The sequence below is a fragment of the Thermophilibacter mediterraneus genome (assembly GCF_900119385.1).
GTDB lineage: Bacteria > Actinomycetota > Coriobacteriia > Coriobacteriales > Atopobiaceae > Thermophilibacter > Thermophilibacter mediterraneus.
In genome coordinates, this window is sequence record NZ_FPKO01000009.1 from 1022842 (window position 1) to 1080512 (window position 57671).

Sequence of the window (57671 nt, forward strand, 5' to 3'; positions counted from 1 at the left end):
GCGAACGGGGTGGACGGCCTGCACGTCTACAGCATGAACAAGCCCTCCGTGGCCCATGCCGCGCGCGAGGCCCTCGTGGCCTGCGGCTACCTGGGGGCCTAGCGTGGCGCCGCTTCGGCGCGACTACGACGTCCGCTCGGTCGAGCGCGGCGAGGTCCTGCGCTATCTCGGCTACTCCGGGCAGCCCATCACGCCCGAGCTCGACGCGCGCATCGACGAGGTGGTCGCGAGCTGCCTGGCGACGTGCCGCCCCCGTGGCGTGACCCGGGTCTTCGACGTCGCGGGGCGGGGCGAGAGGGACGGCGTCCCCGTGATCCGACTCGCGGGGACCGCGCTCGAGCTCTCGGGGCACGCCATCGCCGAGCACCTCGCCGGGGCCGTCGCGGTGGGCGTGCTCGCCGTCACGGTGGGGATGGGGGTGGAGGCGGAGCTCAGGCGCCTCTCGCTCACCGACCCGCTCGCCCAGGCCGTCTTCGACGCCGCCGGGACCGCCGCGGTGGAGCGTGCCGCGGACGCGGCCGAGGCGGACGTCGTCGCCGAGGCCGCGGGGCGGGGCCTCTTCTGCGGCACGCGCTTCTCGCCCGGGTACGGAGACCTGCCGCTGGAGACGCAGCCCGTGCTGCTCGGGGCGCTCGACGCGGCGCGGCAGCTCGGAATCGCGCTCTCCCCGGCGCTGCTGATGTCGCCCACCAAGAGCGTGACCGCGGTGGTCGGCCTCTTCGAGCGCCCGCGCGCCGAGGCGCACGCCAGCTGCGCGGGGTGCCCCTGCCGAGACTTCTGCGTGCTCCTGCGCGCCGGGTCCACCTGTCGCGAGTAGCGCGGGGGCGGTGCCGGGACCCCGGCCGGCCGCCTCTCGCGCGGCTCTGCCTCACGTGCAGGGCCGCCTCACGTGCAGGGCCGCCTCACGTGCACAGAAAAGCTCGACCGTCGCAAAACGCGGCGCCGCGCTGCATAGAAAATCGCGGCCGTCGCTCTGTGTCGGTGCCCTTACGACCCGTGGGGTGGCCATTTCTCGCCCTTACGTGTCTACAGACTATATATAATATATATTAGAAATTAATACTGTCCTAGCGAGAAGGGCGTTCTTTCCAAACGGGCGCGGTTATCTATGCACTCTCGCGCCGCGTCCTGCAACGGCCGAGAGAAGCTAAGCACAACCCCCGGTACTGGTGCGGCTCCTGGCCGACGCCCGTCGTGATCGCCGGCCACCTCGCTCGGACCCCGGGCCGGCCGCCCGAGCCGTCACCCGCCGGAAACCCATCGCCGCTATGATGGGACGGGCCGGGCGCCGAGAGGGGCCGGCCGCGACCGCCGGCTCACGCCCGCCGGTCGCGCGCAGGAAAGACGACCCCGATGCGGGAGGCGAGAGATGTCCCTCGAGAATACCAACGCGCGGCGCGTCCGCGACGAGCGCCTCGCGGCCGTGCTGCGCGGCGAGGAGCTGCTGCTGTTTGACGGCGCCATGGGCACGCAGCTGCAGGAGCGCGGACTCGCCGCCGGCGAGCTGCCCGAGCTGCTCTGCCTCACGGACCCGGACGAGATCCGCGAGGTCCACGCCGCCTACGTCCTTGCCGGCTCGGACGTGGTGACCACCAACACCTTCGGGGCGAACGAGGCAAAGCTCGGTGACGCCGCCACCGTCGAGGAGGTCTTCGCCGCCGCCGTCGCCTGCGCCCGCGCCTCGGGCGCCCGCCTCGTGGCGGCGGACATCGGGCCGACCGGCCAGCTCCTCGAGCCCATGGGGACCCTCTCCTTCGACGGGGCCTACGAGCTCTTCGCCCGGCAGGCGCGCGCCGCCGACGCGGCGGGCGCGGACCTCTTCGTCATCGAGACCATGGCGGACCTCGCCGAGGCGAAGGCCGCGCTGCTCGCCGTGCGCGAGAACTCCGACCTCCCCGCGCTCGTCACGATGACCTTCCAGGAGGACGGTCGCACCTTCCTGGGCACGACGCCCGAGGCGGCCGCGCTCACGCTCTCGTCGCTCGGCGCGGACGCGGTGGGCGTGAACTGCTCGCTCGGGCCCGCGGAGGTGGCGCCCCTCGTCGAGCGCATGCTGCCGTGGGCGTCGTGCCCGGTCATGGTGCAGGCCAACGCGGGGCTTCCGCGCGTCGAGGGCGGCGTCACCCGCTACGACGTGGGACCGGAGGAGTACGCGGCGGCCGTTGCGGGCATGCTCGACGCGGGCGTGACCATCGTGGGCGGCTGCTGCGGCACCACGCCCGCGCACGTCGCCGCCCTGCGCGCGCTGCTCTACGGTCGCGAGCCCGCTTTCCGCGCGGCGCGCGGCTGCTTCGCCGTCGCCGGCCCCCAGCGCCTCGTCTCGCTCGAGGAGGGCCAGGTGGGCGTCATCGGCGAGCGCATCAACCCCACGGGAAAGCGCCTCATGAAGGAGGCGCTGCGCTCCGGCAACCACGACCGCGTCATCTCCGAGGCCATCTCGCAGGAGCGCTCCGGCGCGCAGATCCTCGACGTCAACGCCGGCCTTCCCGAGATCGACGAGCGCGCCGTGATGCGCCAGCTCGTCTCCGAGCTGCTCGGGGTGACCACGCTGCCGCTGCAGATCGACTCCTCCGACCCCGAGGTCATCGAGGCCGCGGTGCGCTCCTACCCCGGCAAGCCCCTCATCAACTCGACCAACGGGACGGCCGCCTCGCTGTCGTCGGTGGTGCCCATCGCGGCGCGCTACGGCTGCGCGCTCGTGGGCCTCACGCTCGACGAGGAGGGGATTCCCGCCACGGCGCAGGGGCGGGTCGCGGTGGCGCGCAGGATCGTCGCCGCGACGGACGCCGCCGGCATCCCGCGGCACGACGTCGTCATCGACTGCCTCGCCATGGCGGCCTCGACCGACCAGACGGCTCCGAGGGCCATCCTCGACGCCATCCGCTCCGTGAAGGCCGAGCTCCCCGGCGTGCGCACGGTGCTCGGCGTCTCCAACATCAGCTTTGGCCTGCCCTTCCGGCCGCTCGTCAACGCGACGTTTCTCTCCGCCGCCTTCGGGGCGGGCCTCGACCTCGCGATCATCAACCCCGGCGCCCGCCGGATGATGGACGTGGTCGACTCCTGGCGCGTGCTGTCCGGCGAGGACGAGCAGGCGCGCTTCTACCTGGAGCACTACGCGGGCCGCAGCGACGCCCCGAGCGCCCCCACGGGCGAGAAGGGCCCCGGCGCCGCCCCGGCGCCCGCGGCCCCGGGAGCCGCGCCCCAAGACGGCCCCGCGGACCCGGTCGAGCGGGCGCGCGCCCTCGTGATCGACGGTCGCGGCGAGCCGATGGCCGCCGCCATGCGCGAGGTCCTTCTCGCCCATGACGCGCTCTTCGCCATCAACGAGGTGCTCGTTCCCGCGCTTGACGAGGTCGGGCGCCGCTTCGAGGCGGGGACCTTCTTCCTTCCGCAGCTCATGGCGTCGGCCGAGGCCGCCAAGGCGGGGTTCGAGGCGGTGCGGGAGGCGAGCGGGCCGGGGGAGGGTGCCGTCGCCGACAAGGGAACCGTCGTGGTGTGCACGGTGCGCGGCGACATCCACGACATCGGCAAGAACATCGTCCGCATGCTGCTCGAGAACTACGGCTTCAACGTGATCGACCTCGGTCGCGACGTCGATCCAGAGGTCGTGGCGCGCACGGTCGAGGAGCGCCGCGTGCGCCTCGTCGGCCTCTCCGCGCTCATGACCACGACGGTGCCCGCCATGGCCGAGACGATCGAGCTGCTTCGCGAGCGGGCGCCGTGGTGCAAGGTGGTGGTGGGCGGGGCGGTCCTCACGCCCGAGTACGCCCAGATGGTCGGTGCCGACTTCTATGCCAAGGACGCCACGGAGACGGCGCGCATCGCCTCCGAGGTGCTGGGGTAGGCGCTGCCCCGGCGCCGCGCGGGGCGCCGGGGCAGCGGGGCCGGGCTGCTACACGAAGATCTGAGAGAGCACCGCGCCTGACGCGAGGTCCATCTCCCAGTCCCCGTCGACCTGGCTGAAGTTGAGCTCTATGGTCTTCGTCTCGGGCTGGATGTCGCCCATGGCCTGCATGACGAGCTCGCCGACCCGCTGGTTCAGGGCCTGCTCGTCGGTGGCGATCTCCAGGATCGAGGGGTCGTTCATGAGGTCGAGGCTGAGGCTCTCGATCTCCCCGTAGAGGCTCGTCGCGTTCTTGGCGGTGACGCTCACCTTGGCGACGGCGGTGTCGCCGTCGACGGTCACGGACTCGATCGAGTAGTCGAAGCCGTCGAAGAGCGACTTCACGAGCTCGGTGCCGTCGACGCCGTAGGGCTCGAGCGCGGAGGTGTCCATGGCCTCCATGACCTCGTCGATCGTGGCGTCGTCGAGGTTTTTCACCTGGTCGAGGGCGCTCGTGATCTGGTCGCGGACGACCTGCTCGGGGTCGGGCGCCTGCGAGCACGCCGCGAGCGCGATGCCGCACGCGGCGACGAGCGTCACGAGCAGCGAGCGTCCGATGATCCGTGCGATGCGGTTCCTCATGGGTCCTCCTTGCGTCGATGGCCTGTCCACCCGAGTATGACGGAGCTCCTTCAGGAAATCGTAAGCTTTCGGCTGGCGGCGCGCGGCGTTGCCTGCGCCCCGCACCGACCGCTTGCCGGGCCCACGCTCTTCTCGCCGAAAGCTCGAAATTTCCCCGAAGCCCGTTGGTAACCTGATATGACTATGTGCCGTGGCCGAGGGGGCCCGGCAACCCACACGACTCCAGAAGTGCAAGGAGAGGGCCTATGGCTAGAATGCACGTCATGGAGCAGAGCGAGTCCCAGGCAATCATGTCGAGCATGCACGAGATGCTCGAGAAGCGCCTCTCGGTGAGCTCGCTCGCCCCATGCCCCGTTGAGTTCACGGCCTCCTACGTCGCGATGTGCGCGACGCAGAGCTGTGGCAAGTGCACGCCGTGCAGGAACGGCCTCAGGATGCTGCGCCACCTGTTCAACGACGTGCTCAACAACCGCGCCACCATGGAGACGCTCGACCTCATCGAGTCCACCGCGCGCACGGTCTACCTGTCGAGCGACTGCGCCATCGGCTACGAGGCGGGCGAGGTCGCCCTCATGGCCATCCGCGGCTTCCGCGACGACTTCGAGCACCACGTGACCAAGCACGCCTGCGGCTTCTCGCAGAGCCAGCTCGTGCCGTGCGTCTCGGGCTGCCCGGCGGGCGTGGACATCCCCGGCTACATCGCGCTCGTCGAGGCGGGCCGCTACACCGAGGCGGTGCGCCTCATCCGCAAGGACAACCCGCTGCCGCTCGTGTGCGGCCTGGTCTGCGAGCACCCGTGCGAGATGCACTGCCGTCGCGGCATGGTGGACGACCCGATGAACATCCGCGGCCTCAAGCGCTACGCCGTGGACCACGCGGGCGACTACCGGCCCATCATCAAGGCCCCCACCAAGAAGCGCGTCGCCGTGGTGGGTGGCGGCCCCGCCGGCCTCTCGTGCGCCTACTACCTCACGCTCATGGGCCACAGCGTCAAGATCTTCGAGCAGCGCCAGCACCTCGGCGGCATGCTGCGCTATGGCATCCCCAACTACCGCCTCCCGCGCGAGCAGCTCGACTCCGAGATTCAGTGGCTGCTCGACTGCGGCATCGAGGTCGAGATGAACCACAGCGTCGACGGTGACGAGATGAACCGCCTGCGCGACGAGTACGACGCCGTGTACCTCGCCATCGGCGCGCACTCGGACAAGAAGCTCGGCCTCCCGGGCGAGGACGCCGACGGCGTGATGTCGGCCGTCAGGCTCCTGAGGGACATGGGCGACGACAACCCGCCCGACTTCGAGGGGCTCACGGTCGCCGTCGTGGGCGGCGGCAACGTCGCCATGGACGTGGCCCGCACGTCCGTGCGCCTGGGCGCCAAGAAGGTCGTCATCGCGTACCGTCGCCGCGTCGCGGACATGACGGCGCAGGACGAGGAGATCGCCGGCGCCCAGGCCGAGGGCTGTGAGGTCATGGACCTGCACGCTCCCAAGGAGGTCGTGGTGGACGAGTCCGGTCACGTCTGCGGCCTCAGGGTCGAGCCGCAGATCATCGGCGGCCTCAAGCGCGGCCGCCCGGCGCCGCGCACCGCCGAGGGCGGCGACGTGGTGGTCCCGTGCGACCGCGTGATCGTGGCGATCGGCCAGGACATCGACTCGGGCACCTTCGAGGAGCAGGGCGTGCCCTGCAAGTGGGGGCGCATCGTGACGGACTCCGACGGTGCCGTCGCGGGCTTCGACGGGCTCTTCTCCGGCGGCGACTGCCAGAGCGGCCCCGCCACCGTCATTCGTGCCATCAACGCGGGCAAGGTCGCCGCGGGCAACATCGACAACTACCTCGGCTACAACCACACGATCGAGCTCGACGTTGAGCTGCCGCCCGTGCAGTTCAAGGGCAAGATCAGCTGCGCGCGCTGCGAGATGCGCGAGCGCGAGGCGGCCGAGCGCATCCATGACTTCGACATCGTCGAGAACGGCCTCACCGACCAGGAGGCGCACCAGGAGGCGTCGAGGTGCCTCCGCTGCGACCACTTCGGCTTCGGGGCCTTCCGCGGGGGGAGGATCGAGCAGTGGTAAACCTGACTATCGACGGTCGCGCCGTCAGCGTCCCCGAGGGGACGTCCATCCTCGACGCCGCGGCCCAGGTGGGCGTCGACATCCCCACGCTGTGCTACCTCAAGGACCTCAATGAGATCGGTGCCTGCCGCATCTGCGTGGTCGAGATCGAGGGCATCGACCAGCTCGTCGCCGCGTGCAACAACACCGTGCTCGAGGGCATGGTCGTGCGCACCAACAGCCCCAAGGTCCGCGTCGCGCGCCGCATGAACATGGAGCTGCTGCTCGCCACGCACGACTCCGAGTGCACGAGCTGCGTGCGCTCCGGAAACTGCACGCTGCAGACGCTCGCAAACGACCTCGGCATCTCCGACCTTCCCTACGAGAAGCGCCTCATGCACGACCCGTGGGACAGGTCCTTCCCGCTCATCCGCAACAACGACAAGTGCGTGAACTGCCTGCGCTGCATCCAGGTGTGCGAGAAGATCCAGGGGATCGGCGTCTGGGACCTCGCCAACCGCGCAACGCACACGAGCGTCAACGTGCGCGGCGGCATGTCCATCACCGAGTCCGACTGCGTGGTCTGCGGCCAGTGCATCACCCACTGCCCCACGGGCGCCCTGCGCGAGCGCGACGACACCCAGCAGGTCTTCGACGCCCTCGCCGACCCCGACAAGGTCGTCGTGGTGCAGATCGCCCCGGCGGTGCGCGCCGCATGGGGCGAGAGCCTCGGCCTCGCGCGCGAGGACGCCACGGTGGGCAGGCTCGTGTCGGCCCTGCGCCAGATGGGCGTCGACTACGTCTTCGACACGAACTTCTCGGCCGACCTGACCATCATGGAGGAGGGGACCGAGCTGCTGCACAAGCTCGCCCATCGTGACCAGAACACGTTCCCGATGTTCACCTCCTGCTGCCCGGGCTGGGTGCGCTACGTCAAGGCAGTGCGCCCCGAGCTCACCGACCAGCTCTCGACCGCCAAGTCCCCGGGCCAGATGTTCGGCGCCGTCACGAAGAGCTACTTCGCGGAGCTTAAGGGCATCGACCCGAAGAACATCTTCTGCGTCGAGATCATGCCGTGCGTCGCCAAGAAGGCCGAGGTCGCCATTCCCGTGATGAACGACGCCTGCGGGGACCCCGACGTGGACGTCTCGCTCACCACGCGCGAGGTCGACCGCATGATCCGCGCCGAGCACATCAACGTGGCGCGCCTCCCGGAGGAGAAGTTCGACGACCCGCTCGGCACCTCCACGGGCGCCGCCGTCATCTTCGGCGCGACGGGCGGCGTCATGGAGGCCGCGCTGCGCACCGCCTACCACGTGGTCACGGGCAAGACGCCCCAGCCGGACGCCTTCTCGGAGATTCGCGGCCAGGACGGCTGGAAGGAGGCCACGTTCGACCTCGCCGGCACCCCGGTGCGCGTCGCCGTGGTTCATGGCCTCGCCAACACGGCGTTTCTGCTCGACGCCCTCGCCGAGGGCGCGGTCGAGTACGACTTCGTCGAGGTCATGGCCTGCCCGGGCGGCTGCGCGGGTGGCGGCGGCCAGCCCATTCACGACGGCGAGGAGCTCGCGGGCGTGCGCGGAGACGTCCTGTGGAACCTCGACCGCAGGTCCAGGCTGCGCAACTCCTACGAGAACCCGGCCATCCAGGCGCTCTACCGCGACTACCTCGGCGAGCCGCTCTCCGAGCGCGCGGAGGAGCTGCTCCACACCGACCATCACGCCTGGCAGGTTCACGAGCCTGCGCAGAGAGGATGATGCAGGGGCACCCCCCTGTCATCGGGGCCCGAGCCGACACCCCCACGGCTCGGGCCCTTTTGCGTTGGCGGCCATGCCGCTCCACCGCGCTTAAGAAATCGGGGTCATGGCAAGAAGAACCTTGGAGCCGCTTAACAATCCCGGGTTCTGGCATGGCTCAAGCAGCAAAAAGGTCCTTCTCGCCCGGCGATACGTGCCACAGCCCGGATTCGTAAGCACATACCGAGAAGGGCGATGAGGCGTGGACTGTGCTTGATGCTGACGAATGGACGTGCGAATAGCTTGAGCGGGATGAGTGGGACCAATTCCAGCGCCGGATGGACCGCGAGCGCTGGGAGCGCGACGGGAGCGAGCCCATGGTCACGGGCGTTCATCGCGGCCTTCTCGCCGGGCTTACCGTGCACGAGCGCAAGGAGCGGGTGCGCGAGGAGCTCGAACGCCTTGCGGCCGAGGCCGCGCCCCTCGATGCCGTTGCTGACCTCAGGTCCCTCGCACAGCGCTCCGCCCCAGCAGACACGCTGGCGGGCACGCTCGCCACGGACAGGAAAGACGCGCTCGCGGAGGATGCCAGGAGGCTGGAGCTCAAGGGTGTGTCCTCGCTCAGGAAGGCCGAGCTTGCGGAGAGGGTCGCGCGCGAGTGGCTTGAGGACCCGGAGCTTCTTGCGGGTGCGTTGGTCACGTGTCCCGAGGACGAGTTCGACACCTTCTGCGAGTTGGTTGCATCTCCGGGCGGACGCCTCGAGTTTGCCGAGAAGGACGCAGGGGAGCACGCTCTTCTCGTCCCGTCCCCGCCGATTTCCCGGCTCTACTGGCATGACGGGACGTTCACCGCACTCGTCCCGGACGAGCTGCGGGCCCAGGCGGCGGAGCTGGGGCTCGACAGCATCCGTGCGCGGCGGGGTCGTCTCGACAGGGTCGTTCACCTTGCCGAGGTGATGGCCGAGCTGTGCGGTGTCGTGCCGGTCCAAGAGCTCCCGGCGCGCCACGAGGAGCTCTACGGAGAGGCCATCGGGATTGACGGGCTTGTCGACGACCTGTTCATGGGTCTGAGGCGTAGCGGGGACCTCCCGCCCTATGGAATCTGGCTCGACCGTGCGGCGGAGGGCTACGACGTGGCCTCCCCGGCCGAGCGGGTGGCGTTTGCCTATGTGGTCCACTATCGCCTGAGCGACGCGGAGATTGCGGAGGGAGCCCGCGAGGACGTCATGGATGAGCTGGAGGGCAAGGCGCCGAGGGACCGAAAGGGCGCCGAGAGCCTGATTGACCGGCTCGAGCAGGCGATCTCCGTGAGGTGTGCGGAGCGCGACGAGCTTGTGCGCACGCTCCTCTCCGAGCATGCTCGGAAGGAGGAGCACGGCCCCTGTCCGCTCGACCCGGCGCTGGCGAGCGGGGACGCGTTTGCGTGGAAGCTGGGCCTGCCTGCGACGACGAACCTGCTCGGCTGGCTCGACGCGCACGTCCCGGACGGCGAGAACGACCTTCTCTACGCAAACGACGTCGTGGCCGAGCTGCTCGAGGTGCAGCTGAGCGGGTCTGACCCCAGGCTCATTCTGGAGGCTGCGAGCCAGATGGGCCTCTTTGAGACGAGCGAGGACGTCGAAGGCATGGTTGGTCGCATCATGGCGCTGTCCAACGCCCTGCCGGACTGGTGGAACAACGGCTGGTCGCCGGATGCCCTGCTAGAGCGCATGACGGGCCGCAAGGTATTTCGCAACCCGGACGGCACGCCCATGCGGGTGGGACGCAACGACCCATGCCCGTGCGGGAGCGGCAAGAAGTACAAGAAGTGCTGCGGTAGGTAGCGGCCGGAGGGCGGGCCCGGCTCGAAACCTAGGGAAACTTCCCGCGGGCTGGTCGGCCGGACTAAATCAGTGTTTCCCTAGGCCTTCAGCAGCCTGCGGCCCCACTCGGCCACGCGGGCCCTCATGCCGGCTACGTCGAGCACGCCGCACGCGAAGCCCTTGCGGATGAGGCTCTCCGGAACGAGCTCGTCGTACTTCTCGAAGTAGGGGACCTCGGCGGGGTAGAGGAGCTCCATCGGGTCCTCGAGGCGCTCCGCCGCGTCGCACACCACCGAGAAGAACGCGCGCTCGTCGGCCCTCATGACGAACGTCATGAAGTACGGGCGCGACGAGTTGACGCCCTTGATGCCGAGCTCGGGAGCGCACTTGATCTTGATGAGGCGCTCGAGGGCGAGAAACGCGTAGCTCCCGAGCCAGGGGAGCAAGCACCACATGGTCTGCTCGCGGTCGTTCTCGCCCAGGCAGACGAGGGGACCCTGCGTGAGGCGCGACGACGAGGCGACGTGACGGGCCTGGCGCAGGCGCGCGCGGGCGTGCGGCATGAGGTAGGGGTAGGCGGCGCGCTCCTCCAGCACGCGGCGCATCCGCTCGAGGACGTGCGTGTTGATGTCTCCCGCCACGTCGCCGAAGTAGGCGGGGACCTTGCCCTTGACCTGCGTGACGTAGAGCAGGCGGCGCTCGTGGTCCACCTCGTCCACCACCCAGACGTGCCCGGCTATGGCCACCTTCTCGCCGGGCGGGGGAGGTGCGCAGAGCGTGCCGATCTCGGTCGAGTCGCAGCGAACGGTGTACTCGACGTTCTCCTGGAAGACGGCGAAGAACTTGTACGAGCTCGTGACGCGCTCGCCCGCGAGCCCCACGATGAGGCCTCCCGTCTCCGTCTGCTCGACGAAGTCGTTGCGCAGGAGGTGTCGCAGGAGCTCGCGGAAGTCGTCGGTCGTCACGCGGTGGAAGTAGGTGAGCGTGAGGACGCGGCTCGCGAGCTGGGCGGGGGAGAGCTCTCCCTCCGAGGCGAGGATCGCGAGCGTCTGGTGGCAGAGCAGGCTGTAGGGCAGGCGGTCGAGGTTGGGCGGCTCCACCCAGCGCTCCTCGCGGTAGAGCTGCACGAGCGCGATCCCCTGCAGGAGCTTCCAGGGGACGGTCTCCGGCAGGAGCGTGCGGGGCTCGGGCTGCTCCTCGCGCATGACGAACCACATCTCGGGGGGTCGCTCCCGTCGGCCCGTGCGGCCCATTCGCTGGAGAAAGCTGGACACCGTGAACGGGGCGTCGATCTGGAACGCCCGCTCGAGGCGGCCCACGTCGACGCCGAGCTCGAGCGTGGACGTCGCGACGATGGAGAGGTCGGAGGAGTCGTCGCGCATCTGTTCCTCGGCGCTCTCCCGGATGGCGGCCGAGAGGTTGCCGTGATGGATGAGGAAGCGGTCGGGCTCGCCGTTGAGCTCGCAGTAGGAGCGCAGCGTGGTGCAGACCTCCTCGGCCTCCTCGCGCGAGTTGGAGAAGATCAGGCACGTGCGCCCGCGCGTGTGCTCGAAGATGTAGCCGATGCCGGGGTCGGCGTTCGTGGGAGCGGTGTCCGTGGGCGCCTCCTGAGGGCGGGGCAGCGTCTCCGTGCTCAAACATACTCGCCCTTCGGGCTGCGTAACTGCGCGCGGAGACGCTGCCCCGCCCTCAGGAGGCGCCGTCGGCTCCATCGCCACGACGTCGGCCTCCACGCTGCCCGCGGCGTTCTGGCTCGCCCCCTCGTCCGCCTGGGGGTCGGTCGTGAAGAAGTGCTCCATCGAGATGCGCCAGGTCCGCGGGGGCTCTGCGACGCGCGGGATCACCGTGTCGCGGTGGGTGCCCGCGGCGAGAAACGCGCCCACGGCCTCGGGGTCGCCGATCGTGGCGGAGAGCCCGATGCGGCGCGGCTCCACGCCCGCGATCCGCGAGAGGCGCTCAACCAGGCAGAGGCACTGGCCTCCGCGGTCCTGGCGCAGCAGCGAGTGGACCTCGTCGATGATGACGTAGCGCAGGTCGCAGAAGAGCCTGGACACCACGGCGTGACGGCGCACGAGGAGGGCCTCGAGCGACTCCGGAGTGATCTGCAGGATGCCCGACGGGCGCTTGACCAGGCGCGCCTTATGCGAGGAGGAGACGTCGCCGTGCCAGTGCCAGACGTTGACGCCCGCCTCCTCGCAGAGGTCGGTCAGGCGGTAGAACTGGTCGTTGATGAGCGCCTTGGTGGGGCCGACGTAGAGCGCGCCGACCGAGGAGGGAGGGTCCTCCCAGAACTCGGAGAGGATGGGGAAGAACGCGGCCTCGGTCTTGCCAGAGGCCGTCGAGGCGCACAGCAGCACGTGGGCGTCCGTGTCAAAGATCGCCTCGCCCGCGGCGACCTGGATGCCCCGCAGGTTCTCCCACTCGTGTGCGTAAATGAAGTCCTGCACGAACGGCGCGTAGCGCTCGAACACTCCCAAGGCCCCTCCTAGAATCGAACAGTTGTTTCATTGTAGCAAAGAGACGGGGGAGGGCGGGCCGCCGCCCGATAGAATGGAGGCGAAGTGTCCGTTCGGGGCCGTGGGGGCAGCTATGCTCGGAAGGGTGTCGGGTCGCATGAGGCGTCTCGTGGCGTGCGCGCTCGTCGTGCTCGCGAGCGCCCTGTGCGTGGGATGTGCGGGTGGTGTCGACCCCCTGGTCCGCATGTTCGGCAGTGTCGTGGCGGGCGAGGAGTACGTGAGCGCGCGCGGCCAGGTCTGTCTCGACGCAGCGGAGGCCCTTGTCGACGCGCTCGAGGCGGGGGACGAGGGCGCGATCGTCGGGCTCTTCTCGCCCAGTGCACGAGCGTCCTCCAAAGACCTCGAGGGAGGCGCGCACGAGCTGGTTGAGAGATGCTCGGGCCAGGTCGAGTACCTTGACGACCAGTCGGTGACGCGCCCCGTGGAATCCGAGAAGATTGACGGGGGAAAGCGTCGCGTCGAGCTTGCGGTCGGGTTCTCGTTTGCCCTGGGCGGCCAGAACTACTGGTGCCACATGACGACCGTGAGCGAGAACGACCTTGATGAGAGCGAGGTGGGCGTCTCCACGCTCATCGTGTGGTCCGAGGACGCCTACTCGGCGATGCTCTATGACGCGCGCGGGACGGAGTGGCCCGAGGGGCCGGGCCTGCACCTCCAGCTGGACTATCCCCTGGAGTGGGAGACGCGGCTCGTGGATGGCGACCCCCTGCGCTATGAGGAGGGCGACGTCATCCTGGACACCAGCGAGGTCGCTGCGTTTCTCGACGAGGGCGAGAGGACCGGCGCCGATTTCAGGGAGCGCTTCGGGCAGCCCTGCTGCGTGTCGTGGATGGGCGACGCACCCATCTACTACGAGCTTCCCAATGAGGGGGGCGAGCCTCGATACCTAATGGTCAGCGCGGTGAGCTCGGACGAGCCCGTCTATGCGGCACACGTGGTGGACGAGCGCGGCGTGGTCGAGAAGGTCTGGGGCCGGAGGGACGACGCCTAGATCGTGAACTCGGCGAAGGCGTCGTCGACGTCCCCGGAGGCCGCTGCCGCTGCGGGCGCGCTCACGGCACCCGCGAAGGCGTCCGAGCGCAGGAGCTCGTCGACGCTCGCGTCAGGGTTCTGGCAGACGATGTCGAGCAGCTCGATGAAGTCGCGGATCACCTCACGCGGCGTGAGGTGGGTGTCCGCCCCCACGCGGCCGAACTCGACCCTGAGAAAGCTCACGAGCTGCGCCTCGGTGACGGTGCGCTCGTAGCCGAAGTAGCCCGCGTGGATGTCGGCGAGCTTCTCTGTGAGGACGAGCAGCTCCTCGTAGGTGAGGGGTTCGAGGTGGATGACCGGGGCCAGCATGTCGGAGAGCCCCGCCCCCGCGAACCGCCCCTGCGTGAGGCGGCTGCGCAGCGCCTCGTAGCTGAAGACGCCGCGACGGCGGTCCTCGACGGACTGCGGCGTGCCGCCCATGATGATGCCGAGGTGCCGCGCCTTGCCCTGGAGCGTGTCGTTGTACATGGTGAGGATCTTCTCGTAGTTGTACTGGCGCGAGGTGGCGTTGGGGATCTTGTAGAGGTTCACCAGCTCGTCGACGAGCACGACGAGCCCCCGGTAGCCCGCGCCCACGAGGAACTGCGCGAAGAGCTTGAGGTACTCGTACCAGGTGTCGTCCGTGATGCAGGCGTTGACGCCCACCTCGGCGCGCGCCTCGGTCTTGGTGCGGTACTCGCCGCGCAGCCACCTGACCGATCGGGCCCGACGCTCCTCGTCTCCCTCGAGGCTGGCGCGCCAGTAGCCGCGCAGCACCTCGGTGAAGTCGAACCCGCACACGAGCTCACGGATGGGCTCGAGCTGCGAGGCGAGCTCCGCCTCGGGGTCCTCCCGCTCCCGAAGGGCCGCGACCCAGCGGTCGAGCACGAGCGAGAGCGCGCCGCCCTCGGGCCTCGTCTTGGTGGAGAGGTTGCGCACGAGCTCCCGGTAGGTCGCGAGCCCCTGGCCCTGGCCGCCCTGGAGGCGCCGCTCGGGGGAGAGGTCCGCGTCGGCGACCACGAAGCCGTTGCCCATCGCGTGCGTGCGGATGGTCTGCAAAAGGAAGCTCTTCCCGGCGCCGTAGCGGCCCACGAGGAAGCGGAAGCTCGCGCCCCCGTCGGCGACGAGCTCGAGGTCGTGCAGGAGCGCCTGAATCTCGCGCTCGCGCCCGACGGTGATGTAGGGCAGCCCGATGCGCGGCACCACGCCGCCCTTGAGCGAGTTGATGATGACCGCGGCAATGCGCCGGGGCACCCGTACGTCCCCCATGCGTCCCCCTCTCCAACGATGGTCGCTCATTTTAGCACATATGTTCTCTTTTTGTGCGCGCCGTCGTCGCTCGTGGCGAGAGGGGGCGTCGTTGGGCGAGGGGCGCCGCCCCGTGCGGGCGACGCCTGCCCTCGCTCGCCTACGCCTCGACGAAGCGGAACTTCGACCAGGGCCTGATGAGCGGCAGCAGCACGAGCTCCTCGGGTCGCACGCGCGCCACGAGGTTCTTGCGCGCGTCGCGGTGCGGCTCGAGCACGACCTGCAGCTCGTTTGCGTAGTTGCCGAAGTCGTCGTTGCCCACGACGACGTCTCCCACCTGGAGCTCGCCGTCGTTGTCGTGCGCGGGGTTGGGGCGGCCGCGGTACTTCACGCGGGTCTCCGTGGAGCGCATCGCGCGGTCGCAGATGTCGCCGCGGCGCTCGTGCTGCTCGCCCACGACGATCGCGCGCTCGAGCTCGCTCGCGCCCTCGACGAAGTCGACCTTGAGGCACGTCTGGTATCGGTCGACGGCTCCCATCGCGGCGAGCTCCTCCTCGGACGCGTATGCGTTGCCGATGATGACGTCGTCGATGAGCCCCGTGGCGAAGAGGTGCTTGGCCGCGACGTCGGCGCTCATGTGGCGGTGCATCTCGAGCGTGGGCAGGCCGTCGTTGACGGGCCAGGGGCCGGACTCGCCCACCGCCGACGAGACGAAGGCCGCCGTGCGCAGCCCCTGCGACTTGAAGCGCCTCGAGCAGCGCTCGAAGAACTCGTACGGCAGGCCCGTGCCCTCCTGGGGGTAGAAGTTGTGGCACCCGTAGAGCATCGGGCGGTTGGCCTGGTAGGAGAGGATGTTGTCGAGGTAGGCGACGTCGCTGCTCATGTTGAGCTCGATCGCGAGGCCGTAGGGGTTGAACGTGAGGAACGACTCGCGCCGGCCGTCGAACCCGGTGTCGAGGCGGATGCCGTCGGCGCCGAGCTCGTGGAAGAGGCCGAGGTCGTCGTAGGAGACCCCGAGCTCGTCGAAGATGCCGGGGTTGACGTCGAGAATGACCTCGAAGCCGAGGTCGTGCGCATGGGCGATGACGCCGCGGAACCTCGCGACGGCGGCGTCGCGCCCGCCCGTGACCTCGAGCATGCTCATGAACAGCCGGCTGAAGCCGTGGCGCGCGGCGAGCTCGAGGTAGGCGCGGTCGCGTGCGGGGTCGCTGTGGTCGGGGTAGATCGAGATGCCGATGCTGCGCTTCATGGGGTCTCCAACTCAGGGTGCGGACAGTCCGGTTGCCTGGGACACATCATAGACGTAGTCGGGGACGAGCGCGGGCCGCCCCGCCTCGTCAAACTCGACGGCGGTGTCGCCGAGCAGGTCGAAGAGCCGCTCGTTGATCTCGTCCACCAGCAGGTCGGAGCCCGTCGCGGGAGGGCGCCCCGCGAGCAGGTCGGCGAGCAGCGCGAGCTGCTCGCGGGAGAGCCCCAGCGCCGCGCCCCTCTCGCCCGTGGGCCCCGCCTCGTCGGCCCCCGCCGCAGCGGGGTCCTCCCGCGCGGGCCCCTCCCCGGGAGGCTCCGCGGCGCCCGCCCCGGCGGCCGGCGGGGCCTCGGGGACCCCGGCGTCGCGCTCCTCGTCGACGAGGAGCGCCTCGCGGGTCGCGGCCGCGGCCGAGCGGATCTTGTCGAGGCGGGAGAGGTCGATCTCCACCCGGACGGGGGCGTGCGACGCGCGCCAGTCGATGTAGTCGCGCACCTCGCGCTCGACGAGCCGCGTCAGGTACTTGGGGTCCCCGCGCTCCTTGAGGGGGTGCGGGTAGTCGAGCGCGGCGCGCAGCTGACGGTCGGCCGCGCGCAGGGCCTGGCCGAGCCTTGCGCTGCGCTGCCCGCCGTCGTGCAGCGAGGTGAGCGTCCAGATGCCCCCGCGGCACTCGTAGCGCCTGACCCCGGCGAGGTCGTAGGTGCAGTCGGGGTGGCGCTCGCCGGGGTAGAACACGGCGGAGGCGAACATGAGGTGCGGCATGGGGCCCGGCACGCCGAAGAGGCTCTCGACCAGGTCCTGGCTGCGGCTCGTGTGATAGTAGGCCACGAGGCGGTCGAAGACGGCGCAGCCGATCGCGCGAAGCGCGTCGGGCTCGTCGCGGAAGAGGCGCGCCTCGCCAAGACGGTAGGTCGAGACCTCGTCGAGGGCGGCGAGCAGCCGCTTCTCGCCGGAGGGGTCGGAGCCGAACTCGTACGGCGCGCGCCCGCGGCCGCGGCGCCGCGCCAGGACGCGCGCCTGGCGCTCCCGCAGGTCCTCGACCGCGCGGTCGTGCGCGACGAGCGCGTGGGGCTCGGCGAGCGCGGGGTCGAGGTCGTGGTAGGCGGCGTAGTCCACGAGCCAGGGGCGAGCGTAGCGGTCCATGGAGGGCTCGTACTCGCGGTATGCGCGCCAGAACGACTCGATGGCGCGGAAGGCCCCCTCGCCCGGCTCGACGCCGATGCCGTTGATGAGCTCGTAGAGGTACACGTAGGCAAAGGACGCCGACGTCCGCTCGACGTGGCCGGCCCTCACGCGGGAGCGCCACGTGAAGTAGCCCCTGAGCTGCTGGTTGTCCATGACGTCGTAGGTGGGGAAGTAGCTCTGGAACACGCCGGCGTAGGGGCGGTCGTCCTCGTAGTCGGCCATGAGGCGGCCCTGCTCGACGAACAGGCGCGCGTCCGTCCACGAGCGCGCCTCGCCGCTCCGGGCGAGCGCGCGCATCTGGGCGACGCGCTCGGGGAGGTAGCTCGCGAGCTGCGATCCGCGCATGAGGATGGGCTCCGCGCCAAAGACCCGCGAGCTTACGAAGGCGCGTCCGCCCTTCGCCCTGCTCTGCGCCACGATTCGGTCGATGATCGCGTCGATGTCCGCCACGTCGCCCCCTCTCCCCGTCAGGGCCATCATACCCGCGCGCGGGTGCGCCGTGGCGCGGGCCCGCGCGAGGCCCCAGCTCCCTACGCGCCCGCCCGCACGAAGACGAGCGTCTCGGCGTCCGATCGGCCCTCGTCGAGGGCATAGCCGCGCTCGGAGAAGGCGCGCAGCTCCTCGGGCCCCTCGACGGCGCGCTCGGCGCACCAGCGGACGAACGTGCCGCGCGCGGCCTTGGCCTCGGTCGCGGCCTGGCGCAGGCGACCCTCGCGGACCGTGCCGAACAGGCACGTCAGGACCTTCGCCCCTCCCGGGCGGGCCCACGGCGTGACCGCGCGGGCGTACTCGACCGAGGCGACGTTCACGATGAGGTCGCACTCGGAGCAGAGCTCCTCGTAGAGGGAGCTCCCCCAGAACTCGTAGAGGTCGCGCGCGCCGTCGACGGGGAGGCGCGCCTGCATCTCGAGCCGGTAGGGCATGACGGCGTCGAGCGGGCGCAGGATGCCGTAGAGGCCCGAGAGGATGCGCAGGTGCGCGTCGAGCCAGGCCAGCTCCCCCTCGCTCATGACCGAGGGCGCCATGTGCGTGTACTGGATGCCCTCGTAGGCCACCGCGGCAGCGGTCGTCCCGCGATGGGGGTCGAGGTTCGCAAGCCGGGCGTAGTTGAGCTCCGCGAGCCGGTCGCTGCACCTCCAGAGCGCCTGGGCCTCGTCGCGCCCGAGCGAGCGCAGCGCGCCTGCCACCGCCTCGGCGCGCCGCGCGAGGGCGGGCTCGCGGACGGGCCAGGGCGGCGCGTCCGACTCGCGCATCTTCTTGGCGGGTGAGGTGATGATTCTGAGTGGCATGGCACCCCCGTACGACGCTGGCTATCATGGGCGTATGGCGAAACGGTACACCACACACGGGCCCGTGTCCGCGCTCGGCGCGCGCCCCTCCCGCGCCGGCGGGAGGGGCGGGGCGTCGAGGCGGCGCGCCTTCGTGGCCGCCGGCCTGGTCGGCGCGGCCGCCGGCGTCTCGTGCTGGCTGGCGGCGACCCGCCCGCACGTCGTCCGCTGCGCCTCGGGCCTCGCCCTCGTCTACACCACGCGCGACGACGCGGGCCGCCGCGTCCGCGTGCTGTCTGCCGGCGGCGTCTTCCAGTCAGCGACCTACCTCGACGAGCGGCGCATGGAGCCCGTCTTCGCGTACTACCTCGCCCTCGGCAGGCTCTTCGAGCTGCGCCCCGAAGCGCGCAGCGTCCTGGCCATCGGCGGGGGCGGATTCGCCTTCCCCAAGCTCGTGGCGGCCGAGCACCCCGGCGTCCGCGTCGACGTGGCCGAGATCGACCCCGCTGTCATCCGCGCCGCGCGCCGGTGGTTCTTCCTCGACGAGGCCGTCGCGCTCGCCCGCGCCGGGGGCGGCGATTTGCGGGTCGCCTGCGAGGACGGGCGCGCCCTGCTCGAGCGCGGGGCGGGCCCCTACGACGCCGTCGTGCTCGACGCCTTCGTGGGCGCGGACCCCGTGCGCTCGCTCGCGACGCTCGAGGCCCTGCGCGCGGTGCGGCGCTCGCTCGTCCCGGGCGGGCTCTGCCTCGCCAACGTCGTCTCGCGCGAGGGCGGCGCGGACGTGAGCTTCCTGCGCTCCGTGGTGGCGACGGCGCTCATGGTCTTCTCGCACGTCGAGGTGGCGCTTGCCACCGACGAGACCCACGCGGCCGAGGACAACTACCTCGTGGTGGCCTCCGACGGCCCGATCGGCCTGCCCGACGCCATCCCCTTCGACGAGGACTTCCTGGGCGAGGTCCTTCTCGACGCGCAGGGCTGACGCCGCGACGAGGGTCCCTCGCCACGGCAAGACATCTAAGCGCGGATGACTGAGATTATCTAAAATCGGGTAGACTACCCCTCGGCAAACAACCGCACGGAAGGGGAGCGTCGCATGCGCACGTTCAAGACAGAGAGCAAGAAGCTGCTCGACCTCATGATCAACTCCATCTACACCAACCGCGAGATCTTCCTGCGCGAGCTGGTGTCGAACGCCTCGGACGCGATCGACAAGCTCTACCTCAAGAGCCTCACGGACTCCTCGATGGGCCTCGACCAGGCCAACCTCGCCATCAACGTCGCCTTTGACAAGGACGCGCGCACCATCACCGTCTCCGACAACGGCATCGGCATGACCGAGGCGGAGCTCGAGGAGAACCTCGGCACCATCGCCCACTCCGGCTCCGAGGCCTTCAAGGAGGCCAACGCCGAGGCCCAGGGGGACGCCGTCGACATCATCGGCCGCTTCGGCGTGGGCTTCTACTCCGCCTTCATGGTCGCCAAGGAGGTCAGCGTGGTCACGCGCGCCTGGGGCGCGGACGAGTGCTTCCGCTGGACCTCCGACGGCGTCGAGGGCTACGAGATCGAGCCCGTCGCCGCCGACGACCCCGCCTGGCGCGACTCCTGCGGCACCTCGATCGTCCTCACGCTCAAGGACGACACCGAGGACGCCTCCTATGACGAGTTCCTCTCCGAGTGGAAGCTGCGCGAGCTCATCCGTCGCTACAGCAACTACGTGCGCTACCCCGTGCAGATGCTCGTGACCAAGAGCCGCGAGAAGGAGCGCCCGGCGGACGCGGGCGACGACTACAAGCCCGAGTGGGAGGACTACACCGAGCTCGAGACCGTGAACTCCATGACCCCGATCTGGAAGAAGCGCGCCTCCGAGGTCACCGACGAGGAGTACGCCGAGTTCTACAAGTCGACCTTCCACGACTGGGCCGACCCGGCGCGCACCTTCAGCCTCCACGCCGAGGGCACGCTCGAGTACGACGCGCTCATGTTCATCCCGGGCCAGGCGCCCTTCGACCTCTACAGCCGCGACTACGAGAAGGGCCTCGAGCTCTACAGCTCCAACGTGCTGATCATGGAGAAGTGCGCCGACCTGCTGCCCGACTACTACAACTTCGTGCGCGGCGTCGTCGACTCCGCCGACGTGAGCCTCAACATCTCCCGCGAGACGCTCCAGCAGACCCGCCAGCTCCAGGCCATGGCGCGCCGCATCGAGAAGAAGATCACCGGCGAGCTCGAGGCCATGCGCGACGACGACCGCGAGGCTTACGAGAAGTTCTTCGAGAACTTCGGCCGCGGCCTCAAGTACGGCATCTACTCGAGCTACGGCATGAAGGCCGACGAGCTCGCGGGGCTCCTGCTGTTCTGGAGCGCGCGCGACCAGAAGATGGTCACGCTGCGCGAGTACGTCGCCGCCATGCCGTCCGGCCAGAAGGCGATCTACTACGCCGCCGGCGACGACCGCGACCGCCTCTCCAAGATGCCGGTGGTCCAGGCGGTGCTCGACCGCGGCTTCGACGTCCTTCTCTGCACGCAGGACGTCGACGAGTTCTGCTTCCAGGCCATGCGCGAGTTCACGGCAAAGGGCCTGCCCAAGGCCTACGCCGACGACGCCGCGCGCGAGGCGGCCGAGAAGGCTGCCGCCGACGGCGCCGAGCCCGAGGTCGAGGATCGCACCGTGGAGCTCAGGAACGTGACCTCCGGTGACCTGGACCTCGCGAGCGATGACGAGAAGAAGGCCGCCGAGGAGGCGACCAAGGCAAACGAGGGCCTGTTCGGCGCCATGAAGGACGCGCTGGGCGAGAAGGTCGAGAAGGTCGCGGTGTCCACGCGCCTCTCCGCCGACGGCGCGCCGGCCGTCATCACCTCCGAGGGACCGCTTTCGCTCGAGATGGAGAAGGTCCTCGCGTCCGGCCCGGAGGCCGAGCACGCCCCCAAGGCCGTCCGCGTGCTCGAGGTCAACGCCGCCCACCCCGTCTTCGAGAAGCTGCGCGCGGCGCAGGAGGCGGGCGACGAGGACAAGGTGGCGCTCTACGCGGGCCTGCTCTACAACCAGGCCCTGCTCGTCGAGGGCATCCTGCCCGAGGACCCCGTGGCCTTCGCCTCCCAGGTCTGCGAGCTCATGTAGCGCCTCGCCCCATCGGGCCCAGCGGGCGCCCGGCCGCCTCGTGCGACCGGGCGCCCCTTCGTCGGGCGGACCGCCCGTCGGGCGCGTCGCCCTTCTCGCCACCGCTCCCCGAAGCCGAGAACTCGGCGAGCGGATAATTGCTATGCTCGAAAGCTGGTGGGCTGTCAGTGCGACGATCGGGGGGACAGATGGTCAAGACGCTGGTGCTTGTTCGACACGGTGCGCCCGAGGCGACCTCGGACTCGGGCTCCGACCTGGACCGCAGGCTCACGGCATCGGGGGCGCGCGCCCTTCGGGTCTCGTACCCCCGCACGTTCGCCCTGCTCGGGGACGACGCCCAGCCCGTCGTCTGGAGCAGCCCCGCGGTGCGGGCGCTCGAGACCGCCGACGTCGTTGCCGCGGCGGCGGGCGTCGACGACATCGAGGTCCACCAGTCGCTCTACTCCCAGGACGTCGCGGCGTTTCTCGCCGAGCTCGACGCGGCCGACGCGCTCTGCGTGATCGCGGTGGGCCACGCGCCCTTCGTCGACACGCTCGCCGGTCGCTTCCTGGGGACGTGCCCCGCCTTCGGCAAGGGGGCCGCGCTCGCGATCGACCTTCCCGAGGGCTTCTCGGGGCGCGGGCTGCTGCGCTGGTACGTCGCCGGCCCGGAGGCCACCTCCTGGGAGGAGCTCGCCGTCGTCGAGCACGCCGTCGCCGGGGCGGTGAGCGAGCTCTCCGCGCACGCCGACACCTTCCTCGCCGGACCCGAGAGCGCCGAGGCTCTGCTGGAGTTCAGGGTCTCCCTGCGGCGCGTGCGCTCGCTGCTGCAGTTCCTCTCGCCGTGGCAGGCCAAGAAGCAGAACCGCCGCTGCGAGCACGTCATCAAGGAGCTGCAGGTGGCGTCGGGCCGCCTGCGCGCCCTCGACATACTCGCCGAGTGCGTCGCCGGCCTCGTCGAGAGCGGCGAGCTCGGCGAGAACAGCCTCCTGCCGATGTCGTGCGCCAAGGAGCGCTCGCTCGAGTGCGCGTCGCTCGTGACGCTCATGCGCAAGCGCCACTCCGCCAAGGACCTCTCCAAGATCGCCGCCGAGCTCGGCCACCACTTCAGGTGGAAGTCCAGGGTCTCCGAGCGCGGCGTCACCGCCGACGACTTCCGCGCCCACTTCGACGAGCAGTTCAACGAGGTCGACGAGGACCTCTTCGGCCTCGACCTCACCGACGGCGACGCCGTCTACGTCGCCCGTCGCGACACCAAGGAGATGCGCTACGTCGCCGAGCGCCTCGGCGAGGTCCTCGGGCCCGAGCGCGCCCAGATGAGCGAGTACCTCGACGAGATTCAGCGCGAGCTCGGCGCCCTCTCGGACGCGCGCGGCAACAGGCAGCTCGCGGAGGAGTGCGCCAAGAGCCCGCGCTTCAGGGGCGTTCGCGCCGACCTCGGCATCGTCGCGCGCGACCAGGCGGAGGTCGTCTCTGCCATCACCTCCGGCCTGAGGCGCCGCGAGGTCGAGGACCATGCGGCCGGCGAGGCGACGGCGCAGGACGCCGAGGGCGACGAGGAGGAGTAGCGCGTGAGCGAGAGGGACCTGGCCGCGGCGGGCGGCACCGAGGGCGCGTGGCGCGTCGAGCGCGACTCGATGGGGGAGATGCTGGTTCCCGCGGACGCCCTCTGGGGCGCCCAGACCGAGCGCAGCCACGAGAACTTCCCCATCGGGACGGAGCGCATGCCCGAGGGGATCGTGCGCGCGTTCGCGATCGTGAAGCAGGCGGCCGCGCGCGCCAACTGCCGGCTCGGGAGGCTCGGCGAGGCCGAGCGTGACCTCATCTGCGAGGCTGCCGACGAGGTCCTCGCCGGGGACCACGACGCCGACTTCCCGCTCGTCGTGTGGCAGACGGGGTCGGGCACGCAGTCAAACATGAACATGAACGAGGTGCTGGCGAATCGCGGCAACCAGCTCGCCGCCGAGCGCGGCGTGGCGCTTGCGCGTCCGCTGCACCCCAACGACTCGGTCAACATGAGCCAGTCGTCCAACGACACGTTCCCCACCGCCATGCACGTCGCCGCCGCCCTCGCCGTGACTGGCGAGCTCGTTCCCGCGATCGACCAGCTCGTGGAGACGCTGCGCCGCCTGGAGGGGGAGTGCGCCGGCGTGGTCAAGAGCGGTCGCACGCACCTGCAGGACGCGGTGCCCATCTCCTTCTCGCAGGAGGTCTCCGGCTGGCGCGGCCTGCTCGAGGGCTCGCGCGAGGAGCTCGTGGCGTCGCTGCCGGGGCTCTATCGGCTCGCGCTCGGGGGGACCGCCGTCGGGACCGGCCTCAACGCGCCCGAGGGGTTCGACGAGGCCGTTGCCGCCGAGGTCGCCGCGCTCACGGGCCTGCCCTTCGTGAGCGACCCCAACAAGTTCCGCGCCCTCACGGGCAAGGACGCGCTCGTCTTCGGTCACGGCGCGGTGAAGGGGCTCGCTGCCAACATGATGAAGATCGCCAATGACGTCCGCTGGCTCGCGAGCGGCCCGCGCCTCGGCCTCGGGGAGATCACCATCCCGGCAAACGAGCCCGGCAGCTCGATCATGCCGGGGAAGGTCAACCCCACGCAGTGCGAGGCCGTCACGATGGTCGCCGTGCAGGTCATGGGCAACGACGCCGCGATCGGCTTCGCCGCGAGCCAGGGCAACTTCGAGCTCAACGTCTTCATGCCGGTCATCGCCTACGACTTCCTGCAGTCCTGCCGCCTGCTCGCTGACGCCATCCGCTCGTTCGACGAGCGCTGCGCGAGCGGGATTCGTCCCAACCGCGAGAGGATGCGCGAGAACCTCCACGACTCGCTCATGCTCGTGACGTGCCTCAACCCCTACATCGGCTACGACAACGCCGCCAAGGTGGCCAAGAAGGCCTTCGCGGAGGGGACGAGCCTGCGCGACGCGTGCCTCGCGCTGGGGCTGCTCACGCCCGAGCGCTTCGACGAGGTGTTCCGCCCCGAGCAGATGGTGTGACGGGCGGGCTCGTCTTCGTTTCGAAAGCGAGGCGTGACGGAGGAGTCACGCCTCGCTCCGCGAACACGCGCTATGATGGTCGGACCCTACAGAAAGGACCGTCATGGCAGATCAGACCATCGCGACGCGCTGCGTCCAGGGCGGCTACACGCCCGGCGACGGCGAGCCGCGCCAGATTCCCATCGTCCAGTCCACCACCTTCAAGTACGCCACGTCCGAGCACATGGGCCAGCTCTTCGACCTCGAGGCGTCGGGCTACTTCTACACGCGCCTGCAGAACCCCACCAACGACGCGGTCGCGGCCAAGATCTGCGAGCTCGAGGGCGGTGCGGCCGGCATGCTCACGAGCTCCGGGCAGGCGGCAAACTTCTACGCGCTCTTCAACATCTGCGAGGCGGGGAGCCACATCGTGGCGAGCTCCGCCATCTACGGGGGCACGTACAACCTCATCGCCCACACCATGGCCAAGATGGGCGTCGAGTCCACGTTCGTCTCGCCCACGGCGACCGCCGAGGAGCTCGAGGCGGCCTTCCGTCCCAACACGCGCGCCGTCTTCGGCGAGACCATCGCCAACCCGGCCCTCGATGTGCTCGACATCGAGCGCTTCGCCGGGGCGGCGCACGACCACGGCGTCCCTCTGATCGTGGACAACACCTTTGCCACGCCCGTCTTCTGTCGGCCGATCGAGTGGGGCGCCGACATCGTGACGCACTCCACCACCAAGTACATGGACGGTCACGGCGTGGGCGTGGGCGGCGCCATCGTGGACTCGGGCAACTTCGACTGGATGGCCAACGCCGAGAGGTTCCCCGGGCTCACCACCCCGGACGAGTCCTACCACGGCATCGTCTACGCCGAGAAGTTCGGCCAGGCCGGTGCCTTCATCACCAAGGCGACCTCGCAGCTCATGCGCGACCTCGGCTCCATCCAGAGCCCGCAGAACGCGTTCTACCTCAACATGGGCCTCGAGAGCCTCCACGTTCGCATGCCGCAGCACTTCAGGAACGGCCTTGCGGTGGCGGAGTACCTCGAGGGGTCCGACAAGGTCACGTCGGTGCGCTTCCCGCACCTGCCGTCCGACCCGTACTACCCGCTCGCCCAGAAGTACCTGCCCGAGGGCGGCTCGGGCGTCGTGTCCTTTGAGCTCGCCGGGGGCCGCGCGGCGGCCGAGCGGTTCATGGCGGCGCTGCGCCTCGCCGCGATCGAGACGCACGTGGCGGACGCGCGCACCTGCTGCCTGCACCCCGCCTCCGCGACGCATCGCCAGATGAACGACGAGGAGCTCGCGGCCGCCGGGATCTCCCCGGCGATGGTGCGCTTCTCCTGCGGCCTCGAGGGCACCGAGGACCTCATCGCCGACATCGAGCAGGCGCTCGCCGCGATCTAGGGACTTTGGCCCGCCGGCCCGCCCGACGTATCCCCGTGCTCAGACAGCTTGCTGCGCAAGAACTGCGCGCGGGAATACATCGGGCGGGCCGGCGGGCCCCTCGCTCGGGCGGCGCCTTTACCGGGAGGTTTGTGACGTGAGGTACGTGCTGGATCGGGCGGCGTACTGTGACGCGGGGGTGCTGGCGGAGAATAGGCTGCCGGCGCGGAGCTACTTCATCCCGTATCCGGATCGGGCGGGGGCGGAGGCGGTACCGGCGGCGCGGAGGCGCTACGAGTCACCACTCGTACGGTGCCTGAGCGGGGAGTGGGACTTCCGGTTCTACCCGCGGCCCGCCGAGCTGCCGGACGTCCTGGACACCGACGCCGTTGCCTGGGACCGCGTGGCAGTTCCCGGCTGCTGGCAGTTCCAGGGCTACGACCGGCCCTTCTACGTGGACGAGCGCTACCAGTTCCCGTTCGACCCGCCGCGCATACCCGAGGAGGGCCCCGTGGGGCCGGTCTTCTCGCTCATAGGCGGCGAGGGCGGGCGTCCGCACGTGGCGCACCCGGTTGGCCAGTACAACTTCGCGGGCGTCTACCGCCGCGCCTATGACCTGGACGAGCGCGAGGCGTCCGTGGGCCACGTCGTCTCCTTCCTGGGCGTCGCCAGCTGCCTCGACCTCTACCTCAACGGCCGACGCGTGGGCTACGCGGAGGGCTCGCACAACACGGCGGAGTTCGATGTTACGCCGTACCAGCGCGCGGGGACAAACGAGCTCGTGGCCGTGGTGCGTCGCTGGTGCACGGGCTCCTACCTCGAGTGCCAGGACATGTTCCGCAACAACGGCATCTTCCGGGACGTGCTGCTGCGCGAGGTCACCCCCTGCGGAATCTGGGACGTGGGTGTGCGCACGCGCCGAGAAGAACGGGCGAGTCGCGTGCGCTACCGCATGGCCGTTGACCTGCGACTTATTGCCGAGGGCACGGTGCGCGTGACGCTGCGCGGGCACGGGCTCGAGCGGGTGGCGGAGGCGCATGCGGACGGGTGCCGCGCGACCATTGACCTCGACGGGCTCGACGTGCTCGAGTGGACGGCGGAGACCCCGCACCTCTACGACCTCATCCTGGAGACGCCCACGGAGTGCGTGTGCGAGCGCGTGGGCTTTCGCGAGGCGCGCGTGGACGGCAGGCGCTTTCTCGTGAACGGTCGGCCGGTCAAGCTGCACGGCGTCAACCACCACGACACGAGCCCCACGGCGGGCTACGCCATGACGCCGGAGGCGACCGAGCGCGACGTCCTTCTCTGCAAGAACCACAACATAGATACCATCCGGACCTCGCACTACCCGCCGGACCCGTACCTCCTGGAGCTCTGCGACGAGCTGGGCGTCTACGTGATCGACGAGGCCGACCTCGAGACCCACGGGGCCCTGGTGGGCAAGTTCCCCACGAGGCAGAACCGCCTCACCAACGACGCCCGCTGGGAGGGGCGCTACCTCGACCGCGCCGAGCGCCTCGTGGAGCGCGACAAGCTGCACGCGTGCGTGATCATGTGGAGCCTGGGCAACGAGGCGGGCGGCGGCTGCAACGCCGACGCCATGTACGAGCTCGTCCGGTCGCGCTCGAGCCTGCCCGTGCACTACGAGGGTGCCATCCACTCGCTGCGCCGCGCCTACGACGTGGGGAGCGAGATGTACTCCACCGTCGAGCGCGTGCGGAGCGTGGGCGAGGGCCGCTCGACCACGCGGCGCCTCAACGACCGGCCGTACCTCCTCTGCGAGTACGCGCACGCCATGGGCGTGGGCCCGGGTGGCATCGAGGACTACTGGAGGCAGATCTACGCCTTCGACTCCCTGATGGGCGGCTGCGTGTGGGAGATGGTCGACCACGCCGTGCTCCACCCGGACGGCCGCTACACCTACGGCGGCGACCACGGGGAGTGGGAGCACGACGGCAACTTCTGCGTGGACGGCATCTTCTACCCGGACCGCACGCCCTCCACGGGCGCGCGCGTGGTGCGCCACTGCTACCGGCCCCTGCGCGTCCGGCACCTGGGCGGGGACTTCTTCATGGTCCACAACGCGACGTCGTTCACCCCGGGGGAGGCGTACTCGCTCCGCTTTGAGTGGAACGACGGCGGCCTGGCTGAGCTCTCGTGCGACGTGGCGCCGCTGCGGCAGCAGTCCTACCTGGTGAGGCCCACGTCGTCCGTGGCGCGAGAGCTTGGCGAGGGCCTGCGGCGCGACCGCTCCCGCAGGGTGACCGTCACGGTTCGCCGCCGTGACACGGGGGAGGAGGTCTCCCGCGAGCAGATCCGGCTCTCGGAGATGGCGCCGCTGGACGACGTCCTTCTCGCCCGCGCCGCGGCGTTTCCCGAGGGCTGCGAGGTCACGGGGGAGGGGCTCGCCGTCGCCGGCGTCATGGCCCCGGCCGCGACGCCCGTCCTTCTCTGCCGAGCAGAGACGGACAACGACAGGCACCTCTCCGGCGGGCGGCCCATGGAGCGCTTCTACGACTGCCGGCGCGAGGTTCTCTCCGTGGTCGAGGGGGAGGGCACGGCCGTGGTGACGTCGTGGCTCGTCTTCCCCCATCACCGCTTTGTCTGCGAGGACACCTACGAGGCCGTTGCCGCGGGCGTGCTCGTGACGTCGCGCCTCCGCTGCGAGCGCGGACGCGGCGACCTGCCGCGGTTTGGTGTCTGCTACCGGCTCGACGCCTCCTGGGACGAGGTCGAGTACCTCGGGCGCAACGGCGAGTCCTACCGCGACATGTGCGAGCAGGCGCAGGTGGAGCGCGTCTCCTGTCGCGTGGCGGACATGACCGAGCCCAACATCCGTCCCCAGGAGAGCGGCAACCGCATGGACTGCCAGTACGTCATCATCTCAAATGGCGAGAAGAACGTGCAGATCACGGCCGTTGACCGGCCGTTCGAGCTCGCGGTCAAGCCCTACTCCGACGAGGAGCTGCGCGGCATGCGCCATCGCGAGGACGAGGTCCGCTCGGGCACCTACGTGACCGTCCAGGCGTTCCAGATGGGAATCGGCTCGGGGAGCTGCGGCCCCGCCACGCGCCCGGAGTACCGCTTCGACTGCCGGCAGGACTACGAGCTGCGCTACCTCGTGAGCTGGGAGTAGGGGGGCGCCTCGGGTCCCATGGGCCGCGTGCTACGCGAGCCTGATGGTCTTGTCGCCGATCTGGATGATTGCCTCGAAGGTGCCTCCCAGGGCCTCGGCGTAGCGCGCGAGCGTGCTTACCTTGAGCGATCCCACGTCGCCGCTCTCCACCTCGGAGACGCGCGCCTGGCTGATGCCCATGCGCTCCGCCACGTCGGACTGCGTGAGGTGCTCCGCCTTGCGCGCCTCCTTGAGCTCGTAGGCCCGGCACTCGGCGATGAGCTTGAGTGCCTCCTGGTGAATCTCCTCGCGGTCAAAGCCCCTTTCCTCAATGAGCTCGTCAAGCGTTCTGCTCATTCGGCTTCCTTTCTCTGCGAGAGCTGATACTGCTCAAATCTTCGTTCCGCCTCTGGTATTGCCTTCCTGTACCACCGTGCCCATCGTGGTCCGGATGCGAAAAAACCAGCCTTGTCACCCGCAAGGAGCATGATTGCGTGTCGCTCGGCATCGAAGACAAACAGGACCCTAATCTCGCTTTCTCCTGTCGATGGTGGCCTCAGCTCCTTGAGATTGTGGATGTGCGATCCTGCGATTCGGTCTACGAGGGGGCGTCCTAGCGCGGGCCCTCTTGATTCAAGCGCGTCGAAGGCCGCAACGAGGTGCCTGGCGTCTCGCGAGCTGAGGCTGTCGATCCAGTCGTCAATCATGTCTGTAAGAATCGTCCATCTCATAATACAACCTTTTCCCTATATTGCTCAAGAGGCATGATGCCCCACTCGTGCAGGAGGACATGGCTTAGTTGTCTGTATGGGATGGATCGCTACCTGACGTTCGGATTCGGCGACCTGTCCAATGCATTGGGCTCTATGACCGCGACTATCGCTGGTCGCAGCAGTTCTTCGCTGCGCTCTCATCTTAGTACAAACAGATGTTCGAATCAAGGAGAAAAAGAAGGGCCCGCGACGCACTGTGAGCTGGCGCCGCGGGCCCCGAGAGAGGTGGCTGCCCCTCTGGCTACTCCTCGACCTCGAGGAGCTCGATGTTGAAGTTGAGCGCCTTGCCGGCCATCTCGTGGTTCATGTCAAAGGTGATGTTGCCGTTCTCGAGGGCGGACACGGTGGCGGGGAAGGGCTGGCCGGTGGGGGCGGTGAGCATCACGCGGTCGCCGACGGAGAGGGTCTCCGCGCCGGGCATGGCGGAGACGGGCACGGTCTGGACGAGGCGCTCGTCGCGCTCACCGTAGGCCTCCGCGGGCTCGAGGCGCACGTCGACGACCTGGCCGACCTCCATGTCGCGCACGGCGGCGTCGAAGCCCGCGATCATCTGACCTGCCATGCAGGTGAAGGCCAGCGGCTCGCCGCGGTCGCGGGAGGAGTCGAACTTCGTGCCGTCGTCGAGCGTGCCGACGTAGTGGACCTTGACCTTCTTGCCCTCGTTGCTCATGGGGACTCCTGTCGTTGTGGGTGGATGGTGACAGCGACCCCTGATTGTGACAGATTCCGCGCGGGTGCACCGCGGTCGACCGCGCACACCTTTGCCCCGGGCCCCCTTTTGGGCCCCGAAGCGTAAGGTGTGCGCGGTCAAGAATCCTAGTCGCGGTCGGCCAGGTCGCAGAGCCTGTCGTAGTAGCGCTCCGTCGAGAGCTTGGAGCGAAGCTCGTCCCAGGTGCCGTCGCTCAGCCGCCCCTCGGTGAGGTCCGTGCCGAGAACCGACTCGACGTCGTCGCGGCGGAAGGTGAACGTGTCCACGCTGAGCTCGCCGTCCTCGCCGTCGGTCTCGTGAGTCACCATGCGGACCGAGTCGGCTGAGCCCGCGGCGCAGAGCAGAGCGGTCGCGTTGTGGGCGAGCGCCTGCTCGACGACGTCGTCGTCCGTGCGCGCAACGCGGTCGTCCTCGACCCACTCGTACTCGACGACGATCGAGTTGCCGTCCCGCTCGGTGGAGTCGGATCCCGTGGACATGAGGTGGCTCGCCAGCGGCATTCCTCCTACGAGCTCGGAGACGGCGGCTCCGTCCAGTGGCCAGGAGGAGTCGGCCATCGCGGAGAGCGAGGCGACGTCATACCCGGAGATCTCCTGCGCGACGTCGTCGGTTCGCAGGGTGTGCTCGTCGCCCTGGGTGCCCGCGTCGGCCCCCGAGCCGGCGCTCGGGTACGCGGTGCTCCCGTCGGTGGCGTCCAGCGGCTGGACGTCAACGGTTCCGGGCGTGTCGTAGGTCGCGCTCGCCACGGACGAGTTGATGATGTTGATGACCGTGCAGAGCGCCACGACGGCGACGAGCGCCACGGCCGCCACGCCCACGATTCTGCCGGTCGACCAGCGCCGCCTGCCCTCCGGCCCCCTCGCCTCGTCCGTCCCGGGCGAAACGGGCGGGACGCCCACGGGAACCGTGCGGGTGGCCTCCGCGTCGGTCGCGCCCTCGGCCTCCGCTCCGGTCCCCTCGGCCTCGGCCCCCCGTCCGCCCAGGACGTCGTCGACGCTCGTCACGGCCTCGCACGTGCGCGAGAACGCCTCCTGCTCGCTCATGCCCTGCGCCACGTAGTCGTCGAAGCGAGCCGTGAGGTTGCCGTAGATCTCCTCCTTGAGCTCGATGGTCTCCGCGTCGAGCGTGCGCCCCTCGAAGAGGTGCTCGACGTACATCCTGATGTCGCCCCTGCCGCTCATTTGCTGCCTCCGCCCTGTCTGAGGAGTCGGTCGATGATGGTCCTCGCGCGCACCCAGCGCGCCGTCGCCTCGGCGAGCTCGGTGCGCCCGCCGTCGGTGATGTGGTAGTACTTGCGGCGAGCCCCCTGGGACTCGCTGCCCCAGTAGCTCTCGACGAGCCCCTGGCCCTCCAGCCGCTTGAGGCTCGTGTAGAGCGACGGCTCCTTCATCTCGTACGCGCCCTGACTCGTGCTGGCCACGTCTTTCAGGATCTCGTAGCCGTACGAGTCTCCGTCAGAGAGCGTGCACAGCACGATGGCATCGATGTTGCCCCTGATGAGGTCGCTCTCCGCATCTCTGCCCGCCATGGGTCACCTCCTCGTCTTCCGCCTTCGAGGACAGTGTATGAGAAAGTACTATGTGTGTCGATATACCTTCACAGAAATATAACTGCGAGTGGTGTGGTTTTGCTCGCGGGCGGCGCGGGGCGACGATGCGCTATGCTCTTTGCGAGGCAAGGACGGGGGGAGGCATCGGGTGTCTGGGGAACGCGAGGGCTTCGTGGGGGTCTTTGACTCCGGGTTGGGCGGCATCAGCGTGCTGCGCGCGCTCGTCGACGAGCTGCCGCACGAGGACTTCCGATACTTCGGCGACTCCGCCAACGCCCCCTACGGCGAGAAGACCGAGGCCCAGGTGCTCGACCTGTCCCGCGACATCGTCGAGCGCCTCCTCGCGGACGGCGCAAAGGCCATCGTCATCGCCTGCAACACGGCGACCTCGGCCGCCGCGGCCGCCCTGCGCGCGGCGCACCCCGACGTGCCGATCGTGGGCATCGAGCCCGCTCTCAAGCCCGCCGCACGGGCCTTCCCGCACGGTCGCATCCTCGTGATGGCAACCGAGATGACGCTCGGCCTCGAGAAGTATCACGAGCTCGCTCGGGCCTGGGGAGGGGAGTGCGAGGTGGTCCCCGTCCCGTGCCCGGGCCTCGCGGCGCGCATCGAGCGGGGGGACCTCGACGCTCCGGACCTCGCCGAGATGGTGGGGCGCCTGGTGGGCGACTACGCGGGCAAGGTGGACGCCGTGGTGCTGGGCTGCACGCACTACCCCTTCGTGCGGGCGCAGATCTCGCGCGCGCTCGGGCCGGGCGCCGCGTTCTTCGACGGCGGAGCCGGCACGGCGCGCCAGCTGCGCAAGCGCCTTTCGGAGGAGGGCCTGCTCGCCGAGCGGTCGCGAGCGGGGCGCGTGGAGTTTGCCTCGAGCCTCGACACGCCCGAGGAGCTCGCCCTCTACCAGAGGTTCTTCTCGCTCCCATAGGGCGGGGCCGCCTCGGGCCCCTGCGTCCTGACGGCAGCGCCGCCGCGGCCGTTCGGACGCTTGCCGAGACCGGTCGCCCCGCTGGGCGAGAAGGGCCTCGTCCCGCGCGTCCCTCCGGGCACAATCCTCCCAAGCGCCGGCGCTCGCCGGCAAGGAGAGGAGGACCCGATGTTCGACCACCTGTTCAGCCCGTTCAGGGTGCGCGGCCTCGCGCTCAAGAACCGCGTCATCCTGCCCGCGATGGGCACGCGCTTCTGCGAGGACCGGCACGTCACCCAGCGCCTCATCGACTATCACGTGGCCCGCGCCCGCTCCGGCTGCGCGCTCAACATCGTGGAGGTCTCGAGCGTCCACACGCCGAGCGCCCCGAGCATGTTCGTCTCGATATCGGAGGACGAGTACGTTCCCGGGCACCGTGCGCTCGTCGACGCCATCCACGAGGCCGGCGGCACGGCGGGGGTCCAGCTCTGGCAGGGCTCGATCGCGGTGGGCATGGACCCGCAGGCCCAGATGCTCGTGGCCTCCGACCTGCCGCTCGCGCCCGGCTTCACGCTGCCGGCCGTCACGCGCGAGCAGATCGACGAGGTCGTGGCGTGCTACGGCGAGGCGGCGCGGCGCGCCCGAGAGGCGGGGTACGACTGCGTCGAGTTCCACTGCGCGCACAACTACCTGCCGCACTCGTTCCTCTCGGGCGGCATCAACCACCGCACCGACGAGTACGGCGGCTCGCTCGAGAACCGCGCCCGCTTCCCGCTCGCCTGCATCCGCGCCATCCGCGAGGCCATCGGGGAGGACATGGCCCTCTTCATGCGCATCGACGCGCACGACGACTTCCTCGAGGGCGGCATGACCATCGAGGACACCATCGAGTTCTGCCGCTGGGCCGCCGACGCCGGCGTGGACGTGCTCGACGTCTCGCGCGGCAACATCGTCTCCGCCGCCAACGCCTACGAGGTGCCGCCGATCGACCTGCCCCCGGCCTTCAACGTGGACAACGCCGCGCGCATCCGCCGCGAGACGGGCGTGCCCACGATTGGCGTCGGGCGCATCAACACCCCGCAGCTCGCCGAGGAGATCCTCGCCGAGGACAAGGTCGACCTCGTGGTGATGGGCCGCGCCCAGCTCGCCGACCCGGACTTCGTCGCCAAGGCGCGCGAGGGCCGCGTGGACGACATCGTCTACTGCGTGGGCTGCGACCAGGGCTGCCTCGATGGCTTTGCCGACATGGAGCGCTTCGAGGCCATCACGTGCCTGCGCAACCCGCAGCTCGGGCACGAGACCGACTGGGCCCTCGCCCCCGCGGCGTCGCCCAAGCGCGTCGCCGTGGTGGGCGGCGGCATGGCGGGCCTCGTGGCCGCCCGCACGCTCAAGCTGCGCGGCCACGAGCCGGTGGTCTTCGAGGCCACGGACCGGCTGGGCGGGCAGTTCGTGACGGCGGGCATGGCCCCCGGCAAGGCGGAGATGGCCGCCGCGGCGCGCTCGCAGGGCGAGCAGGTGGAGCGCCTGGGCGTGGAGGTCCGCCGCAGAGCGCCCTTCACGCCGGAGACGCTCGCGGCCGAGAAGTTCGACGAGCTGATCGTCGCGAACGGGGCCGAGCCCGTGACGCTGGGCCTCGAGGGCAGGGCGCCCGTCGCCGTCGACGTGCTCGAGGGTCGCGTGCAGGTGCCGGAGGGACCGGTCGTCGTCATCGGCGGAGGCCTCGTGGGCCTGGAGGTCGCCGACCAGCTCGCCACGGCGGGCCACCCCGTGACGGTGGTCGAGATGCTCGAGCAGGCGGGCGCCGACCTCGGCGCCGCGCGCAAGTCAATGGTGATGATGAAGATGGCGCAGCTCGGCGTGGACATCCGCACGGGGACCAGGTTCGTCGAGCTCGCGGACGGCGGCGCCACGGTCGAGAGGGACGGCGCGCGCGAGACGCTGCCCGGCGCCGTGGTGGTGGCGGTGGGCTCGCGACCCGTCGACAACGCGGGGCTGCTCGAGGCCGCGAGGGCGGCGGGCGTTCCGGTCCACGTGATCGGCGACGCAAAGAGCGCCCGTCGCGCGCTCGACGCCACGCGCGAGGGCTTCCTCGTGGCGAGGGACCTCTAGGCGCATGTGACAGCGGGGACGGGGGCACTCACCGCTCCGTCCCCGCTGTCACACCCCCGTCGTCACGTGCTAGACGCGCTTCTTGCCCCAGAAGAACAGGGCCACGGTGCCGGGGCCGGTGTGCACGCCGATCGTGGCGCCGATGGGGAAGATCTCAACCTTGCCGTCCAGCTTGGGGAAGCGCTGCTCGACGAGCGCCGCGACCTCGCGGGCGTCCTCCAGGCACTCGGACTGGCTGATGTAGCACTTGCCGGAGTAGTCGAGCCCTCCCTCGGCGAGCTCCTCCATCTTCTCGACCACGCGCTTCTCCGCCTTGGCCTTGGTGCGGATCTTCTCCTTCACCGCGAGCGAGCCGTCCGGCGCCACGTCCATCACGGGGCAGATCTTGAGCATGCCGCCCACGAGGCCGGCAGCCTTGGAGATGCGCCCGCCGCGGATGAAGAACGTCAGGTCGGACGAGAAGAACCAGTGCTGGACCTCGCCCTTGTGCTCCTCGGCCCAGGCTGCGAGCTCGGCCGCGCCCATGCCGGCGTCGCGCAGCTCGGCGAGCCGGTCCATGAGCAGCCCGTAGCCCGAGGACGCCGCGAGCGAGTCCACCACGTAGACTCGCCGCTCGGGGTACTTCTCGGCGAGCTGGTCGCGCGCGGCGCAGGCGGAGTTGTAGGTGCCCGAGATGCCGGAGGAGAGCGTCAGGTGCACCACGTCGAGCCCCTGCGCGAGGTACTTCTCGAAGTGCGCGATGTAGTCGCCGGCGCTGATCTGGGAGGTCTTGGCGTCGGCACCCGCGAGCATCTTGGCGTAGAGCTCCGCGGGGGAGTTGGTGGCGCCGAAGTCGTCCTTGCAGACCTTGCCGTCGAGGTAGTAGTTGAAGTAGAGGTAGGCGATCTTGCGCGACTCGAGCCAGTCGCGCGTGACGTCCGCGGTGGAGCAGCAGCTGAGAACGTAGCCAGGCATGAAGTCTCCTCTGACGGGTACAATACCTTCTCGAATCATAGCCGAACTTCCCCGCGCGCCGCGCCCTGCGGCGCCGCGGGACGACGAGAGGAAACACGCATGACGGAGCCCGTGAAGTTCAAGGACATGCCCTACGAGCGCCCGGACCTCGAGGCGACCAAGGCCCGCTACGCCGAGCTCGCCGACCGCCTCGCCGCGGCGGCGACCCCCGAGGAGGCGGACGCCGCCTTCGTCGAGAAGGACCAGCTGGACCGCCACGTCCAGACCGCGGCGGAGCTCGTCTACATCCGTCACACCATCGACACGCGCGACGAGTTCTACGACGCCGAGTCCTCCTTCTGGGACGACGCCCAGCCCGAGCTCAGCCAGGCTTCCGACGCCTTCTCGGCGGCACTCCTCGCCACGCCCTTCCGCAGCCAGCTCGCCGAGAAGTACGGCGACCTCGTCTTCGCGCAGGCCGAGCAGGAGCGTCGCACCCTCTCCCCGGCGATCGTCGACGACATGAAGCGCGAGAACGCGCTCGCGCAGGAGTACGTGAAGCTCATCGCGTCTGCGCAGATCCCCTTCGAGGGGGGCACCTACACGCTCTCGCAGCTCACCCCGTACAAGCGCTCCGCCGACGACGCCGAGCGCCTTGCCGCCTGGAAGGCCGAGGGCGCGTGGTACAAGGAGCACCAGGCCGACCTCGACCGCATCTACGACGAGCTCGTGCGCGTGCGTGACGCGATGGGCAAGAAGCTCGGGCACGACGACTTCATCGCGCTGGGCTACGACCGCATGGGCCGGCTCTCCTACGACCGCGCCGACGTCGAGCGCTTCCGCGAGGCGGTGGTCGCCCACGTGGTCCCGCTCGCCGACAGGATCTTCCGCGCGCAGGCCGAGCGCCTGGGCGTCGAGTACCCGCTCTCCTTCGCCGACGAGACGCTCACCTTCCGCTCGGGCAACCCCGTACCGCGCGGCACCGCCGACGACGTGCTCGAGGCCGGGCGCACCTTCTACCGCGCGCTCTCACCCGAGACCGGCGCCTTCTTCGACATGATGCTCGACCGCGGCCTCATGGACGTGCTCTCCACCGAGGGCAAGGCCGGCGGCGGCTACATGACCATGATCCCCGACTACGACGTGCCCTTCATCTTTGCCAACTTCAACGGGACGCAGGGCGACGTCGAGGTGGTCACCCACGAGGCCGGTCACGCCTTCTCCTACTACATGAACACCGACAAGGTGCCCGTGACGCTCGCCATGCCCACCTCCGAGGCGTGCGAGGTGCACTCGATGTCGATGGAGTTCATGGCGTGGCCCTGGGCCGAGGAGTTCTTCGGCGACGACGCGCGCAAGTACCGCTACGCGCACCTGGCCGGTGCCATCACCTTCATCCCGTACGGGACGATGGTCGACCACTTCCAGCACGAGGTCTACGAGCACCCCGAGATGACGCCCGCCGAGCGCCACGCCACCTGGAGGCGCCTGCTCGGCATCTACATGCCCTGGATGCGCCTCGACGGCGACATCCCCTTCTACGCCGACGGCGAGGGCTGGCAGCGCCAGCACCACATCTACGAGAGCCCGTTCTACTACATCGACTACTGCCTCGCCCAGACGGTGGCCCTCGAGTTCTGGGTCATGTCGCAGGAGGACTTCGCCGGCGCGTGGGACCACTACATGGCGTACACGCGTCAGGGCGGCACGCGCGCCTTCACCGACCTGCTCGCCCACGCGGGCATGACGTCGCCCTTCGACGAGGGCTGCCTCAAGCAGATCTGCGAGCGCGCCGCGGCGTGGCTCGACTCCTACGACCTGACCGGCATCGAGTAGCGTGCAAAACGTGCAAAAGGGACAGGCACTTTTGCACTAAAGGGCGGCGAGAAGAACGTGCGCAAGAAGGAGCGCGAGCGCCTGAGCGACTTCGGGCGCGACGAGAGCGGCAAGATGGCCTACCTGGGCGACCACGTGCGGCTGGCGGACGGTCACGACCGCCGCAGGCTGCTCGCGACGCTCTGGGCGGCGTGCGGCGTCGCCACGGCGGCGGTGGTCGCGGCATCGCTCGCCAACCCGGAGGGCCTCTCCGGCTGCCCCTACGTGGTGGTGCCCTACATGCTGCAGTTCGTGACCATGGTGTGGGTGCTCTGGGGGATGGGCCGGCTCTCCGCCGCCGGCGAGCGCGTGCGCGTCTACGTGCGAGACGAGACGGTCGGCGCGCTGCCGCGGCGCTGCGTCGCCGCCCTCGCGCTGGGGCTCGTGGCGGCGGTGGGGGAGGTCGTGCTGCTGGCGACCTCGGCCACCGCGCCCGCCCCCGCCGACCTCGCGTTCCTCTCGTGCGAGGTCGTGGCCGCCGCGGCGCTCGTCGCGCTGCGCCGCGCCTGCCTCGCCACCACCTGGGAGCCCTGCTAGTCCGAGACGGAGTTCCATCATGGCAAAGGAGCAGGTGCGCTGGGAGCGCGAGGACGGCTGCGTGCTCAGGCTGGCGCGCGCCGAGGACGCGGAGGCCTACTGGGTGGGCTTCGAGCGGTTCGACCCGGAGGGGGCGCTGCTCACGGGCAGCAGGGACCATTACGAGAAGGACGAGGTCACGTCGTTCTTCCTGCGGTGCGTGGACGACCCGGACCGTCGCGACCTGCTGATCGTCTCCCCCGAGGGGGAGGTCCTGGGCGAGAGCGTGATCAACGAGGTCGACTGGGCCGCGCGCTCGGCCAACTTCCGCATCGCGCTGTTCGGCTCCGCCGCCCGGGGCCGCGGCCTGGGGTCGTGGGCCACGGCCCTCACGCGCGACTACGCCTTCGGCGAGCTCGGGCTCCACCGCCTCGAGCTCGACGTGTTCTCCATCAACCCGCGGGCCGAGCACGTCTATGCGAAGGCGGGCTTCAGGCGCGAGGGGGTCCTGCGCGACGCGATCCTCCTGCCCGACGGCAGCTACTGCGACGACGTCCTCATGGCCATCCTCGAGGACGAGTGGCGCGCGTGACCCGGGCCCGTCGGGCCGGGTCCGTTTTCTCCCGTCGGGTGGCCGAGGGGTCTGCGCGGGCGAGCAGGTCACGGCAACAAGAGGGCGCGTCTCCATTCCCGCGGTCTTCACCGGGCGCGTCGCCGCCCGGTTTCCGAAGGCGCACCGCCCTCAGGTTCCGCACATAGGTTTTCTCGACCGTTGCGCAGAGCGACCAGCGTGTGCATAGAAATCCACGCTCGTGTGCGAGCAACGTTGTTGGAGCTGTGGTGCGGAATCGGGTCGGTGACTCGAGGCGCATAGAAAACCGAGGTCGTCTGTACGCGCGGGGCCCGTGCGCATAGAAAACCGCGTCCGTATGACCGGGTGCCGTGCTCGCGGGAGGAGCTGTCGGGTCGCCCCGGGCAGCGGGGGCCATACGCGCGGGATTTTATAAGCATGGTGCGCGTCGATTTTGCAACGGCCGAGAAAAGCTAAGCGGTCGAGGGCCTTGACGCTGACGGGGTGCCGGATCCAGGATGCGAACGCCGCGGCCCCGCGATACGGGCGCGAATTCCAAAGCGCGCGCGGGCTGTCTCGCGAAACGGCCGAGAAGAACCAAGCACCGAGAAGAACCAAGCGCCGAGAAGAACCAAGCGCCGAGAAGAGCCAGGCACCGAAATGTCGCTGCGGCGCAGCCCGCGTCGCCCTGCCCCGCCTCCTTCCAGATGTTCGCGGCCTGTAACGCGAGCCGTGCGCCACGGACGTTGTTTTTGAGGCAGATTGACCGTTCACGGTAAGATTGGCTACCGTTCGCCGGAATCGAGGAAACTGGTTTGTAACCAGTGCGTGAAAGCGGCCCCTGTCATGGTCGCGTTAAGGTTTCGAGAACGTAAACTGCCATACGCACGTGCCATGGCCCGCCGAGGAGCGGGCCGCGGTCTCCGTCATCCCCACTTACACGGGAGGAAAGGTAGGGAAAGATGCTCGTTACCAGAAGGAAGATGCTCGGGCTCTCCGCCGCCACGATGGGTGCGCTGGCCCTTGCTGCCTGCGACAACTCCAGCAGCAACGGGGGGAGCGACTCCGGCTCTGACCACGAGGGGACGCTCGTCGCCTCGACCAGCGGCCTCGAGGGCAAGTTCTGCCCGCTGTTCACCGCCTCCGCCGCCGACCAGGACGTCGTGAGCTTCAACAACATCACGCTGCTCGCGGTTGACCGCATGGCCGAGCCCATCTACAACGGCATCGAGGGCGAGACCAAGGAGTACAACGGCACCGAGTACACCTATAACGGCCCCGCCAACATCGAGATGGTCGAGAACGCCGACGGCACGGTGAACTACAACGTCCAGCTGCGCGACGACCTCAAGTTCCACGACGGCTCCGACGTCACCGTGGACGACATCATCTTCACCTTCTACTCCTACTTCGACCCCACCTACGATGGCTCCGCCACCCTCTACTCCAACGACATCAAGGGTCTCGCGGCCTACCGCTCCGGCATGTCCACGCTCGCGTCGCTCATCGGCAACGCCGGCCGTGACAACACCGACTTCACCTACTTCACCCAGGAGCAGCAGGAGGCCTTCTGGGCGGCCGTCGACGACGGCGGCACCAAGTTTGCCCAGGAGATCGTCGACTACATGATGGAGAACGGCGCCACCGACGTCGCCTCCGCCGCCGCCGGCTGGGCCTATCCGGGCCTGCCCGCCGACGCCACCGCCACCGACTTCTTCGAGGCCATCGGCGCCGCCTATGACTGGAACTTCTCCGCGTGCGAGGCCGAGACCGCCGGCACCGCCCTCTCCGACCTCATCCCCGAGGACGTCTATGCCATGGGCACCCAGGGCGTCGAGACCGGCGAGGCCGCGCCGAACGTCGAGGGCATCGTCAGGGTCGACGACCACAACATGTCCGTCGTCACCAACAGCGTCGACGCCACGATGATCTACCAGCTCGGCATCAACCCGTGCTCCATGAAGTACTACGGCGACGAGTCGCTCTACGACTTCGAGAACAACAAGTTCGGCTTCACCAAGGGCGACCTCTCCAAGGCCCGCGGCCTCAACGGCAGCCCCATGGGCTCCGGCGCCTACGTCTTCGACGACTACACCTCCGGCACCGTCCACATGAGCGCCAACGAGAACTACTACAAGGGCGCCCCGAAGACCGCCCACCTCAACATCGTGGAGTCGCAGGAGGCCGACATGGTGACCGGCGTCCAGGCCGGCACCCTCGACATCTCCCAGCCCTCCTACTCCATGGAGGTCGAGGAGCAGATCAAGGAGATCAACGGCAACGACTCCACCACCGGTGACGTCATCTCCACCTTCCTGCACGACTACCGCGGCTACGGCTACATGGCCATCTCCGCCAACAAGGTCAACGTGGGCGGCGACCCCGCCTCCGACGCCTCCAAGGCGCTGCGCAAGGCCATCTGCACCGTGATCGCCCCGTTCCGTGACTCGGGCATCAGGTCCTACTACGGCGACACCGCCACCACCCTCAACTACCCGATCTCCACCTCCTCCTGGGCCTCGCCCAACGAGACCGACCCGGGCTACGCCGTGTGCTTCTCCACGGACGCCTCCGGCAACCCGCTCTACACCGACGGCATGAGCGACGAGGAGCGCATCGAGGCGGGCAAGGCCGGCGCCCTCACCTGGTTCGAGGCCGCGGGCTTCACCGTTGCCGACGGCAAGGTCACCGCTGCCCCCGCGGGCGCCAAGCTCCAGTATGAGTGCAAGATCGGCGCCGGCGGCCAGGGCGACCACCCGACCTTCATGATCCTGCAGGAGGCCAAGAACGCCTTCGCCGAGATCGGCATCGACTTCATCGTGACCGACATCGCCAACGCCTCCGACCTCTTCGCCTCCTATCAGTCCGGCGAGGCCGAGATGTGGTGCGCCGCCTGGCAGTCCACGGCTGATCCCGACATGTACCAGCTCTATCACAGCCAGGGCTCCACGAACTACTACTGCATCAACGACGCCAACCTCGACGAGCTCATCGAGGCGGGCCGCCAGACCCTCGACACCGAGAGCCGCAAGACCATCTACAAGGAGGCCATGGACATCATCCTCGACTGGGGCGTCGAGCTGCCGTGCTACCAGCGCAGCGAGTGCACCCTCGTCTCCTCCGAGCGCGTGAACATCGACACCGTCGTTCCGGACCAGTCCCCGTACTACACCTGGAAGGACGAGATCGAGAAGCTCGAGCTCAAGTAGTCTTTCTCTGATCCAACCAGATCGCGTTGGGCGCGGCAGCGAGAGCTGCCGCGCCTCGTGGTATGCTTGGGCCTTTGCAGTCCTGTAGGCTTCGAGAGACTCCCTTTCCGTGTTGGGGGACATGAGCCTGCGCCCCCGGCGCAGGAACGGGGTCTTTCGCCCTCCCGCCAAGGCGGGACAAGAGATGAGAGGAGCGTTTGCGACGTGAGAACCTATATCGTCAAGCGCATCGGAATCTCGGTCATCATTCTGCTGTGCGTGACCTTCATCATCTACGGTCTGATGCGCGCCCTGCCCCAGTCCTACGTCGAGACCATGGCGATGCAGCTCTCCCAGGCTCCGGGCGCCAAGTCCTTCGATGAGTGGATGGCGCAGCTGAACGCCCAGTACGGCCTCGACCTTCCGATGCCCATCGGCTACGTCACCTGGCTCGGTGACTTCCTGACCGGCAACTTCGGAGACTCCTGGAAGTTCAACGTGCCGGTCATCACCGAGTTCGCCAACACCATCGGCATCTCGTTCGCCATGGGCGGCATCGCCTTCGTGCTCTCGACCGTGATCGCCGTGCCCCTGGGCATCCTCGCCGCCACCCACCAGTACTCGAAGTCCGACTACATCATCTCGGCGCTGGCGCTCGCGGGCATCTCGCTCCCGACGTTCTTCTTCGCCACGCTGCTCAAGCTGATCTTCTCGGTGGGCCTTGGCTGGTTCGACCTCTACGGCCTCATGGGCCGTGACTTCGCCCAGCTCGACGCGGTCGGCCAGGTGCTCGACATGATCAATCACATGATCATGCCCGTCGTCACGCTGACGGTCATCCAGATCGGCTCGCTCATGCGCTACACGCGAACCAACATGCTCGAGGTGCTCAACGCGGACTACATCAGGACGGCGCGCACCAAGGGCCTGCCCGAGAGCAAGGTCATCTACAAGCACGCCTTCCGCAACACCTTGATCCCGCTCGTGACCGTCATCGGCGGCTCGCTGCCGGGACTGTTCTCGGGCGCGCTCATCACCGAGACCCTCTTCATGATCCCGGGCACCGGCTACACGTCCTACCAGGCCATGACGGGCGGAGACATCCCCTACACGATGTTCTTCCTCACCTTCATCGCCATCATCACGCTGCTCTCCAACCTCCTGACCGACATCCTCTACGCGGTGGTCGACCCCCGCGTCCGAATCTCCTAGAAAGGCGGGTGTACCAATGAGCAACGACAAGAACGTCAAGCCCGCCGATCAGGCCGAGGAGCAGGAGTACTCCCTCAACGACGACCGCCGCGTGAGGGTCCTCTCCCCGGGCGCCCTTATCGCCAAGCGCTTCTTCCGCAACCGTCTCGCGGTCGTCGGCCTCGTGATCCTCGTCGCGATGTTCGTCTTCTCGTTCATCGGGGGCCTCGTGAGCCCCTACGGCCAGGACCAGACCTTCAGCACCACCACCCAGCTCAACACGCAGTACGCCGGAATCACCGAGACGTCCTCGCTGCGCTACAACGCCGCGCCGGGCGCCGAGTTCGGCGCGCTCGTCCAGTCGAGTGCGAACACCGCCATCAACTCGGGTGCGACCTCCTTCGAGCGCAACGGCGTCTCGTACACGATCGAGTCCCCCGCGTCCGACCTCTACGTCATCAGCTCGGGCGGCCAGGTCGTGGCCTACGCCTCCACCAACGTGGTGAGCGTGCCCTCCGGCTCGCAGGCCCTCCCGTTCGACTTCCAGATCGCCGCCATCACGGCCATCTCGAACGCCTCCGCCACCGAGGACACCGGGGCCGACGCCCCCGAGGTCACCGAGGATGGCACCGTCGTCGTGGAGGAGGGCGGCGACGCCGCGGCGGACGCTGCGGACGCGCAGGCGGCCGGCAACACCTTCACGGTCGACGGCCAGACCTACTCCTTCGACGATTCCGGCAACGTCATGGACGCCTCCGGCACCATCGTCGCCATGGTGAGTCCGTTCGTGATCTCAGCCTCTGACGGCAACACCGCCATTCCCGACGACCTGCGCACCGCGCTGCTCACCGCCATCGAGGTCGACGCCTCCGAGGTCGACTACACCGCCGCCGACGGCTCCGAGCACACCTACACCATCACCTACGATGCCTACAGCCGCGTCTACAACGTGACCGAGACCACCTCCAACATGGTCTACGACCGCTACGCGAGCCCCTCGCCCGAGCACTGGCTCGGCACCGACGGCAACGGCATGGACATGCTCACGCGCCTCATGTACGGCGGTCGCGTGTCGCTCATCATCGGCTTCATCGTCGTCTTCATCGCCGCGGGCCTGGGCGTCATCATGGGCGGCATCTCCGGCTACTTCGGCGGCTGGGTCGACAACCTGATCATGCGCATCGTCGACATCTTCTATTGCCTGCCCTCGATGCCGATCATCATCATCCTTGGCTCGGCGATGGACGCCATGCGCCTCGACCCGTGGGTCCGCATGATCTACCTCATGCTCATCCTGGGCTTCCTGTCCTGGCCCTCGATCGCGCGCCTCGTGCGCGGCCAGATCCTGTCGCTGCGCGAGCAGGAGTTCATGCTCGCCACCGAGGCCACGGGCATCTCGGTGCCCCACCGCATCATTCGCCACCTCATTCCCAATGTCATGCCCCAGCTCATCGTGTCCTGCACCATGAGCCTCGGCTCCACGATCATCATGGAGGCCACGCTGTCGTTCCTCGGCCTCGGCGTCAAGTTCCCGTTCGCCTCGTGGGGCAACATCATCTCCGACGTCAACAACGCCTTCGTCATGACCAACTACTGGTTCATCTGGATTCCCGCCGGCATCTGCCTCATGCTCGCGGTTCTGGGCTTCAACTTCGTGGGCGACGGCCTGCGCGACGCCTTCGACCCCAAGATGAACCGATAGGGAGGGTAGCCAATGTTTGGATCCGACAAGAAGAAAGAGGCGGGCTACCTTTCCGCCAGGGAGTCCCGGAAGATCTCGAAGGAGAACCGCAAGATCACCGAGGGCTACGAGAAGCTGCGCAAGCGCAAGAACGTCGATGCGTCCGAGTACGCGTGCGAGATGGTCGACCCGGCCAACGCCGTCGAGTTCGATGACGTGCACACCTACTTCTTCACCGACACGGGCGTGGTCAAGTCCGTCGACGGCGTGACCTACAACGTGCCCGTGGGCAAGACCGTGGGCGTGGTGGGCGAGTCGGGGTGCGGCAAGTCCGTCACCTGCCTCTCGCTCATCCAGCTGCTGCAGCGCCCGCAGGGCCAGGTCACCGGCGGCTCGATTCGCCTCAACCTGGGCGACCATGCCATCGACGTGACCAAGGCCCCCGAGGAGGCCATGCAGAAGATCCGCGGCTCCGAGGTCTCGATGATCTTCCAGGAGCCCATGACCTCCCTCAACCCGGTCTTCAAGGTGGGCGAGCAGATCGAGGAGGTCATCGCCCTCCACGACGGCAAGGACTGGTCCGCCGAGCAGATTCGCGCCCGTGCCATCGAGATGATCGAGACCGTGGGCATCGCCAACTCCGAGGGCGTCTACGGGATGTACCCGCACGAGCTCTCGGGCGGCATGCGCCAGCGCATCATGATCGCCATCGCGCTGGCCTGCAACCCGCGCATCATCATCGCCGACGAGCCCACCACCGCCCTCGACGTGACCATCCAGGCGCAGATCCTCGACCTTCTCCGCTCCCTCAAGGAGAAGATCAACTCCTCGATCATCCTCGTCACCCACGACCTCGGCGTCGTGGCCGAGATGGCCGACTACGTCGTGGTCATGTACGCCGGCCGCATCGTCGAGAAGGGCACCGCGGAGGAGATCTTCGACCACCCCGCCCACCCCTACACCATCGGCCTCATGGCATCCAAGCCCGTCGTGGGCAAGAAGGTGGAGCGCCTCTACTCCATCCCGGGCAAGGTCCCCAACCCGGTCGACATGCCCAACTACTGCTACTTCAAGGACCGCTGCGAGCTCTGCGTCAAGGCGTGCGACGGCGAGTACCCGCACATGGTGCGCCTCTCTCCCACGCACGAGGTGAGCTGCTACCGCTACTACGGCAACGCGACGGCGGCCGCCGCCAACGAGACCGCCGCGGTGCTCGACGAGATGATCGCCAACGGCGAGACCGAAAACCAGATGGGGGAGGACTAACATGGCTTCCACGAACACGACGGTGGACGTCGCGTCCACCCAGGCCTCGGCCTCCGACGACATCATCCTCGAGGTCAACGACCTCAAGAAGTACTTCCCCATCAAGGGGGGCATCTTCAACCGCGTCCAGGGCTACGTGAAGGCCGTCGACGGCGTTTCGTTCAAGCTGCGCCGCGGTCACACGATGGGCCTCGTGGGCGAGTCCGGCTGCGGAAAGTCGACCACGGGACGCACGATCCTTCGCCTTGCCGGCGAGAAGACCGGTGGCGACGTGCTCTTCAACGGGCGTGAGGTGTACAGCCTGAGCCCCAAGGAGATGCACGAGATGCGCACGAAGATGCAGATCATCTTCCAGGACCCGTACTCGAGCCTCAGCCCGCGCCTGCCGATCTCCGAGATCGTCGGCGAGGCCGTGCGCGAGCACAACCTCGTCCCCAAGGACCGCTTCGACGACTACATCGACCGGGTCATGGAGGACTGCGGCCTGCAGCCCTACCACAAGATGCGCTACCCGCACGAGTTCTCCGGCGGTCAGCGCCAGCGCATCTGCATCGCGCGCGCCCTGGCGCTCAACCCCGAGTTTATCGTCTGCGACGAGCCGGTCTCGGCCCTCGACGTGTCCATCCAGGCGCAGATCATCAACCTCCTGCACGACCTGCAGGAGAAGCGCGGGCTCACCTACCTCTTCATCAGCCACGACCTCTCCGTCGTCGAGCACATCTCCGACGCGGTGGGCGTCATGTACCTCGGCGGCATGGTGGAGTACGGCTTCACCGCCGACATCTTCAAGAACCCGCTGCACCCCTACACCAAGGCGCTCTTCTCGGCCATTCCCATCCCGGACCCCAAGGCCAAGCAGAACCGCATCGTGCTCGAGGGCTCCATCCCCTCGCCGGCGAACCCGCCCAAGGGCTGCAAGTTCCACACGCGCTGCCCGTTCGCCAAGGACTGCTGCCGCGAGGTCGCGCCCGAGCAGAGGGAGCTGGAGCCGGGTCACTTCGTCTCCTGCCACCTCTACGACGAGTAGCGACCCGTGGCTCGCAGGAAGCACACGGACGACCTCGAGGACGACGGCCGCGTCATCGCCGACATGTCGGCGGTGGAGCGGCCGTCGCTCATGGGGCGGCAGCCCGTGCGCCGCTCGCCCGACGAGCCGGCGCGCGAGGGCCGCGGGGCCCGGCGCCCCAAGATCGCGCTCACCACGAAGGAGCGCGTCTGGCTCGCCCTGGGGGCGATGAAGGCCGGCTTCGTCGTGAGCATGGTCTTCGTCGCGTTCATCGGCGCCATCATCCTCGTCCTTCTCGCCCTCTGGACCTCATGACACTGACGTCAGGTTATAGTGTCAAGCCAGGCCATGGGCTCAACGAAGCGGCGGCGAGAAGAACCGTCTTCTCGCCGCCGCTCGTGTAACGTGCGATGTGGGCCAGGACTAGAGGCTGAGCCCCATCTGCGCCGCGGTGTCGTTCAGAACGCCGACCGCCTCGTAGGGCTCCCACACGTTGCTGACGGAGGAATCCATGGGGCACTGGCCGGTCTTCGCGCGGTTCTGGATGTGACGGACGAGCGTGTCGTAGCTCGTGGCGATGCCGGAGCACAGCAGGACGGCGCGGCCGGTCCAGGACATGACGGGGGAGAAGACGGCCTCGGGACCGAGGACGGCGTAGAGCAGCGCCGGGGCCTTGCCCACGACCTTGTCAGCGACGGAGAAGCCCCTGAGGCTCCTGCCCTCCCTGATCATGCGCAGCAGCGGCCTCACGCCGCGGTCGGTGCAGGTGTAGATCTCGTCTCCGCGGACCGCCACGAGGGTGGCGTCCTTGTTGGCGATGAGCAGCGCGCGCGCGAGGTCGAGGTCGGTGGCTTCCATGCTTCAATCCTCCCATTCCGTGGGTGAATTTCGATCAGCTTGGCACTCTACCATATCGACGTGACGCGACAAGACCGTTCGCCGAAATCGATATCACACGCCGTCGCCCCGACTTGACACTGGGTCAGGTCATAGTGTCAACCTTACGTGCAACCTCCGGTCTGCTGACATGACGCTGACATCAACCATTCAAACTACAAAAGCTGAAAATTGTAGACATAACGTAACCCTTGACAATCCAAACATATTTGGGAAGAATGCCCCCAACGGAAGGAAGGGGGTCGAGTCATGGCAACGGGAGGCAGGGTCCGGGCGGCCTCGGGCTACTATCACGTGGTTACGCGCGGCAACGGTAGGCAGAGGATCTTCGAGGACGACGGCGACAGGCGCGCCTTTGTCGAAACGCTCGGGAGGTTTGCGGCAGGCGACGGTGTCGCGGTCATCGCATGGTGCCTCATGGACAACCACGTGCACCTCGTCCTTCGGGACGAGCGTGCCATGCTGAGTGCGACCATGCAGAAGACGCTCACGACCTACTCTCGGAGGTTCAATCGCCGGGAGCGGCACGTCGGGCACGTGTTCCAGGCACGGTTCGACAGTCGCACCATAGAGGACGACGCCTACCTGCTCGCCGCCGTGAGGTATGTCCACCTCAATCCCCAGCGGGCGGGCATATGCGCCGCGAGCGATTACGAGTGGAGCAGCTACGGCGAGTACGTGGGCGATGTCGACGGCATCACCGACACCGGGGTCGTCCTGGAGATGGTCGGCGGAGTCGAGGGGTTCGTGCGCCTGTGCGGCGATGCGGGCGGCGGGGTGGCCCCCTACGCGCCGCGCACGCTGTGCGGGAGCCCGGACGAGGTGCACTCGCTCGCCGTGTCGGCGCTCGCTGACGCAGGTCTCGCGACGCCGAGCGTGGTCAAGGGAATGCGGCGAGAGGAGAGGGACCTCGCGCTGCGCACGCTTCGCGCCGCGGGGCTCTCGATTCGGGAGATCGAGCGCGAGACTGGCGTCGGGCGGGGAACCGTGTACAACGTGACGCGGGGGTGCGCCGGGAGTTGACGCTATAACCTGACGCCAGTGTCAAGCTGGCACGAAAACGGGCCGCCACCCGGGGGTGACGGCCCGTAACGTGACAGTTTACCCTGTCACCTTTGTCATCATCGCTACTCGTTGAGAGCGGCGTTGACGGCGACGGCGCAGGCGACGGTCGCACCGACCATGGGGTTGTTGCCCATGCCGATGAGGCCCATCATGTCGACGTGCGCGGGCACCGAGGAGGAGCCAGCGAACTGGGCGCTGGAGTGCATGCGGCCCATGGTGTCGGTCATGCCGTAGGAGGCGGGGCCGGCGGCCATGTTGTCCGGGTGCAGGGTGCGGCCGGTGCCGCCGCCGGAGGCAACGGAGAAGTACTTCTTGCCGGCGAGCACGCGCTCCTTGAAGTAGGTGCCGGCAACCGGGTGCTGGAAGCGCGTCGGGTTGGTGGAGTTGCCGGTGATGGAGATGTCCACGTTCTCGTGCCACATGATGGCGACACCCTCGCGGACGTCGTCAGCGCCGTAGCAGTTGACCGCGGCGCGCGGGCCGTCGGAGTACGGGATGGTCTCGACGACCTTGAGCTCGCTCGTGAAGTAGTCGAACTGGGTCTTCACGTAGGTGAAGCCGTTGATGCGGGCGATGATCTGGGCGGCGTCCTTGCCGAGGCCGTTCAGGATGACGCGCAGCGGCTTCTTGCGGGCCTTGTTGGCGTTGAGCGCGATGCCGATGGCGCCCTCGGCGGCCGCGAAGGACTCGTGGCCGGCCAGGAACGCGAAGCACTCGGTGTCGTCACCGAGGAGCATGGCGCCCAGGTCGCCGTGGCCCTTGCCGACCTTGCGGTCCTCGGCGACGGAGCCGGGAACGCAGAAGGCCTGGAGGCCCTCGCCGATCAGCGCGGCGGCCTCGGAGGCGTTCTTGGCGCCCTTCTTGATGGCGATGGCGCAGCCGCAGACGTAGGCCCACTTGGCGTTCTCGAACGCGATGGACTGGACGCCCTCGACGATCTCGCGCGGGTTGACGCCCTTGTCGAGGCAGATCTGCTCGGCCTCCTCGAGGGAGGAGATGCCGTTCTCAGCGAGCACCTTGTTGATCTTGTCGATGCGGCGCTCATAGCCCTCAAACGAAACTGCCATTTGGTCTTCCCTCCCTTTCTACTCGTGAACCGGGAACACGGACGCGACGGTGTGGGTCTCCTCGTCGGTGCGCGGGTCGATGTACTTGGCGGCGTTGTCCCACTGGCCGTAGTGGCCCATGGCGCCGGCGATGGCGTCCTCGGGGGACTTGCCGTTCTTGAGAGCGTCGGTGAACTTGCCGAGGTTCAGGAACTCGAAGGCGACGATCTCGTTCTTGTCGTTGAGCGCCATGCGGGTGACGTAGCCCTGGGCGAGCTCGAGGTAGCGGGCGCCCTTGAGCTTGGTGCCGAACATGGTGCCGACCTGGGAGCGCAGGCCCTTGCCGAGGTCGTCGAGGGAGGCGCCGACGGGCAGGCCGTCCTCGGAGAAGGCGGTCTGGCTGCGGCCGTAGACGATCTGGAGGAAGAGCTCACGCATGGCGACGTTGATGGCGTCGCAGACGAGGTCGGTGTTCAGGGCCTCGAGGATGGTCTTGCCGGGAAGGATCTCGGAGGCCATGGCCGCGGAGTGGGTCATGCCCGAGCAGCCGAGGGTCTCGACGAGGCACTCCTCGATGACGCCCTCCTTGATGTTGAGGGTGAGCTTGCAGGCACCCTGCTGGGGCGCGCACCAGCCCACGCCGTGCGTGAGGCCGGAGATGTCCTTGATCTCCTTGGCCTGAACCCACTTGCCCTCCTCGGGGATGGGCGCGGGGCCGTGATATGCGCCCTTGGCGACGGGGCACATATTCTCGACTTCTGCGGAATACTGCATGTAGTGCTCCTCTCCGTTAATCTCATGCCGGTGCCATGTGCCGGCGCGAAAGCCGATCCCCTCAGATCGGCGAGAGCCACGTTCGGCCAGACGGCCGAACCCCCTATAGTTTACGGCAAATCGCCCCGGCGCGCGGTCTGTGGGCGCGCGTTTTTTCAGGCGCGGCGGCCCGCCCCGCGAGGCACCTGGGCGTTCCCGGGCGGCTGGTATAATCGCGCTGCGTCGGGCTCATCGGGGGACGGGGGCGCTTATGGCGGACAGGTCGGGTGCGCGCGGCGGGCGCGACGCGGACGCGGTGCCGCAGTGGGCATGGAAGGTCGCCCTCGCGGCGTGCGCCGCCATCTGGGGCGGCTCGTTCGTCGTCATGAAGGACACGCTCGACGCCATCCCCCCGGCATGGCTCATGGGCATCCGCTTCCTCGTCTCGGCCCTCGTCGTGGGCGCGCTCTTCCGGCGCGCGCTTCGCGACAGCCTCGACGCGAGCCACCTCGCGGCGGGAGCGGTCCTGGGCGTCGCGTCCGGCGCGGCCTTCGTCGTGCAGAACGTCGGCCTGAGCGACACGACCCCGGGCAGAAACGCCTTTCTCACCGCGACGTACTGCGTGATGGTTCCCTTCATCAACTGGGCGCTCACCCGTCGGCGACCCGGGGGAGGCTCCGTCGCCGCGGCGCTGCTCGCCGTCGTCGGCGTGGGGCTCGTGGCGCTCGGGGACGACCTCTCGCCCGTCATGACGGGCGGGGACTGGCTGACGCTCGTGGCGGCGCTCCTGTTCGCCGTTCACATCGTGCTCGTCGCGCGCTTCTCGTCGGCGCACGACGTGATGACGCTCACGGTGGTGCAGCTCGCGACGAGCGCCGCGCTCGCGCTCGTGACCGCGGTCGTCTGCGAGGACCCTCCCGACCCCGCGGTCTTCTCGTCCCCGGACGTGTGGCTCTCGCTCGCGTACCTGGTGCTGCTCTCGTCGTGCGTGTGCATGGTGGTCCAGAACCTCGGGCAGGCGCACGTGCCGCCCGCCCAGGCGTCGCTGCTGCTCTCGCTCGAGAGCGTCTTCGCCGTCGCGTCGAGCGTCATCTTCTATCATGAGGCGGTGACGCCGAGGGTCGCGGCGGGCTTCGGCACGATCTTCGTCGCGGTGCTCGTGAGCGAGCTCGGCTCGCGGCCCGCGCGCCCGCGCGACGCGCGCGAGGGAAACGGGGGACAGGGGGAGCCATGATCCAGGAGGTCGGTCCCGAGCACGTCTTTGACAACCGCTTCGAGCCGCACGAGTGCGGGCTCGACGACTACGTGCTGCACTACGCGCAGGGCGGCTGCCTGGCCCGCGTCACGCACGTGGGCGGCGCCGACGCCGACGCGGGCGACTCCGGCGAGGAGGTCGAGCTCCCGACGCTCGCGGACCTCCCGCGCCCGCCCGCCCGGCTGACCTACGCATTCTCGCTGGGGGAGCGCCGCTTCTTCCTCGCGCTCGACGACTCCGTGAGCGCCCCGCGGGGCTTCGCCTACGCGCCGGTGAGCTGGCTGCGCCGAGCCGAGCCCCAGCACCTGCTCTTCGCCGTCGCAACCGGCTCGCAGCTCGACCGCTGGTACCGCGCCAACCGCTTCTGCGGCCGCTGCGGCGCCCGCACCGAGCTCGCGCCGCGCAGCCGCGAGATCGTCTGCCCGGAGTGCGCCGCCGTCGTCTACCCCAAGATCTGCCCCGGCGTGATCTGTGCGGTGACCTGGTGCGACGGTGACGACGAGCGCATCGTGCTCACGCGCTACGCCGGCCGCACGACCGCGCTCTGGGCGCTCGTCGCCGGCTTCACCGAGGTCGGCGAGCCCCTCGAGGACACCGTGCGCCGCGAGGTCATGGAGGAGGTGGGCCTCGCCGTGAAGAACCTGCGCTTCTACAAGAGCCAGCCGTGGAGCTTCACGGACACGCTGCTCGTGGGCTTCTGGTGCGAGGTCGACGGCGACCCCGCGATCACGCTCGACCGCACGGAGCTCAAGGAGGCGCGCTGGTTCAGCCGCGCGGAGATCCCCCTCGAGCGCACGGGGGACCGCACGAGCCTCACCGGGGAGATGATCGAGCGCTTCCGCCTCATGGGACGTGCCGCCTGGGCATAGTTCCCGGGCGGCACGTCGGACCCCTCGGCGGGCTCGTTTGCGGGCGTGCGGCGGAGCGCTTCCGCCGGGGCGCTACTCGTAGTTGCGCTCGCGGATCTCGCCGATCTGGCGCTGGGCGGAGGCCTCCTCGGGCGTGAGGTAGTCGATCAGGTCGCCGGGCTTGCAGTTGAGCACCTGGCAGAGCGCCTCGAGCGTCGAGAACCGCATGCCGCGGATGTGGCCGTTCTTGATGTTCGAGAGGTTGACCGTGGAGGTGCCGACGCGCCTGGCAAGCTCCGTGGACGTGATCTTTCTTTCGGCCATGACACGATCGAGACGCATGATGATGGGCACGATTCACCTCCGGGACAGCGTATATTACGTCACAGCATACTAGAGAAACGCGTCGGAGTCCTCCTTGAGTGCGGCTCCATATCGAATGAGCACCGCGAGGCAGACGAGGAAGACCATCATCACCACGTTGACGGGGTCGACCGAGGGTCGCGCCGCGTCCGCCGTCGGCAGGCCGGCGGCGTCGAGCGCCCATCGGGCGACGAGGGGCAGCGCGACGTCGAGGACGCTCTTCGCCGCGATCGCGAGGGACGCGGCGAGGAGGCGCACCCGCTGCGCGCGCCCGAAGGGGGCGCCCGTGCCCCCCACGTGGCGCAGGAACTCCGCGAGAAGGACGGTCGCGGCGACGAGGGGGAGCTCGGACACGGCCTCCGGGACCAGGGCTGCCGCCGCTCGGGGCCCATGCGCGGAGACTCCCCCGACCGTGCGCGCCAGGACGAGGGCGACGACGAGGGCCGAGACGGCGTAGAGCGCGACGGAGCCGACGCGCGACCAGCGGCGGGCGCTGCGGTAGTTGCTGGTGAGCTCTTCGGGCATGGTTACCTCCGTAATCTGGGCCGTCGCGGCGCGCGACGCCCGGGCGCGACGGCCACGGCCGGCGCACGTCCGGGGTCGGGCGTCGCCCGACGGGTCATGGGTGATGTGGGTCGGGATGGGGCGCCTCACGGCTCGCGACGGCGCGTGGGCGTCTCGCGCGCGTCCGTGGCGCGCGGCGGCCCCTGCGAGCGCCGCGCGGGCGTCGGCGCCCCGCGCGCTCGACGCGATGCGGCCAGCTGCGCGTACCCAGAGATACTCATGTCATCCCCCGACTGTTCAGGTATCTGTAAATACGCTACGAGAAATAATAGGGGAGGGGGGAGCCGCCGGATCGCTCGGTGCCGTCAGCGGTAGCACTGATACCGTAAATGGTTAAAAGATAATATTTAGCTTACAGGATATTATCAACCATATGTTTAAACAAGTCATGCGCCCACGTGCGACCCGTAATCACAATCTCACGCGCAGGCGCAGCTTGAGTTTCTGAAAACCGATGACTGGGGGAGGGAAGGCCGTGCGCGCTCGCCGCTACGAGCGCCCCAGCACGAAGCGCTCGATCGCCTCGGCGACGGCGCCGGCGTTGTTGTCGTCCGCGCAGACGTAGCCGGCGGCGGCCTTCGCCTCGTCGGTGGCGTTGGCGACCGCGACGCCGAGTCCCGCCGCCCGGATCATGGGGACGTCGTTGGAGTTGTCTCCGATCGCCATGGTGTCTGCGCGGTCGATCCCGAGGCGCTCGGCGAGCGCGAGCAGGCCCGTCCCCTTGTTGACGCCCGGGGCGTTGAATTCGAGGTAGCGGTTGGAGGAGTAGACGACGTCGAGGCCCCGCGTGGCCCCCGCGTCGGCGAGCTCCCGCTCGATGCCGCCGAGCTCGGTCATGTCGAGGCTCATGTAGAGGATCTTGACGACCGGACGCCCCTGCGCGAAGGCGAGCGTGGGGTCGTGGGTCTCGACGGTCCTCATGCGCTTCTCGAGGTAGGCGCGCTCGGAGGGCACGAGGTTGTGGACGTAGACGCAGTCGAGCAGGTAGACGTGGGTGCACAGGCCGCGCTCGACGCCGAACTCGTAGAGGCGCTCGGCCGTCGCGGGGTCGAGCGAGCAGCTGGTGAGCGGCTTCATGTCGGCGTTCTCGGTGATGACGCCCCCGTTGAACGAGAGCACGTACTCGTCCCTCGCCCCCGCGAGGCCGAGCTCCTCGAGCGTGGGCGTGACGGAGCCGAAGGGCCTGCCCGTCGAGGGGACGAAGCGCACGCCGAGGCCGCGCGCCTCGGAGATGGCCGCGCGCACGCGCTCGGGGACGCGACCCTGGTCGTCGAGCAGCGTCTCGTCGAGGTCGCAGGCAATGAGCTTGTACATGGATCTCCCCTCTTCGGCGTTGACGGGGCCATTGTATCGGACGTCCGCCGCGAGCGCGCCGCCGCCCGCGGATTGGATTGTTTCCGACCAGATACCATTCCGCCCGCGAGCGTCCCATCTATGCAATAGTGCGCATCAGCCGCGCCCGTCGGGGGCGCGCGAGGCGCGAGGGGGAAGCATGGCATGGCACGAGGCTGCAGACGTTCGAGTCGACGGACGCGCGACCGCGCCCGCTCTTCTCGCCTGCCGTCGCCTGTCGCTGGCCGCCCATGACCTACTCTCGCTAGCGAGCGCGCGCTAGGCCCGTCCACACGCCCGGCGCGCGCGTCTGTGCCGTCGCCCCCCATGGGGACGCGGCCTTTTTCTTGCAGCCTCCGTTGCGTGCCTGAGGTCCGCATGCGCTCCGAGAAGAAAGGCTCCCACCATGACCAGGAAGATTCATATCTTTGACACCACGCTGCGCGACGGCGAGCAGTCGCCGGGCGCGTCCATGAACACCGAGGAGAAGCTCGTCATCGCCCAGCAGCTCATCCGCATGGGCGTCGACGTCATCGAGGCCGGCTTCCCGATCTCGTCGCCCGGGGACTTTCGCTCCGTGCAGGAGATCGGCCGCCTGGCGGGCGACGACTGCGTGGTCTGCGGCCTCACGCGCGCGGTCGAGAAGGACATCGACCGTGCGGCCGAGGCGCTCGCCTGCGCCAAGCGCCCGCGCATCCACACCGGCATCGGCGTCTCGCCCTCCCACCTCAGGGAGAAGCTGCGCATCACCGAGGAGGAGTGCATCGAGCGCACCATCCACTGCGTCGAGTACGCCAAGCGCTACGTCGAGGACGTCGAGTTCTACGCCGAGGACGCCGGCCGCTCCGATCAGGACTTCCTCATCCGCGTGATCCAGGCCGCCGTCAACGCCGGCGCCACCGTCGTCAACATCCCCGACACCACCGGCTACTCCATGCCCGAGGACTTCGGGGCGCGCATCAAGAGCCTCTGCGATAACGTCATCGGCATCGAGAACGTCATCATCTCCGTGCACACCCACAACGACCTGGGCATGGCCACCGCCCTCGCCCTCCAGGGCGTCAAGAACGGCGCCCGCCAGATCGAGTGCACGATCAACGGCCTGGGCGAGCGCGCCGGAAACACCGCGCTCGAGGAGGTCGTCATGGCCATCAAGATGCACGGGGGCGAGCTCGACGCGCACACCGACATCGTGACCACCGAGCTCACCCGCGCGAGCCACCTCGTGAGCCGCATCACGGGCATGAGCGTCCAGGCCAACAAGGCCATCGTCGGCGCGAACGCCTTCGCGCACTCCTCCGGCATCCACCAGGACGGCGTCCTCAAGGCGCGCGACACCTACGAGATCATCGACCCCGCCGACGTGGGCGCGGCGGGCTCCGAGATCATCCTCTCGGCGCGCTCGGGCCACGCGGCGCTGCGCCACCGCCTCGGCGAGCTGGGCTACACCTTCGAGGACGCCGAGTTCGATGAGGTCTACCAGCGCTTCCTCGAGATCGCGGACCAGAAGAAGGAGGTCTACGACGAGGACCTCGAGTCGATGGTCCAGGAGCGCCAGCGCGACGTGGCGGCCGTCTACACCCTCGACGCGCTCCAGGTGAGCTGCGGCGACCCGCTGATTCCCACGGCCACGGCAACGATCAGCGACGAGCTGGGCGTGGCGCACGTCGTCGCGGCGACCGGCACCGGCCCCGTCGACGCCGCCTACCAGGCCATCGACAAGATCGTGGCGGTCCACGGCGACCTCGCTGAGTTCTCCGTCAAGGCCGTCACCCGCGGCATCGACGCCATCGGCGAGGTCACGGTCCGCATCACGGCCGACGACGGCAAGGTCTACACCGGGCGCGGCGCCGACAACGACATCATCGTCTCGAGCGCCAAGGCGTACGTGAACGCCATCAACCGCATGATCCAGACCACCCGCTCCCGGGAAGGCAAGTAGCCGACACACCCGCCGCCCTCGCAGAAGGAGGAGACATGGCACGTCCCATGACCATGGCCGAGAAGATCCTCGCCGCCCACGCCGGCCTCGAGGAGGTCGTCCCCGGGCAGCTCGTCGAGTGCGACCTCGACCTCGTGCTCGCCAACGACATCACGGCCCCCATCGCCATCAGGACCGTGCGCGAGATCGGCGCCGGCGTCTTCGACCGGTCCAGGATCTGCCTCGTGCCGGACCAC

47 protein-coding genes (2 of these 47 only partly in view) are annotated in these 57671 nt (G+C 68.9%); 29 read left to right on the forward strand and 18 right to left on the reverse strand.

The window, feature by feature from the left end; translation table 11 throughout:
- From BQ7106_RS09520 to BQ7106_RS09530, 3 genes are all read left to right on the forward strand, one after another.
- Window positions 1-102, forward strand: the 3' end of a protein-coding gene (locus BQ7106_RS09520; RefSeq protein WP_072374771.1) for a methylenetetrahydrofolate reductase. Its footprint begins 768 nt before the window's first position; 102 of the gene's 870 nt are visible here — the last part of the coding sequence; its start codon lies beyond the left edge, outside the window; it ends in the stop codon at window positions 100-102.
- A 1-nt stretch (window position 103) separates the two neighbouring features.
- Entirely contained in the window at window positions 104-817 is a 714-nt protein-coding gene (locus tag BQ7106_RS09525) for a vitamin B12 dependent-methionine synthase activation domain-containing protein (protein WP_072374774.1), read from the forward strand.
- Window positions 818-1369: 552 nt separating this feature from the next.
- On the forward strand, window positions 1370-3844 hold the full coding sequence (locus BQ7106_RS09530; RefSeq protein WP_072374777.1) for a homocysteine S-methyltransferase family protein: 2475 nt from the start codon (window positions 1370-1372) through the stop codon (window positions 3842-3844).
- A 48-nt stretch (window positions 3845-3892) separates the two neighbouring features.
- Here BQ7106_RS09530 and BQ7106_RS09535 read toward each other — a convergent pair whose 3' ends face one another.
- Complete coding sequence (locus BQ7106_RS09535; RefSeq protein ID WP_072374781.1) at window positions 3893-4465, reverse strand: hypothetical protein; 573 nt, start codon at window positions 4463-4465, stop codon at window positions 3893-3895.
- A 245-nt stretch (window positions 4466-4710) separates the two neighbouring features.
- On the opposite strand from BQ7106_RS09535, the gene BQ7106_RS09540 reads away from it, so the two are divergent.
- The 3 genes from BQ7106_RS09540 (at window position 4711) to BQ7106_RS10905 (ending at window position 10075) form a co-directional block, all read left to right on the forward strand.
- A complete protein-coding gene (locus BQ7106_RS09540) occupies window positions 4711-6537 on the forward strand; it encodes an NAD(P)-binding protein (RefSeq protein ID WP_072374784.1) in 1827 nt (608 codons plus the stop codon).
- The gene (locus tag BQ7106_RS09545) at window positions 6531-8273 is read left to right on the forward strand and encodes an NADH-dependent [FeFe] hydrogenase, group A6 (RefSeq protein WP_072374787.1); all 1743 of its coding nucleotides are present in this window, start codon (window positions 6531-6533) and stop codon (window positions 8271-8273) included. Before BQ7106_RS09540 ends, BQ7106_RS09545 begins: the two co-directional genes overlap by 7 nt.
- 356 nt (window positions 8274-8629) lie before the next feature.
- On the forward strand, window positions 8630-10075 hold the full coding sequence (locus tag BQ7106_RS10905; protein WP_129583847.1) for an SEC-C metal-binding domain-containing protein: 1446 nt from the start codon (window positions 8630-8632) through the stop codon (window positions 10073-10075).
- A gap of 77 nt (window positions 10076-10152) precedes the next feature.
- On the opposite strand, the gene BQ7106_RS09555 is transcribed toward BQ7106_RS10905, so the two are convergent.
- The gene (locus tag BQ7106_RS09555) at window positions 10153-12531 is read right to left on the reverse strand and encodes a DEAD/DEAH box helicase (RefSeq protein WP_072374790.1); all 2379 of its coding nucleotides are present in this window, start codon (window positions 12529-12531) and stop codon (window positions 10153-10155) included.
- Between the two features lie 136 nt (window positions 12532-12667).
- Between BQ7106_RS09555 and BQ7106_RS09560 the strand changes: the two genes are divergently transcribed.
- Complete coding sequence (locus tag BQ7106_RS09560) at window positions 12668-13561, forward strand: DUF5104 domain-containing protein (RefSeq protein WP_072374793.1); 894 nt, start codon at window positions 12668-12670, stop codon at window positions 13559-13561.
- Here the strand turns inward: BQ7106_RS09560 and BQ7106_RS09565 are convergent.
- The 4 genes from BQ7106_RS09565 to yaaA form a co-directional block, all read right to left on the reverse strand.
- Window positions 13558-14850 carry an ATP-binding protein gene (locus tag BQ7106_RS09565; protein ID WP_072374796.1) on the reverse strand — a complete coding sequence of 431 codons (1293 nt, stop codon included), beginning with the start codon at window positions 14848-14850 and terminating at the stop codon, window positions 13558-13560. The two genes, BQ7106_RS09560 and BQ7106_RS09565, sit on opposite strands and share 4 nt — an antisense overlap.
- Before the next feature lie 139 nt (window positions 14851-14989).
- Window positions 14990-16078, reverse strand: a complete 1089-nt coding sequence (locus BQ7106_RS09570) for a DUF871 domain-containing protein (protein WP_072374799.1) — start codon at window positions 16076-16078, stop codon at window positions 14990-14992.
- Window positions 16079-16090: 12 nt separating this feature from the next.
- Window positions 16091-17710, reverse strand: a complete 1620-nt coding sequence (locus BQ7106_RS09575; RefSeq protein WP_159431284.1) for a TerB N-terminal domain-containing protein — start codon at window positions 17708-17710, stop codon at window positions 16091-16093.
- An 80-nt stretch (window positions 17711-17790) separates the two neighbouring features.
- Complete coding sequence (gene yaaA / locus BQ7106_RS09580) at window positions 17791-18549, reverse strand: peroxide stress protein YaaA (protein WP_072374805.1); 759 nt, start codon at window positions 18547-18549, stop codon at window positions 17791-17793.
- Window positions 18550-18613: 64 nt separating this feature from the next.
- Here yaaA and BQ7106_RS09585 point away from each other — a divergent pair, with 64 nt between their 5' ends.
- The 6 genes from BQ7106_RS09585 to BQ7106_RS09610 all read left to right on the forward strand — a co-directional run bounded on the left by BQ7106_RS09585 (window position 18614) and on the right by BQ7106_RS09610 (window position 29120).
- Window positions 18614-19507, forward strand: a complete 894-nt coding sequence (locus tag BQ7106_RS09585) for a spermidine synthase (protein WP_083527008.1) — start codon at window positions 18614-18616, stop codon at window positions 19505-19507.
- Between the two features lie 114 nt (window positions 19508-19621).
- On the forward strand, window positions 19622-21646 hold the full coding sequence (htpG, locus tag BQ7106_RS09590) for a molecular chaperone HtpG (RefSeq protein ID WP_072374808.1): 2025 nt from the start codon (window positions 19622-19624) through the stop codon (window positions 21644-21646).
- A gap of 188 nt (window positions 21647-21834) precedes the next feature.
- Window positions 21835-23193 carry a CHAD domain-containing protein gene (locus BQ7106_RS09595; RefSeq protein WP_072374812.1) on the forward strand — a complete coding sequence of 453 codons (1359 nt, stop codon included), beginning with the start codon at window positions 21835-21837 and terminating at the stop codon, window positions 23191-23193.
- A gap of 3 nt (window positions 23194-23196) precedes the next feature.
- Window positions 23197-24618: a class II fumarate hydratase gene (gene fumC / locus BQ7106_RS09600; RefSeq protein WP_240307478.1), complete on the forward strand. Its 1422-nt coding sequence runs from the start codon at window positions 23197-23199 to the stop codon at window positions 24616-24618.
- A gap of 103 nt (window positions 24619-24721) precedes the next feature.
- The gene (locus tag BQ7106_RS09605) at window positions 24722-26005 is read left to right on the forward strand and encodes an O-acetylhomoserine aminocarboxypropyltransferase/cysteine synthase family protein (protein WP_072374815.1); all 1284 of its coding nucleotides are present in this window, start codon (window positions 24722-24724) and stop codon (window positions 26003-26005) included.
- A 136-nt stretch (window positions 26006-26141) separates the two neighbouring features.
- The gene (locus tag BQ7106_RS09610) at window positions 26142-29120 is read left to right on the forward strand and encodes a glycoside hydrolase family 2 (RefSeq protein ID WP_072374818.1); all 2979 of its coding nucleotides are present in this window, start codon (window positions 26142-26144) and stop codon (window positions 29118-29120) included.
- 30 nt (window positions 29121-29150) lie between these two features.
- Here BQ7106_RS09610 and BQ7106_RS09615 read toward each other — a convergent pair whose 3' ends face one another.
- The 5 genes from BQ7106_RS09615 to BQ7106_RS09635 form a co-directional block, all read right to left on the reverse strand.
- Window positions 29151-29456: a helix-turn-helix domain-containing protein gene (locus BQ7106_RS09615; protein ID WP_072374821.1), complete on the reverse strand. Its 306-nt coding sequence runs from the start codon at window positions 29454-29456 to the stop codon at window positions 29151-29153.
- Window positions 29453-29806 (reverse strand): type II toxin-antitoxin system RelE/ParE family toxin, encoded by a 354-nt coding sequence (locus tag BQ7106_RS09620; RefSeq protein WP_205407691.1) that lies wholly within the window; start codon window positions 29804-29806, stop codon window positions 29453-29455. Before BQ7106_RS09620 ends, BQ7106_RS09615 begins: the two co-directional genes overlap by 4 nt.
- Window positions 29807-30113: 307 nt before the next feature.
- The gene (locus BQ7106_RS09625) at window positions 30114-30542 is read right to left on the reverse strand and encodes an FKBP-type peptidyl-prolyl cis-trans isomerase (protein WP_072374828.1); all 429 of its coding nucleotides are present in this window, start codon (window positions 30540-30542) and stop codon (window positions 30114-30116) included.
- Between the two features lie 146 nt (window positions 30543-30688).
- Complete coding sequence (locus BQ7106_RS11045) at window positions 30689-31762, reverse strand: hypothetical protein (protein WP_072374831.1); 1074 nt, start codon at window positions 31760-31762, stop codon at window positions 30689-30691.
- A complete protein-coding gene (locus BQ7106_RS09635; protein ID WP_072374834.1) occupies window positions 31759-32109 on the reverse strand; it encodes a PadR family transcriptional regulator in 351 nt (116 codons plus the stop codon). The genes BQ7106_RS11045 and BQ7106_RS09635 overlap by 4 nt, the downstream gene beginning before the upstream one ends.
- A 169-nt stretch (window positions 32110-32278) precedes the next feature.
- On the opposite strand from BQ7106_RS09635, the gene murI reads away from it, so the two are divergent.
- Both murI and baiCD read left to right on the forward strand, forming a co-directional pair.
- Window positions 32279-33055 carry a glutamate racemase gene (gene murI, locus BQ7106_RS09640; protein ID WP_072374837.1) on the forward strand — a complete coding sequence of 259 codons (777 nt, stop codon included), beginning with the start codon at window positions 32279-32281 and terminating at the stop codon, window positions 33053-33055.
- A 168-nt stretch (window positions 33056-33223) separates the two neighbouring features.
- Window positions 33224-35143 carry a bile acid Fe-S flavoenzyme BaiCD gene (gene baiCD / locus BQ7106_RS09645; protein WP_072374840.1) on the forward strand — a complete coding sequence of 640 codons (1920 nt, stop codon included), beginning with the start codon at window positions 33224-33226 and terminating at the stop codon, window positions 35141-35143.
- A gap of 69 nt (window positions 35144-35212) precedes the next feature.
- Here baiCD and BQ7106_RS09650 read toward each other — a convergent pair whose 3' ends face one another.
- Window positions 35213-36097, reverse strand: coding sequence for a DegV family protein (locus BQ7106_RS09650; protein ID WP_205407692.1), 885 nt, complete (start codon window positions 36095-36097; stop codon window positions 35213-35215).
- Window positions 36098-36196: 99 nt separating this feature from the next.
- Here BQ7106_RS09650 and BQ7106_RS09655 point away from each other — a divergent pair, with 99 nt between their 5' ends.
- The 9 genes from BQ7106_RS09655 to BQ7106_RS09695 all read left to right on the forward strand — a co-directional run bounded on the left by BQ7106_RS09655 (window position 36197) and on the right by BQ7106_RS09695 (window position 47685).
- Window positions 36197-37912, forward strand: a complete 1716-nt coding sequence (locus BQ7106_RS09655; protein WP_205407693.1) for a M3 family oligoendopeptidase — start codon at window positions 36197-36199, stop codon at window positions 37910-37912.
- A 57-nt stretch (window positions 37913-37969) separates the two neighbouring features.
- Window positions 37970-38488: a hypothetical protein gene (locus BQ7106_RS09660; RefSeq protein ID WP_072374846.1), complete on the forward strand. Its 519-nt coding sequence runs from the start codon at window positions 37970-37972 to the stop codon at window positions 38486-38488.
- A gap of 19 nt (window positions 38489-38507) precedes the next feature.
- Window positions 38508-39059 (forward strand): GNAT family N-acetyltransferase, encoded by a 552-nt coding sequence (locus BQ7106_RS09665; RefSeq protein WP_072374849.1) that lies wholly within the window; start codon window positions 38508-38510, stop codon window positions 39057-39059.
- Window positions 39060-40000: 941 nt separating this feature from the next.
- Window positions 40001-42247 carry an ABC transporter substrate-binding protein gene (locus tag BQ7106_RS09670; protein WP_072374852.1) on the forward strand — a complete coding sequence of 749 codons (2247 nt, stop codon included), beginning with the start codon at window positions 40001-40003 and terminating at the stop codon, window positions 42245-42247.
- A gap of 204 nt (window positions 42248-42451) precedes the next feature.
- The gene (locus BQ7106_RS09675; RefSeq protein WP_072374855.1) at window positions 42452-43438 is read left to right on the forward strand and encodes an ABC transporter permease; all 987 of its coding nucleotides are present in this window, start codon (window positions 42452-42454) and stop codon (window positions 43436-43438) included.
- 16 nt (window positions 43439-43454) lie between these two features.
- On the forward strand, window positions 43455-45119 hold the full coding sequence (locus BQ7106_RS09680; protein WP_072374858.1) for an ABC transporter permease: 1665 nt from the start codon (window positions 43455-43457) through the stop codon (window positions 45117-45119).
- A gap of 12 nt (window positions 45120-45131) precedes the next feature.
- A complete protein-coding gene (locus BQ7106_RS09685) occupies window positions 45132-46364 on the forward strand; it encodes an ABC transporter ATP-binding protein (RefSeq protein ID WP_072374862.1) in 1233 nt (410 codons plus the stop codon).
- Window position 46365: 1 nt separating this feature from the next.
- Complete coding sequence (locus BQ7106_RS09690) at window positions 46366-47391, forward strand: ABC transporter ATP-binding protein (RefSeq protein ID WP_072374865.1); 1026 nt, start codon at window positions 46366-46368, stop codon at window positions 47389-47391.
- A gap of 6 nt (window positions 47392-47397) precedes the next feature.
- Entirely contained in the window at window positions 47398-47685 is a 288-nt protein-coding gene (locus BQ7106_RS09695) for a hypothetical protein (RefSeq protein ID WP_072374868.1), read from the forward strand.
- A 108-nt stretch (window positions 47686-47793) separates the two neighbouring features.
- On the opposite strand, the gene BQ7106_RS09700 is transcribed toward BQ7106_RS09695, so the two are convergent.
- The gene (locus BQ7106_RS09700) at window positions 47794-48228 is read right to left on the reverse strand and encodes a DUF1893 domain-containing protein (RefSeq protein ID WP_072374871.1); all 435 of its coding nucleotides are present in this window, start codon (window positions 48226-48228) and stop codon (window positions 47794-47796) included.
- Between the two features lie 288 nt (window positions 48229-48516).
- On the opposite strand from BQ7106_RS09700, the gene BQ7106_RS09705 reads away from it, so the two are divergent.
- Window positions 48517-49290, forward strand: coding sequence for a transposase (locus BQ7106_RS09705; RefSeq protein ID WP_072374874.1), 774 nt, complete (start codon window positions 48517-48519; stop codon window positions 49288-49290).
- A 104-nt stretch (window positions 49291-49394) separates the two neighbouring features.
- On the opposite strand, the gene BQ7106_RS09710 is transcribed toward BQ7106_RS09705, so the two are convergent.
- Window positions 49395-50399, reverse strand: coding sequence for a GGGtGRT protein (locus BQ7106_RS09710; protein WP_072374877.1), 1005 nt, complete (start codon window positions 50397-50399; stop codon window positions 49395-49397).
- Between the two features lie 18 nt (window positions 50400-50417).
- Complete coding sequence (locus tag BQ7106_RS09715; RefSeq protein WP_072374881.1) at window positions 50418-51152, reverse strand: iron-sulfur cluster assembly scaffold protein; 735 nt, start codon at window positions 51150-51152, stop codon at window positions 50418-50420.
- A gap of 250 nt (window positions 51153-51402) precedes the next feature.
- Here BQ7106_RS09715 and BQ7106_RS09720 point away from each other — a divergent pair, with 250 nt between their 5' ends.
- Both BQ7106_RS09720 and nudC read left to right on the forward strand, forming a co-directional pair.
- Complete coding sequence (locus BQ7106_RS09720) at window positions 51403-52365, forward strand: DMT family transporter (RefSeq protein WP_072374884.1); 963 nt, start codon at window positions 51403-51405, stop codon at window positions 52363-52365.
- A complete protein-coding gene (gene nudC / locus BQ7106_RS09725) occupies window positions 52362-53255 on the forward strand; it encodes an NAD(+) diphosphatase (protein WP_072374887.1) in 894 nt (297 codons plus the stop codon). The genes BQ7106_RS09720 and nudC overlap by 4 nt, the downstream gene beginning before the upstream one ends.
- Window positions 53256-53327: 72 nt before the next feature.
- On the opposite strand, the gene BQ7106_RS09730 is transcribed toward nudC, so the two are convergent.
- The 3 genes from BQ7106_RS09730 to BQ7106_RS09740 all read right to left on the reverse strand — a co-directional run bounded on the left by BQ7106_RS09730 (window position 53328) and on the right by BQ7106_RS09740 (window position 55475).
- Window positions 53328-53588 (reverse strand): helix-turn-helix domain-containing protein, encoded by a 261-nt coding sequence (locus BQ7106_RS09730; protein WP_072374890.1) that lies wholly within the window; start codon window positions 53586-53588, stop codon window positions 53328-53330.
- Between the two features lie 39 nt (window positions 53589-53627).
- Window positions 53628-54122, reverse strand: coding sequence for a hypothetical protein (locus BQ7106_RS09735; protein ID WP_072374893.1), 495 nt, complete (start codon window positions 54120-54122; stop codon window positions 53628-53630).
- Window positions 54123-54650: 528 nt separating this feature from the next.
- Window positions 54651-55475: a Cof-type HAD-IIB family hydrolase gene (locus BQ7106_RS09740; protein WP_072374896.1), complete on the reverse strand. Its 825-nt coding sequence runs from the start codon at window positions 55473-55475 to the stop codon at window positions 54651-54653.
- 424 nt (window positions 55476-55899) lie between these two features.
- Here BQ7106_RS09740 and BQ7106_RS09745 point away from each other — a divergent pair, with 424 nt between their 5' ends.
- Both BQ7106_RS09745 and leuC read left to right on the forward strand, forming a co-directional pair.
- Window positions 55900-57435 carry a 2-isopropylmalate synthase gene (locus tag BQ7106_RS09745; RefSeq protein ID WP_072374898.1) on the forward strand — a complete coding sequence of 512 codons (1536 nt, stop codon included), beginning with the start codon at window positions 55900-55902 and terminating at the stop codon, window positions 57433-57435.
- Between the two features lie 35 nt (window positions 57436-57470).
- Window positions 57471-57671: the 5' portion of a 3-isopropylmalate dehydratase large subunit gene (gene leuC, locus BQ7106_RS09750; RefSeq protein ID WP_205407694.1), read on the forward strand. Its footprint extends 1062 nt past the window's final position; only the first 201 of its 1263 coding nucleotides appear in the window; it begins with the start codon at window positions 57471-57473; its stop codon lies beyond the right edge, outside the window.

Bases quoted from the DNA above. Each gene is read 5' to 3' on its own strand.
- BQ7106_RS09530 (WP_072374777.1), top strand. From the start codon at position 1,370: ATGTCCCTCGAGAATACCAACGCGCGGCGCGTCCGCGACGAGCGCCTC.
- BQ7106_RS09535 (WP_072374781.1), bottom strand. From the start codon at position 4,465: ATGAGGAACCGCATCGCACGGATCATCGGACGCTCGCTGCTCGTGACG.
- BQ7106_RS09540 (WP_072374784.1), top strand. From the start codon at position 4,711: ATGGCTAGAATGCACGTCATGGAGCAGAGCGAGTCCCAGGCAATCATG.
- BQ7106_RS10905 (WP_129583847.1), top strand. From the start codon at position 8,630: ATGGTCACGGGCGTTCATCGCGGCCTTCTCGCCGGGCTTACCGTGCAC.
- BQ7106_RS09560 (WP_072374793.1), top strand. From the start codon at position 12,668: ATGAGGCGTCTCGTGGCGTGCGCGCTCGTCGTGCTCGCGAGCGCCCTG.
- BQ7106_RS09565 (WP_072374796.1), bottom strand. From the start codon at position 14,850: ATGGGGGACGTACGGGTGCCCCGGCGCATTGCCGCGGTCATCATCAAC.
- BQ7106_RS09570 (WP_072374799.1), bottom strand. From the start codon at position 16,078: ATGAAGCGCAGCATCGGCATCTCGATCTACCCCGACCACAGCGACCCC.
- yaaA (WP_072374805.1), bottom strand. From the start codon at position 18,549: ATGCCACTCAGAATCATCACCTCACCCGCCAAGAAGATGCGCGAGTCG.
- htpG (WP_072374808.1), top strand. From the start codon at position 19,622: ATGCGCACGTTCAAGACAGAGAGCAAGAAGCTGCTCGACCTCATGATC.
- BQ7106_RS09595 (WP_072374812.1), top strand. From the start codon at position 21,835: ATGGTCAAGACGCTGGTGCTTGTTCGACACGGTGCGCCCGAGGCGACC.
- BQ7106_RS09605 (WP_072374815.1), top strand. From the start codon at position 24,722: ATGGCAGATCAGACCATCGCGACGCGCTGCGTCCAGGGCGGCTACACG.
- BQ7106_RS09615 (WP_072374821.1), bottom strand. From the start codon at position 29,456: ATGAGCAGAACGCTTGACGAGCTCATTGAGGAAAGGGGCTTTGACCGC.
- BQ7106_RS09620 (WP_205407691.1), bottom strand. From the start codon at position 29,806: ATGATTGACGACTGGATCGACAGCCTCAGCTCGCGAGACGCCAGGCAC.
- BQ7106_RS09625 (WP_072374828.1), bottom strand. From the start codon at position 30,542: ATGAGCAACGAGGGCAAGAAGGTCAAGGTCCACTACGTCGGCACGCTC.
- BQ7106_RS11045 (WP_072374831.1), bottom strand. From the start codon at position 31,762: ATGAGCGGCAGGGGCGACATCAGGATGTACGTCGAGCACCTCTTCGAG.
- BQ7106_RS09635 (WP_072374834.1), bottom strand. From the start codon at position 32,109: ATGGCGGGCAGAGATGCGGAGAGCGACCTCATCAGGGGCAACATCGAT.
- baiCD (WP_072374840.1), top strand. From the start codon at position 33,224: ATGTTCGACCACCTGTTCAGCCCGTTCAGGGTGCGCGGCCTCGCGCTC.
- BQ7106_RS09650 (WP_205407692.1), bottom strand. From the start codon at position 36,097: ATGCCTGGCTACGTTCTCAGCTGCTGCTCCACCGCGGACGTCACGCGC.
- BQ7106_RS09655 (WP_205407693.1), top strand. From the start codon at position 36,197: ATGACGGAGCCCGTGAAGTTCAAGGACATGCCCTACGAGCGCCCGGAC.
- BQ7106_RS09665 (WP_072374849.1), top strand. From the start codon at position 38,508: ATGGCAAAGGAGCAGGTGCGCTGGGAGCGCGAGGACGGCTGCGTGCTC.
- BQ7106_RS09670 (WP_072374852.1), top strand. From the start codon at position 40,001: ATGCTCGTTACCAGAAGGAAGATGCTCGGGCTCTCCGCCGCCACGATG.
- BQ7106_RS09680 (WP_072374858.1), top strand. From the start codon at position 43,455: ATGAGCAACGACAAGAACGTCAAGCCCGCCGATCAGGCCGAGGAGCAG.
- BQ7106_RS09685 (WP_072374862.1), top strand. From the start codon at position 45,132: ATGTTTGGATCCGACAAGAAGAAAGAGGCGGGCTACCTTTCCGCCAGG.
- BQ7106_RS09690 (WP_072374865.1), top strand. From the start codon at position 46,366: ATGGCTTCCACGAACACGACGGTGGACGTCGCGTCCACCCAGGCCTCG.
- BQ7106_RS09700 (WP_072374871.1), bottom strand. From the start codon at position 48,228: ATGGAAGCCACCGACCTCGACCTCGCGCGCGCGCTGCTCATCGCCAAC.
- BQ7106_RS09705 (WP_072374874.1), top strand. From the start codon at position 48,517: ATGGCAACGGGAGGCAGGGTCCGGGCGGCCTCGGGCTACTATCACGTG.
- BQ7106_RS09710 (WP_072374877.1), bottom strand. From the start codon at position 50,399: ATGGCAGTTTCGTTTGAGGGCTATGAGCGCCGCATCGACAAGATCAAC.
- BQ7106_RS09715 (WP_072374881.1), bottom strand. From the start codon at position 51,152: ATGCAGTATTCCGCAGAAGTCGAGAATATGTGCCCCGTCGCCAAGGGC.
- BQ7106_RS09720 (WP_072374884.1), top strand. From the start codon at position 51,403: ATGGCGGACAGGTCGGGTGCGCGCGGCGGGCGCGACGCGGACGCGGTG.
- nudC (WP_072374887.1), top strand. From the start codon at position 52,362: ATGATCCAGGAGGTCGGTCCCGAGCACGTCTTTGACAACCGCTTCGAG.
- BQ7106_RS09735 (WP_072374893.1), bottom strand. From the start codon at position 54,122: ATGCCCGAAGAGCTCACCAGCAACTACCGCAGCGCCCGCCGCTGGTCG.
- BQ7106_RS09740 (WP_072374896.1), bottom strand. From the start codon at position 55,475: ATGTACAAGCTCATTGCCTGCGACCTCGACGAGACGCTGCTCGACGAC.
- BQ7106_RS09745 (WP_072374898.1), top strand. From the start codon at position 55,900: ATGACCAGGAAGATTCATATCTTTGACACCACGCTGCGCGACGGCGAG.